Annotated in this window: 39 protein-coding genes, 4 pseudogenes and 1 riboswitch (1 of these 44 running past the window's edge); of the genes and pseudogenes, 25 read left to right on the top strand and 18 right to left on the bottom strand. The window is 70.6% G+C overall.

Going from position 1 to position 57,671, the window contains the following annotated elements:
* The 4 genes from MKW14_RS04435 to MKW14_RS04425 form a co-directional block, all read right to left on the bottom strand.
* Positions 1 to 1,361, bottom strand: partial view of an ABC transporter substrate-binding protein gene (locus MKW14_RS04435; protein WP_240859010.1) — the 5' portion only. The gene continues 259 nt to the left of window position 1, outside the view; the window shows 1,361 of its 1,620 coding nt (coding positions 1-1,361); its start codon is at positions 1,359 to 1,361; its stop codon lies beyond the left edge, outside the window.
* A gap of 204 nt (positions 1,362 to 1,565) precedes the next feature.
* On the bottom strand, positions 1,566 to 1,682 hold the full coding sequence (locus MKW14_RS41485) for a putative leader peptide (protein WP_023551189.1): 117 nt from the start codon (positions 1,680 to 1,682) through the stop codon (positions 1,566 to 1,568).
* A gap of 35 nt (positions 1,683 to 1,717) precedes the next feature.
* Positions 1,718 to 1,830, bottom strand: a riboswitch (SAM riboswitch).
* Positions 1,831 to 1,881: 51 nt separating this feature from the next.
* Complete coding sequence (locus tag MKW14_RS04430) at positions 1,882 to 2,706, bottom strand: DUF1684 domain-containing protein (protein ID WP_240859009.1); 825 nt, start codon at positions 2,704 to 2,706, stop codon at positions 1,882 to 1,884.
* A 43-nt stretch (positions 2,707 to 2,749) separates the two neighbouring features.
* Positions 2,750 to 3,673, bottom strand: coding sequence for an LLM class F420-dependent oxidoreductase (locus tag MKW14_RS04425; protein ID WP_240859008.1), 924 nt, complete (start codon positions 3,671 to 3,673; stop codon positions 2,750 to 2,752).
* Between the two features lie 659 nt (positions 3,674 to 4,332).
* Between MKW14_RS04425 and MKW14_RS04420 the strand changes: the two genes are divergently transcribed.
* The 9 genes from MKW14_RS04420 to MKW14_RS04380 all read left to right on the top strand — a co-directional run bounded on the left by MKW14_RS04420 (position 4,333) and on the right by MKW14_RS04380 (position 14,309).
* Positions 4,333 to 5,229, top strand: a complete 897-nt coding sequence (locus MKW14_RS04420) for a TauD/TfdA dioxygenase family protein (RefSeq protein ID WP_240859007.1) — start codon at positions 4,333 to 4,335, stop codon at positions 5,227 to 5,229.
* Entirely contained in the window at positions 5,226 to 6,119 is an 894-nt protein-coding gene (locus tag MKW14_RS04415; RefSeq protein ID WP_240859006.1) for an ABC transporter permease, read from the top strand. The genes MKW14_RS04420 and MKW14_RS04415 overlap by 4 nt, the downstream gene beginning before the upstream one ends.
* Positions 6,116 to 6,847 (top strand): ABC transporter ATP-binding protein, encoded by a 732-nt coding sequence (locus MKW14_RS04410; RefSeq protein ID WP_240859005.1) that lies wholly within the window; start codon positions 6,116 to 6,118, stop codon positions 6,845 to 6,847. Before MKW14_RS04415 ends, MKW14_RS04410 begins: the two co-directional genes overlap by 4 nt.
* Before the next feature lie 43 nt (positions 6,848 to 6,890).
* The gene (locus MKW14_RS04405) at positions 6,891 to 7,946 is read left to right on the top strand and encodes an aliphatic sulfonate ABC transporter substrate-binding protein (protein WP_240859003.1); all 1,056 of its coding nucleotides are present in this window, start codon (positions 6,891 to 6,893) and stop codon (positions 7,944 to 7,946) included.
* Complete coding sequence (locus tag MKW14_RS04400; protein ID WP_240859002.1) at positions 7,943 to 9,271, top strand: LLM class flavin-dependent oxidoreductase; 1,329 nt, start codon at positions 7,943 to 7,945, stop codon at positions 9,269 to 9,271. The genes MKW14_RS04405 and MKW14_RS04400 overlap by 4 nt, the downstream gene beginning before the upstream one ends.
* Entirely contained in the window at positions 9,264 to 10,070 is an 807-nt protein-coding gene (locus MKW14_RS04395; protein WP_240858999.1) for an ABC transporter ATP-binding protein, read from the top strand. Before MKW14_RS04400 ends, MKW14_RS04395 begins: the two co-directional genes overlap by 8 nt.
* Positions 10,067 to 10,879: an ABC transporter permease gene (locus tag MKW14_RS04390; RefSeq protein WP_240858997.1), complete on the top strand. Its 813-nt coding sequence runs from the start codon at positions 10,067 to 10,069 to the stop codon at positions 10,877 to 10,879. Before MKW14_RS04395 ends, MKW14_RS04390 begins: the two co-directional genes overlap by 4 nt.
* 157 nt (positions 10,880 to 11,036) lie before the next feature.
* The gene (locus MKW14_RS04385) at positions 11,037 to 11,729 is read left to right on the top strand and encodes a 4a-hydroxytetrahydrobiopterin dehydratase (RefSeq protein WP_240858995.1); all 693 of its coding nucleotides are present in this window, start codon (positions 11,037 to 11,039) and stop codon (positions 11,727 to 11,729) included.
* A gap of 273 nt (positions 11,730 to 12,002) precedes the next feature.
* Positions 12,003 to 14,309 (top strand): ArnT family glycosyltransferase, encoded by a 2,307-nt coding sequence (locus tag MKW14_RS04380; RefSeq protein ID WP_240858993.1) that lies wholly within the window; start codon positions 12,003 to 12,005, stop codon positions 14,307 to 14,309.
* Positions 14,310 to 14,524: 215 nt separating this feature from the next.
* Here MKW14_RS04380 and MKW14_RS04375 read toward each other — a convergent pair.
* The 6 genes and pseudogenes from MKW14_RS04375 to MKW14_RS04350 form a co-directional block, all read right to left on the bottom strand.
* A pseudogene (locus MKW14_RS04375) lies at positions 14,525 to 14,611 on the bottom strand (pyridoxamine 5'-phosphate oxidase family protein); the annotation flags it as partial.
* A 15-nt stretch (positions 14,612 to 14,626) separates the two neighbouring features.
* Positions 14,627 to 15,499: a TauD/TfdA dioxygenase family protein gene (locus MKW14_RS04370; protein ID WP_240858992.1), complete on the bottom strand. Its 873-nt coding sequence runs from the start codon at positions 15,497 to 15,499 to the stop codon at positions 14,627 to 14,629.
* A gap of 27 nt (positions 15,500 to 15,526) precedes the next feature.
* Positions 15,527 to 24,862, bottom strand: a complete 9,336-nt coding sequence (locus MKW14_RS04365; protein WP_240858990.1) for a non-ribosomal peptide synthetase — start codon at positions 24,860 to 24,862, stop codon at positions 15,527 to 15,529.
* On the bottom strand, positions 24,859 to 28,842 hold the full coding sequence (locus tag MKW14_RS04360; RefSeq protein WP_308314576.1) for a non-ribosomal peptide synthetase: 3,984 nt from the start codon (positions 28,840 to 28,842) through the stop codon (positions 24,859 to 24,861). Before MKW14_RS04360 ends, MKW14_RS04365 begins: the two co-directional genes overlap by 4 nt.
* A gap of 207 nt (positions 28,843 to 29,049) precedes the next feature.
* Positions 29,050 to 29,439 carry a cupin domain-containing protein gene (locus tag MKW14_RS04355; protein WP_240858985.1) on the bottom strand — a complete coding sequence of 130 codons (390 nt, stop codon included), beginning with the start codon at positions 29,437 to 29,439 and terminating at the stop codon, positions 29,050 to 29,052.
* A 75-nt stretch (positions 29,440 to 29,514) separates the two neighbouring features.
* Positions 29,515 to 30,720, bottom strand: coding sequence for a glycosyltransferase (locus MKW14_RS04350; RefSeq protein ID WP_240858983.1), 1,206 nt, complete (start codon positions 30,718 to 30,720; stop codon positions 29,515 to 29,517).
* A gap of 256 nt (positions 30,721 to 30,976) precedes the next feature.
* Here MKW14_RS04350 and MKW14_RS04345 point away from each other — a divergent pair, with 256 nt between their 5' ends.
* From MKW14_RS04345 to MKW14_RS04320, 5 genes and pseudogenes are all read left to right on the top strand, one after another.
* Positions 30,977 to 31,678, top strand: coding sequence for an NTP transferase domain-containing protein (locus tag MKW14_RS04345; RefSeq protein ID WP_240858981.1), 702 nt, complete (start codon positions 30,977 to 30,979; stop codon positions 31,676 to 31,678).
* A gap of 323 nt (positions 31,679 to 32,001) precedes the next feature.
* Positions 32,002 to 32,436 carry a hypothetical protein gene (locus MKW14_RS04340; protein ID WP_240858979.1) on the top strand — a complete coding sequence of 145 codons (435 nt, stop codon included), beginning with the start codon at positions 32,002 to 32,004 and terminating at the stop codon, positions 32,434 to 32,436.
* 259 nt (positions 32,437 to 32,695) lie between these two features.
* Positions 32,696 to 33,601, top strand: a complete 906-nt coding sequence (locus MKW14_RS04335) for a COG4705 family protein (protein ID WP_240858977.1) — start codon at positions 32,696 to 32,698, stop codon at positions 33,599 to 33,601.
* 73 nt (positions 33,602 to 33,674) lie between these two features.
* Positions 33,675 to 33,956 (top strand): annotated as a pseudogene (locus MKW14_RS04330) (RNA polymerase sigma factor); the annotation flags it as partial.
* Positions 33,957 to 34,040: 84 nt separating this feature from the next.
* Positions 34,041 to 34,475: a VOC family protein gene (locus tag MKW14_RS04320; RefSeq protein ID WP_240858975.1), complete on the top strand. Its 435-nt coding sequence runs from the start codon at positions 34,041 to 34,043 to the stop codon at positions 34,473 to 34,475.
* Positions 34,476 to 34,624: 149 nt separating this feature from the next.
* Here the strand turns inward: MKW14_RS04320 and MKW14_RS04315 are convergent, their stop codons facing one another.
* Both MKW14_RS04315 and MKW14_RS04310 read right to left on the bottom strand, forming a co-directional pair.
* The gene (locus tag MKW14_RS04315; RefSeq protein WP_240858973.1) at positions 34,625 to 35,158 is read right to left on the bottom strand and encodes a hypothetical protein; all 534 of its coding nucleotides are present in this window, start codon (positions 35,156 to 35,158) and stop codon (positions 34,625 to 34,627) included.
* A 63-nt stretch (positions 35,159 to 35,221) separates the two neighbouring features.
* Positions 35,222 to 35,923 carry an MBL fold metallo-hydrolase gene (locus tag MKW14_RS04310; RefSeq protein WP_240858972.1) on the bottom strand — a complete coding sequence of 234 codons (702 nt, stop codon included), beginning with the start codon at positions 35,921 to 35,923 and terminating at the stop codon, positions 35,222 to 35,224.
* Here MKW14_RS04310 and MKW14_RS04305 point away from each other — a divergent pair.
* Both MKW14_RS04305 and MKW14_RS04300 read left to right on the top strand, forming a co-directional pair.
* Positions 35,886 to 36,158, top strand: a pseudogene (locus tag MKW14_RS04305) (helix-turn-helix domain-containing protein); the annotation flags it as partial. The gene MKW14_RS04310 and the pseudogene MKW14_RS04305 sit on opposite strands and share 38 nt — an antisense overlap.
* A 120-nt stretch (positions 36,159 to 36,278) precedes the next feature.
* Positions 36,279 to 38,468: an MMPL family transporter gene (locus MKW14_RS04300; RefSeq protein ID WP_240858971.1), complete on the top strand. Its 2,190-nt coding sequence runs from the start codon at positions 36,279 to 36,281 to the stop codon at positions 38,466 to 38,468.
* Between the two features lie 44 nt (positions 38,469 to 38,512).
* Here MKW14_RS04300 and MKW14_RS04295 read toward each other — a convergent pair whose 3' ends face one another.
* The 3 genes from MKW14_RS04295 to MKW14_RS04285 form a co-directional block, all read right to left on the bottom strand.
* On the bottom strand, positions 38,513 to 40,066 hold the full coding sequence (locus tag MKW14_RS04295; RefSeq protein WP_240858970.1) for an MGH1-like glycoside hydrolase domain-containing protein: 1,554 nt from the start codon (positions 40,064 to 40,066) through the stop codon (positions 38,513 to 38,515).
* A 223-nt stretch (positions 40,067 to 40,289) separates the two neighbouring features.
* Positions 40,290 to 41,270, bottom strand: a complete 981-nt coding sequence (ligD, locus tag MKW14_RS04290; RefSeq protein ID WP_240858969.1) for a non-homologous end-joining DNA ligase — start codon at positions 41,268 to 41,270, stop codon at positions 40,290 to 40,292.
* Between the two features lie 251 nt (positions 41,271 to 41,521).
* Positions 41,522 to 42,277, bottom strand: coding sequence for an SDR family oxidoreductase (locus MKW14_RS04285; protein WP_240858968.1), 756 nt, complete (start codon positions 42,275 to 42,277; stop codon positions 41,522 to 41,524).
* A gap of 114 nt (positions 42,278 to 42,391) precedes the next feature.
* Here MKW14_RS04285 and MKW14_RS04280 point away from each other — a divergent pair, with 114 nt between their 5' ends.
* Positions 42,392 to 43,093 (top strand): TetR/AcrR family transcriptional regulator, encoded by a 702-nt coding sequence (locus MKW14_RS04280; RefSeq protein WP_240858966.1) that lies wholly within the window; start codon positions 42,392 to 42,394, stop codon positions 43,091 to 43,093.
* 640 nt (positions 43,094 to 43,733) lie between these two features.
* The gene (locus MKW14_RS04275) at positions 43,734 to 43,889 is read left to right on the top strand and encodes a hypothetical protein (protein WP_240858964.1); all 156 of its coding nucleotides are present in this window, start codon (positions 43,734 to 43,736) and stop codon (positions 43,887 to 43,889) included.
* A 34-nt stretch (positions 43,890 to 43,923) separates the two neighbouring features.
* Here the strand turns inward: MKW14_RS04275 and MKW14_RS04270 are convergent, their stop codons facing one another.
* On the bottom strand, positions 43,924 to 45,402 hold the full coding sequence (locus MKW14_RS04270) for an MFS transporter (protein ID WP_240858962.1): 1,479 nt from the start codon (positions 45,400 to 45,402) through the stop codon (positions 43,924 to 43,926).
* A gap of 317 nt (positions 45,403 to 45,719) precedes the next feature.
* Here MKW14_RS04270 and MKW14_RS04260 point away from each other — a divergent pair, with 317 nt between their 5' ends.
* Positions 45,720 to 46,370: a TetR/AcrR family transcriptional regulator gene (locus tag MKW14_RS04260; protein WP_240858960.1), complete on the top strand. Its 651-nt coding sequence runs from the start codon at positions 45,720 to 45,722 to the stop codon at positions 46,368 to 46,370.
* A gap of 22 nt (positions 46,371 to 46,392) precedes the next feature.
* Positions 46,393 to 46,647, top strand: a pseudogene (locus MKW14_RS04255) (oxidoreductase C-terminal domain-containing protein); the annotation flags it as partial.
* Here the strand turns inward: MKW14_RS04255 and MKW14_RS04250 are convergent.
* On the bottom strand, positions 46,634 to 49,252 hold the full coding sequence (locus MKW14_RS04250) for an alpha-L-arabinofuranosidase family protein (RefSeq protein ID WP_276618473.1): 2,619 nt from the start codon (positions 49,250 to 49,252) through the stop codon (positions 46,634 to 46,636). The pseudogene MKW14_RS04255 and the gene MKW14_RS04250 sit on opposite strands and share 14 nt — an antisense overlap.
* A 150-nt stretch (positions 49,253 to 49,402) precedes the next feature.
* On the bottom strand, positions 49,403 to 50,899 hold the full coding sequence (locus MKW14_RS04240; protein ID WP_374116532.1) for an arabinofuranosidase catalytic domain-containing protein: 1,497 nt from the start codon (positions 50,897 to 50,899) through the stop codon (positions 49,403 to 49,405).
* Between the two features lie 486 nt (positions 50,900 to 51,385).
* Here MKW14_RS04240 and MKW14_RS04235 point away from each other — a divergent pair, with 486 nt between their 5' ends.
* The 5 genes from MKW14_RS04235 to MKW14_RS04215 form a co-directional block, all read left to right on the top strand.
* Positions 51,386 to 52,417: a LacI family DNA-binding transcriptional regulator gene (locus tag MKW14_RS04235; RefSeq protein ID WP_240858959.1), complete on the top strand. Its 1,032-nt coding sequence runs from the start codon at positions 51,386 to 51,388 to the stop codon at positions 52,415 to 52,417.
* Between the two features lie 328 nt (positions 52,418 to 52,745).
* Positions 52,746 to 53,867, top strand: coding sequence for a substrate-binding domain-containing protein (locus tag MKW14_RS04230; protein ID WP_240858958.1), 1,122 nt, complete (start codon positions 52,746 to 52,748; stop codon positions 53,865 to 53,867).
* 2 nt (positions 53,868 to 53,869) lie between these two features.
* A complete protein-coding gene (locus MKW14_RS04225; protein ID WP_240858957.1) occupies positions 53,870 to 55,465 on the top strand; it encodes a sugar ABC transporter ATP-binding protein in 1,596 nt (531 codons plus the stop codon).
* Positions 55,462 to 56,481, top strand: coding sequence for an ABC transporter permease (locus tag MKW14_RS04220; RefSeq protein WP_240858956.1), 1,020 nt, complete (start codon positions 55,462 to 55,464; stop codon positions 56,479 to 56,481). The genes MKW14_RS04225 and MKW14_RS04220 overlap by 4 nt, the downstream gene beginning before the upstream one ends.
* 115 nt (positions 56,482 to 56,596) lie before the next feature.
* The coding region (locus MKW14_RS04215) for a ribulokinase (RefSeq protein ID WP_374116531.1) at positions 56,597 to 57,671 on the top strand (1,075 nt) is incomplete at its 3' end.

Below are 57,671 nucleotides of genomic sequence, written 5' to 3'. Positions count from 1 at the left end.
CTGCGCAGGATGTCGGGGTCGGCGCGGGTCACGTTCCCCCACACCGCGTCGTAGTCGCCCGACTGGAGCGTCGGGGCGAACTGGGTGACCTGGAGCTGCTTGAGCGCCACATCGACACCGACGGCCTTGAGCTGCTGCTGGACGAGTTCCAGCGCGGGCTGGTTGGTGGCCGCGTTGGGGAACCACGTGATGGTCAGACTCAGCTTCTTGCCGCCCTTGGCGCGGATGCCGTCGCTTCCCGTCTTCCAACCGGCCGCGTCCAGCAGGGACTTGGCCTTGGCGGCGTCGAAGGTCAGGCCGGAGGCGAGGTCGGTGTAGTCGGGCGTGGTGTGCGCGAGGACGCTGGTGGCCGGCCGCGTGCCGGTCGGGAACACGGTGTCGGCGATCTGCTGCCGGTCGATGGCGAACAGGATCGCCTGGCGCACCTTGGCGTCCTTGAGCAGCGGCCGGGAGTTGTTGAGGCCGAGACCGAACACGACGCCGGGGTTGGCCCGCCGTTGGAGGGTGACCTGGCCGCCCTTGAGGGCCGCCTCGTTGGCCTTGCCGACGCTGGAGACGGCGTCGACCTGACCGGACTGCAGGCTGCCGGCCCGTACACCCGCCTCCGGCACGACCTTGAACACCAGCTTGTCCAGGTACGCCTCGCCCTTCTTGGACCACAGCGAGGAACCCCAGGCGTATCCGGTGCGCTTGGCGAGGGTCAGGGACTGGTTCTGCACGTACTGCTTCAGCACGAAGGGCCCGGAGCCGATCACCCCGTCGCTGCACTTCTGCTGCGGGGTCCGCTTCACGCTGGCCGAGGACTCGACGCCGAGCGAGTGCGTCGAAGTGGCTTGCAGGAACTGTGCGTTGGGCTGACTGAAGGTCACCTTCACGGTGAGCGGGTCGACCACGGTGGTGCTCTTGACGCCGCTCAGGTAGCCCTCGGCGAGCGTCCCCAGGGCGCCGAGCTTCGGCACCGCGTCGAAGTTGTCCTTGACCACCTGCGCGGTCAGCTTGGAACCGTCGCTGAAGGTGACGCCCGAACGCAGATGGAAGGTGAACGTCGTGGCGTCGGAGCTGACGTCCCAGCTCTTCGCCAGCCACGGCACGATCTTGCCGGTCCTCGGGTCCTGGTCGGTCAGGGAGTCCACGATCTGACGCACCGAGTAGATGGTCTCGTTGCTGGCGACCTGCTGCGGATCCACGCAGCCGGAATCCGAACCCACCGCGAAGGTGAGGGTGCCGCCGGACCTGGGCTGCCCGGTGCCGCCGCCCGTGTCGCCGCCGCCCGATCCGCAGGCGGTCAGCAGGGCGCTGGTGGTCACAAGGGCGGTCAGTGCCGCCCATCGAGAGGTTCTGACATGGCGAAGTGCGATCACGGAGGGCTTCTCCTACTCGTGTCACCAGGCACGGCGGCGGTACGGGACTCGGCCGTGCGCGGGCGTGCGGCCCCGATCGGCGTGACGCCGACGTCGGGGGAGCGCTGTGCAGACAGGGATCAGCGGAAAGGAAGAACGGGGATCAGGCGCATACGGATGCGGCGGCGACCGGCGCCGGACGGCGACCAGCGCTGAACAGGCCCGTCAGGCCTGACAGAGACAGCTGGTCGAGCGCTTGAGATCGATGTGGCGCCGACGCGACAGCCGGGAGAACACGGTGGCGCCGGCGAAACGGGCGCTGAGGTCACCACCGTGCCGCATGTCGGTCCTCCACCTGGTCCGGCCCCGGTCACGGGGCCACGCGCTTGCGGGATCGTCGGTGATCCCGCCGGGCTTTCACCTGGAGCACCCCACCGCGTGGGAGGGTTGCCGGTCAGCGAGCCAGGGCTTGACGCTGACACTCAATGCCACTCGTGATCGTACGGAGAGATCTTGCCGTTGGTCAATGGCCGGAGGCGGCTCAGGAACCGCCGCGCTCGCGGGGGATCTTCTGACCGGCCTCGATGGCCACCGGCAGCCGGTTCTCGGCCGGGGGCAGCGGACACGTGGCGAGGTCGGTGTAGGCGCACGGCAGGTTCGCGGCGCGGTTGAAGTCCAGTACGATCCGGCCGTCGGCGGCGGGCGGCTCCAGCCACAGCGCCCGGTTGGCGGCGTAGGTGGTGACCCCGGAGGTGGCGTCGGTGAACAGCACCAGCAGCCGGCCCTCGCCGGCGCCGGGGAACGCGGTGAGGGACAGCTGACGTCCCTCCAGCTCGAAGTCGATCCTGCCCGGGGCGTCATAGACGTGCTCCAGGCCCTCTACGGCCGCCCCCACGGTGGTCGGCCGGGGCGTGTCGAAGGGGACGTAGCGGCCGGTCACGGCCCAACGCGGGTCAGGCGCGTAGGCGGGCGTTCCGGTGAAGGCCGTGCGCAGGGGCGCGTCCGGGTGCCGGGGGCGCACGATGTCGTGGCCGCCGCGCTTGGCGACCTCGATCACGGCGTCTCCCCACACCGCGTTGACGCCGCCGCGCTCGGGAAGCACGCCGAAGCGGTGTTCACCGGTGACGGGGGATCCGCCGACGACCAGTTCCTCGTCGTCGTCGAGGGTGACGACGACCCCTTCCGGGCCGGTGTACCAGGCACCGGGTGCGTCCGGGAGACGCCGGGGGCGGTCGTCGAGCCAGTGCTGGCCGGTGATCGCCAAAAACCCGTGGGGGGCGGAGAGGCCGGCCTCCTGGGCCCGGTACCACTCCAGCCAGGTCTCGGTGAAGGCGTGGAGGTCGGTCGTGGTGGCCTCGGTGGTCAAGGGAATCTCCTTCGTGCAGGGGTCTGTCGGGCGTTGGGGCGGTTCAGCGGGCGAGTTCGCCGAGGAGCCGCCAGGTGCGTCGGCGGTCGGCCTCTCCGGCGATCTCGGTGCCCGAGAACACGACCTCGGTGGCGCCCGCGTCGCGGTAACGGCGCACCTCGGCCTCGACGGTCCTCTCGTCGCCGATCACCGCCAGGTCGGCGGCCCGTCGGGCGCCGGAGAGTTCGATGACCCGGGCGTAGGACGGGATCTGTTCGTAGAAGGCGAGGCTCTCGGTGACCTTGGCCCGTACCGCCGCCACGTCGTCGGTGACCACGCCCGGCACCAGGGCGACGATCCTGGGCGCGGGGCGGCCGGCGGCCTCGGCGGCGGCGGTCAGGGCGGGCACGATGTGGTCCGCCAGGGCGCGCGGTCCCGCCAGATACGGCAGGATCCCGTCCGCCAGTTCACCGCTGACCCGCAGTGCCTGCGGCCCCATCGCGGCGACCAGCAGGGGGACACCCTTCTCGGCCCCCGGTACCCGCGCCGGAAGCGGGGTGGCGGCGGTCAGCAGCTCACCGTGGAAGTCGGCCGTACCGGTCTCGGTCAACTGCCGCAGGGCGGTGAGGAATTCACGCAGCCGGGCGATGGGCCGTTCGAAGGGCAGGCCGAAGGCGGTCTCCGTCAGCAGTCGCGTGCCCAGGGCCAGACCGAGGTGGTAGCGGCCGTGGGTCGCCGCCTGGGCGGTCTGGGCCTGGCTGGAGACGAGCAGTGGGTGGCGGCCGAAGACGGGGATCGCGGAGGTGCCGACCTGCAGTGCGGGTACCTCGCGCCCGACGATCGCCGCGAGCTGGGGCGAGTCCGCGCCGAAGGTCTGCCCGAACCAGGCCGACGTGACACCGAACTCCGCTGCTTCCTGGGCCAGTTCTACGGTGGCGTCGACCTGGTTCGGCGCGTCGGACGCGTTGAGGGCTACTCCAACAGTCATGTCTGTTCAGAACGGGCGTCGGTCGGAGTGGCATTCCGGTTCTTGTGTGACAGCTTCTTGTCAGTCATGTGTACGAGACCCGGCGCCCGGGCTCATGCCGCCTGCCGCCGGTCCGGGGCGGAGCGGTGGATGAGCGGTTCACGCAGGCCGAGGTTCTCGCGCAGGGGACGTCGCCCGTCCCCGCGCATGTCAAGGTCGGAAAGAGGCGGAGAAGGTCTCCGTGTCCGCAATGCAAGACCTGTCCGGGAAGTTATTGACCAACGTGGTGGCTTCTGCTGAACTCCCGTTCCATGAACCCGCGCGTGGACCTCACTCGGCGGCGCCACATCGATCTGGCGCACGTCTCCAGCGCGTTTTGTTGTCGCTGACCCGGCAAGTGGTCCCCGGCAGCAGCCGCGCGCAGTCGCTGCGCGTCGGCGTGTGGCGGCGTTGAGCCGCCCCCACCGCGAAGTCTCTCCCCGCGGGACCGTCGTACCCACCCTCTGAGGGCTCCCCGTCTCCTCTCCTTCTCGTATGAGCCGGGAGCCTGTTCCCGCACGCCGACACGGTCGCTGAGAAAGCGCCTGTTACGGCCCCGCGCCCACGCGTTCTCCCCTTCACCCAGTTCCGTCATCGCCTGCGCCCGTTCGTGTGCCCGTCTGTCCGGGAGGGACCCCGTCATGCCTCCGTCCATCCGTAAGCTCACCAGCCGCATCGGCGCCGTCGTCGAGGGCGTCGACCTCACGGCGCCCCCCGACCTCCCGACGATCACGACCCTGCGTGACGCCCTCAACGAGCACAAGGCGATCGTGTTCGACGACGTACGGCTCGACAACGCCGGCCAGGAGCGTGTGGCCCGCTGGTTCGGCGAGCTGACGACCGCCCACCCCAATGTGCCGGCCGCCGACGGCACGACGAACGTGCTCGCCGTCGACAGCGAGACCTCCAAGGCCAACGAATGGCACACGGACGTCACCTTCGTGGTCAACCCGCCCCAGGTGACCACGCTGCGGTCCGTCGTGATCCCGCCCTACGGCGGCGAGACGCTCATCGCCAACGCCGCAGCGGCCTACCGCGACCTGCCCGAACCGCTGCGCGCCCTCGCCGACACGCTGCGCGTCGTGCACACCAACCAGTACGACTACGCGCGCCCCGAGCCCGCCACCGCCGAACGGCAGGAGTACGACCGCGTCTTCGTCTCGACGCCCTACGAGGCCGAGCACCCCGTCGTGCGGGTACACCCGCTGACGGGCGAACGCGGGCTGTTCATCGGCGGGTTCGCCAAGCGGATCGTCGGCCTGTCGGGCAGTGACTCGGCCGACCTGCTGCGCATCCTGCAGTCGTACGTCACCCGCCCGGAGAACATCCTGCGCTGGACCTGGTCCCCGAACCAGCTGCTGATCTTCGACAACCGGATCACCCAGCACTACGGGGTGGACAACTACGACGACCAGCCCCGCCGCCTGAACCGGGTGACCGTCGCCGGAGAGGTCCCGGCCGGCGTCGACGGCCGGCGCAGCGAGCAACTCCTCGGCGACGCCTCGCACTACAGCAGCGTCCTGGCGGTGGCGGCATGACCGAGGTCCGTATCCCGGCACCGGCCGTCGTCAAGGGCCCGGACGCCGTGACGACGAACACGCGGGAGCGCGAGGTGTTCCTGCCGCGCGACGCCCGCCGTAGGACGCCGCTGCGCGCACTCCGCGAGCGTCTGCGCTGGCCGCTGGGCATCTACACGACCCCGGTCGTGGTCCTCATCGCCTGGGAGGCGCTCGCCCGGGCAGGCGTGGTGTCCAGGACCTATGCCCCGGCGCCGACGTCGATCGTGAAGTCGGCCGTCGACCTGTGGCAGCAGGGCGTCCTCGGGCCCGACCTGGCCATTTCGCTGCAGCGGGCCGGGATCGGTCTGGCGATCGGGCTGACGGCCGGGATCGTCACCGGTGTCCTCGGCGGGCTGCTGCGCAGCGGCGAGTACCTGTTCAACGGGCTCGTGCAGGTGCTCAACACGATCCCCCTGCTCGCCGTGCTGCCGCTGATGATCGTGTGGTTCGGCATCGACGAACTGACCAAGGTGCTGTTGATCTCCTTCGGCGCCGGCGTCCCGATGTACCTCAACCTGTTCGCCGCGATCCGTGGCGTCGACCAGCGGCTGATCGAGATGGCGCGCACGACGGGCGCCGGCACCTGGCGCCTGGTCACGCGTGTGCTGGTGCCGGGAGCCCTGCCGGGGTTCCTGGTCGGCCTCCGCTTCTCCCTCGCGTACAGCGTGCTGGGCCTCGTCGCCGCCGAAACCGTCAACGCCGACAAGGGACTCGGCTTCCTCATCACACAGGGGCAGACGTACCTCCAGACCAACCAGGTCTTCGTGGGGCTGGTGATCTACTCGCTCCTCGGTCTGCTCGCCGACCAGTTCGTCCGGGCTCTCGAGCGGGTGCTGCTGCGGTGGCGCCCCAGTTATGAGGCGTCATGAGCAGCACGATCACGGCGGAGCCCCGCCGTCGGACCGGAGTCGTCGTCGAGCAGGTGGTAAGGCAGTTCGGTGGCCGGGTGGTGCTCGACCGCCTCGATCTGACCATCGGCGACGAGGAGTTGGTGATCCTGCTCGGCCCCTCGGGCTGCGGCAAGAGCACCCTGCTGCGGCTGCTCGCCGGCCTCGACCGGCCCGACGGCGGGCGCGTGGAGGTCCCGGCACGGCGCGCGATCGTCTTCCAGGCCGACCGGCTGCTGCCCTGGCAGCGGGTGCTGCGCAACGTCACACTCGGCCTGCACGGACCCGACGCCGACCAGCGGGCCCGCGAAGTGCTCGGCGAGGTCGGACTCTCGGGCCGCGAGAAGGCCTGGCCCAAGGAGCTGTCCGGCGGCGAGGCCCAGCGGGTGTCGCTCGCACGGGCACTGGTCTCCGAGCCCGAACTGGTGCTGCTCGACGAGCCGTTCGCCGCCCTGGACGCCATCACCCGGCTGCGCATGCACGACCTCGTGCGCGCACTGCGCAGCAAGCACCACGCGGCCATGCTGCTCGTCACCCACGACGTCGACGAGGCGATCGCCCTGGCGGACCGCATCGTCGTCATGAGCGACGGCCGCATCGGCCGCTCGCACACGGTGAGCCTCTCCGCCGCGGACCGGGAGGCGAGCGTCGCCCGCGAGGAACTCCGCGCCCGGCTCCTGGACGACCTCGGCCTCGCCGGCCAGCACTGACCTCCCCGAAGACCCTCACCCAGCACAGAAAGCACGACAACACATGCGACAGAGAACCACCAGACTCATCGGCGCCGTCGGCTCGCTCGCCCTGGCGGGCACCCTAGCCGCCTGCGGGTCCTCCTCGGACTCCGCCGCGCCGCTGAGCAACGCCGTCAACGCGAGCGACGCCAAGCACCCCGAGTGGAGCAAGTACACCTTCACCATCGGCGACAACGGCGGTGACGGCAGCCAGGAACTGGCGCGGATCACCGGCGCGTTCGACAACGCGTCCTACAAGGTGAAGTTCGCCCGCTTCACCTACGGCCCGCCGCTCGTGCAGGCCGCCGCCTCGGGCGACATCGACCTCGGCAGCGTCGGCGACGTGCCGCCGATCACCGGCGCCGCGAAGGAGTACGGCTTCAAGGTCGTCGCGGTCAACCGCTCGCTCACGCCCACCCAGTCCAACGAGAACATCATCGTTCTTAAGGGATCCCCGCTGAAGACGCTCAAGGACCTCAAGGGCAAGAAGATCGCTGTCCCGCAGGGCAGTTCGGCCCACGGTCTGGCCCTCAACGCGCTCAAGAGCGTCGGCCTCGGCCCCAAGGACGTGCAGCTGGTCTTCCTCGACCCGGCGGCCGGCGCCACGGCGTTCAACACGGGCAAGGTGGACGCCTGGTCCATCTGGAATCCCCAGTCCGCGATCGCGGTCAAGAACGGAGCGCGCATTCTGGCGAAGGGCCTGCCGCCGATCGACCAGACGAGCAGCTACTACGTCGCCAGCGAGAAGTCGCTGGGCGACAAGACCAAGCGGGCGGCGCTCACGGACGTCCTGAAGCGGCTGGCCGGCGAGTTCGCCTGGGCGATCAGGCACGAGGACAAGTACGCCGAGGCGCTGTCCAAGGAGGAGGGCATCCCGCTGGACGACGCCAAGGCCTCCGTCAAGGCGTTCGAGACCCGTGTGACACCGGTGGAGCCGTCGGACATCGCGGCCGAGCAGAAGCTCGCTGACGCGTTCCTGGAGGCAGGCCAGATCACCAAGACGGTCGACGTGAAGTCGATCACCGACAACCTCCTTCCGGCCGGCTACGACAGCTCCAAGCTGAAGGTCACCTCATGAGCGGGGCACGACGTCAACTCCACCTCAACGCCTTCCTGATGGAGGCGGGCCACCACGAGGCGGCCTGGCGGCTACCGCACAGCAACCCGCGTGCCGATTTCGACCTGCGGCACTGGATCGAGCTGGCACAGCTCGCCGAGAGCGCCAAGTTCGACTCGCTGTTCCTCGCGGACGGCCCGGCCCTCATCGGCACCGGCGAGTTCCGGCCCCCGGGCCAGCTCGAACCACTGACCCTGCTCACCGCGCTGTCCCAGGCGACCAGCAGGATCGGCCTCATCGCCACGGTGTCGTCGACGTACAACGAGCCGTACAACCTCGCCCGTCGCCTCGCGTCCGTCGACCACGTCAGCGGCGGACGGGCCGGCTGGAACATCGTCACCTCGGCCGGGGCGGACGAGGCGGCCAACTTCGGCCTGGAGGACCGTCCCAGCCATGCTGAACGCTACGCCCGCGCCGACGAGTTCCTGAAGGTCGCCAAGGCGCTGTGGGACAGCTGGGAGTCCGAGGCCGTCGCAGCGGACAAGACCACCGGACGGTACGCCGACCCCGGGCTGCTGCACCGACTGGACCACCACGGCCGGTACTTCAAGGTCGCAGGCCCCCTCAACGTCGAGCGCCCGCCCCAGGGTCACCCGCTGCTCGTCCAGGCGGGCTCCTCGGAGGACGGCAAGGACTTCGCCGCCCGCCACGCCGAGGCCATCTTCACCGCGCACACGACGTACGAGCGCGCGGCCGCCTTCTACGCCGACATCAAGGCACGGACCGTCGCGGCGGGCCGCGACCCGGACGGCGTGATCGTCCTGCCGGGCATCGTCCCCTACATCGGGTCGACCGAGGAGGAAGCCCAGGCGCTGGCCCGGCAGTTCGACGAGCTGCGCGTCCCCGAGTACGGGCTGCGTCAGCTGGCCGCCGTGTTCGAGACCGAGCCCTCCGTCTTCCAACTCGACGCCCCACTGCCGGACTTCATCCTGGCCAGGCCGAAGCTGGAGGGCTCGCAGAGCCGTTCCGACCTGATCATCGAGCTCGCGGTGCGTGAACAGCTGGCGGTCCGGCAGATCATCTCCCGGCTCGGGGGCGGGCGCGGCCACTTCGAGTTCGTCGGCACGCCCGAGCAGGTCGCGGACACGATCATCGCCTGGTTCGAGGGCGGCGCGGCGGACGGGTTCAACATCATGGCCCCCGCCCTGCCGTCCGGCCTGGCGGCCTTCGTCGAGCACGTGCTGCCGATCCTGCGCGGCAAGGGCCTGTTCCGCGAGGAGTACGAGGGCACGACCCTGCGCGAGCACTACGGGCTCGCGGTCCCCGCGAACCAGTTCCATGGCTGACCCGCTGTCCGGCCCCGCCCCGCTCGCGACTCCCGCCGCTCCGACACACCGGAGCGGCGGGAGTCCGCCCGCCCTGCGGGTCGAGGGCCTGCGCAAGACCTACGGGGACGGCTTCACCGCCGTGTCCGGACTCGACCTGGAGATACCCGACGGCGCGTTCTTCGGGCTGCTCGGCCCCAACGGCGCCGGGAAGACCACCCTCATCGGCTCGGTGTGCAACATCGTCCGGCCCACGGCCGGCCGCCTCTCCGTCTTCGGCCACGACCACCGCAGCCGCCAGGCCCGCGGACTCCTGGGCCTGGCCGCGCAGGAGATCAACGTCGACCGCTTCCTGTCCATCCGCCAGATCCTGATCTACCACGCCGGCTACCACGGCATCGGCCGGAAGGCCGCCGCCCGGCGCGCGGACGAACTCCTCGCCCTGTTCCGCCTCGACGACAAGGCCGGCCAACGCGCCTACGAACTCTCCGGCGGCATGCAACGTCGCCTCGTCCTGGCACGGGCCCTCATGCACCACCCTCGCCTGCTCATCCTCGACGAACCGACAGCCGGAGTCGACGTCGAACTGCGCTCGGAGATCTGGCGGGTCGTCAAAGGCCTCAACGCGGCCGGCACCACCATCCTGCTCACCACCCACTACCTGGAGGAGGCGGAGACCCTGTGCGACGAGATCGCACTGCTGCGCGCCGGCCGGATCGTCGACCGCGGCTCCTCCGCCTCACTGCGCGAGCGGTACGCGGCCCGGGACATCTCGGAGGTCTACGACCGGGTGATCACAGCTGAGGGGGTTGCCTCGTGAGCAGCACCGGGAGACCCGCCCTTCCGGCGTACGACGAGCCTTTCCGCGCGGAGCGCTCACCGTTCCTGTGGCTCCTGGAGCGCGAGGTGCTGCGCTTCCTCACCATCTGGCGCTACAGCGTCGTCGGTCCGGTGCTGTCGACCATGCTGTTCGTGGTCGTCTTCGGATCGGCTCTCGGCTCCCACGTCGACACGATCGACGGCGTCGGCTACGGCAGCTTCATCGTGCCCGGCCTCTTCGCCCAGGCGATCGTCAACGTCGGCTTCTTCAACGGGACGACCAGCCTCTTCGAGGCACGCCGGGACCGGTACATCAACGACGTGTTCGCAAGCCCCCTCAGATGGTGGGAGATCAACGCGGCGCTCGTGGGCGGCGGCATCGCCCGCGGAGCCGTCGTCGGCGCGGGCGTCCTGGCAGTGGCCCTGCCACTCACCCACGGCGGCACCCCGGCCCGCCCCCTCGTCCTCCTCTTCGGCACCCTCGGACTGCTCCTGGTCGCCGCGCAGGTCGGCGTGATCGCCGGCGCCCACGCCAAGTCCCTCGACCACGTCTACTCCATGGAGTCGATCATCCTGCTGCCGCTGGGCTTCCTCGGCGGTGTCTTCTACTCCGTGCACCAACTGCCGCCCTTCTGGGACACCTTGAGCCACCTCGACCCCGTCTTCTGGCTGGTCCAGGTCGAACGGATCGGGTTCCTCGGCCAGGGCGACGTCGGGGCGGGCTGGGCACTGGCCGTGGTCTGGACCCTCGCGGCGGCACTGACGGCCTGGTCGGCCACGCTGTTCGCCACCGGCCGCCTCAAGCCCTGAACCCACACGGAAAGGAACGCAGGCTTCGGGGCTGCTCGGCGGGTACCGGCGCGAACTCGGCTGGGGCAGGGGCACGACGCTCGGCGCCCGCACGGCGATCGGACCGGAGTACCCGGACTGAGCGGCCTGGACCGGCGTGACCTGTGAGGATGGCGAGATGGAGCAACGACTGAGCCGACAGCAGGCGTCTGAAGCAGTGCACGACAACGGCTGGCGCTACATCCTGGGCACCCTGCAGACGTCCGTACCGGTCCGGTCCCTGGCCCAGGGAATCAGCGTGACGTCGGACGTCGTCGCGGTGTGCGGCGACGATGCCGATCACCACCTTCGCGTCGATGCCCGCCCCGACCTGATCACGCTCACTCTGCAATCCCTGACCCACGCGGCGGTGACCGACCGGGACGTCGAACTCGCCCATCGGATTTCCACGGCGGTTCGCGAAGCCGGGCTGCGGACGGAGCCCGGGATCGGGACCGGCGCACAGAGGTCCGTGCAGCTCGTGGAGATCGCGATCGACGCGCTGGACATCGCCCGGATCCGGCCCTTCTGGAAGGCGGTCCTGGGCTATGCCGACGAACTGGACGGCGCGGGACCGGAAGATCCCCTCGTCGACCCGTTCCGGGTGGGGCCCGCGCTCTGGTTCCAACAGATGGACCGAGCCCGCCCCCAACGCAACCGCATCCATCTGGACATCAGCGTCCCGCACGACGAGGCGTCCCAACGGATCGACGCCGCGCTGACGGCGGGCGGCCGACTGGTGTCCGCAACCCGCGCCCCGGCCTTCTGGATCCTCGCCGACCCGGAGGGAAACGAGGCCTGCGTGACCACATGGCAGGGCAGGGACGGCTGAACCACCGGCGACGCCTCCGAGAAGACCTCGGCCTCCAGACAGTGGTCGACATCGTCTGCGCCTACGATGCGTCAACTCTGGAATGCCGAAGAAGCGATGGTTCACCTCGTCATTCTTGCTGAGATGCACGTCACCCGTCGAGTAAGGGCTTGATTTGACCGGCGTCATTTCCGTGTCATGCGTGCAAAGAATTCCCCTTGCCGCGGTGAGAGTTTCCTTGAAATGGGGCCGTGTCGCCGTTGCGCGGAGACGCCGTGGCCAAAACTGCTGCGCATGGCCTCGAACGTCCTCAACGCAACCGCGCCCGTCGGCTCATTCCGTCGCCCGCCATGGCGATCACCCCAGGGTGAGCCGGCGTACGCACGCCCTGCGCTGCTGGTTCTCGTCGTCCTCGCTGTCGTGCTCTACGCCTGGGGCATCGACCGCAGCGAGTACCACACGTTCTACGCGAGTGCGGCCCGCAGCATGACGGAGAGCTGGAAGGCTTTCTTCTACGGCTCCTTCGATCCCGGAAATTCCATCACGCTCGATAAGTTGCCGGGCTTCCTCTGGCCGCAAGCACTGTCCGCGCGGATCTTCGGATTCCACGCGTGGGCGCTGACCCTTCCGCAGGTTCTGGAAGGCGTCGCGAGTCTCCTCGTTCTCCATCGCGTCGTCGGCCGCTGGGCCGGCACGCACGCCGCTCTGATCGCCGGCACGGTGTTCTTGGCGACCCCCGTGGCGGTCGGGCTGTTCCGTACCTCGGTCGAGGACCCGATGTTCACGCTGTGCCTGCTGCTCGCGGCCGAGGCGACTCAGCGGGCCGCCCGCGAGGGCCGGCTCCGGCCGCTGGTCGTCGCCGGCGTCTGGGTCGGCATCGGCTTCCAGGCGAAGATGCTCGAGTCATGGGCCGTACTGCCGGCGCTCGCCCTGGTGTATCTGGTCTCGGCACCGCTCACGCTGCGCCGACGGCTGGCCCACCTCGGTGTGGCGGCCCTGGTCATGACGGCTGTGTCGGCGTCGTGGATCCTCGCCGTCACCCTCACCCCGGCCAAGGACCGGCCCTATGTGGACGGCACCACCAACAACTCGGCGTTCAGCATGGTGGTCGGCTACAACTTCCTGTCCCGCTTCTCCTCACTGGGCATCAGCGCGGCCTCCACGGGCAGCGTTTCGGCCTCCCAGGGGGGAGGCAACGGTCATGCCCGCACCTCCGGCCAGGACACGGGCGCGGGATCAAGCTCGCCGACCGGCCCGGGCGCGTACGGCGCTCCCGGCGCCGGAAGCGGCACCCGCGCTCACGCCGGCCACCACACCGTCGTCAGGGCGGCCGCTCCACGGAACGGCGGCGTAGGCGGGGGCGGGGGCGGGTTCGGTGGTGACGACAACGGCTGGTCGAAGATGTTCGGCACGTCGCTCGCTTCCCAGACCGGCTGGTTCTACCCGATCGCGGCCATCGCCGCCGTGTGCGGGCTGCTGTGGACGCGGGGCCGGCCACGCACCGATCGGCTGCGCGCCGGATACCTCCTGTGGGCCACCTGGCTCGCCGTGTACTTCCTGGTCTTCAGCGCCGGCAGCGTCGCCGGGCACACGTACTACATGGGCGTCATCGCCGTACCGCTCGCCGCGCTCACCGGCGCCGGGACGGTGCTGATGTGGCGTGCCTACCGGGCTGGTGGACCGCGTGCATGGGTCCTGCCGGGCGCGGTGGCGGCGACCGCGGGCTGGGCGGCGTATCTGGCCGGGCAGTTCACGTCCTTCGCACCGTGGCTGGCGCCCGCGGTGGGGGTGCTCGCCGTCGCAGCGCTGGCCCTGCTTGTGATGGCGCGTCCGGGCGGGCGCCGGGCCGGCGGCAGACTGGCGCTCGGCGGTCTCGCCGCCGCGCTGGCGGCTCTTCTCCTGGCGCCGAGCGCGTGGGCGGTGCAGGTCTTCGCCCCGTCGTACCGCACCAGCGTGATGGGCGCGGTCGGTCCGTCGGGCAACGGCCGCGGTTTCGGAACGACACGGCTCGGGTCGGCCCGTTTCGGGACCATGGTCTGGGCCGGTGGTGCGACGTCAGGGGAAGTGGCTCGCAGCGGCGCGGGTGGTGCTGGGCGGATCCGGACCGCCGGTGGCATGGGTGGCTTCGGCGGCGCGGCCTCGGGCGGCGCGCTGAGTCCGGCGCAGCAGCGGCTGCTCGCCTACGCGCGCGCCCGTAGCGGCTCGGCGGCCTATGTGTTCGCCACCACCAGCTGGAGCACGGCATCGCCGTACATTCTGGCGACCGGCGCGAAGGTCCTGCCGATCGGCGGCTTCAGCGGCCGGGTACCGTCCCCGACCGAGAACCGGTTCCGCCAACTGGTCGACAGCGGCAAGGTGCGCTACGTACTGCTCGGTGGCGGCGGACAGGGGAGGGGCGCCGGCGTCATGCCGGGCGGCGTCACCGGTGACGGGACGGCGGCCGCGCAGATCACGGCCTGGGTACAGGCCACCTGCACCAAGGTGCCGGCCTCGGCGTACGGCGGCTCGGCTGCCACGGCCGGGAGCCCGGCCCTGTCGGGACGGGCCGCGGTGACCACGGCCACCGGACAGACCCTCTACCTGTGCGAGCCAGGCAAATAGCACAAGCGCGCCCGGCCGGACACCTCGGCGGTGACACTGTCGAGCGCACTCGCTCCGAGTGCTCCGCCCGGGCGGTCACCTGGTGACGGCGGTCGCCGAGGACGCTGCGGCGCTCGACGTCCTGTACGCGGCGCCCGACAGGCGAACAGGGCAGGCTCCGGGTCCATGCGCAGGAGACGTTCCCGTTCGAGAGAGGGCGTCACCGGGGACGACCGCTATCCGAGCCACGTCCCGTCGCGCATGATGACACGGCCGCGCAGTTCCGGCTCACCACGCCAAGCGCGCACATTCATCGGCGCCACGGGTCTCCATGTACATCAGCCCTTGACCGGGCCGCCGTTGATGGCGACGCGTTGGCCGTAGCGGGCGTAGGGGTAGTAGTCGTAGGTCGCGTGGTGCTGGACGCAGCGGTTGTCCCAGAAGACCAGTGTGCCCGGGGTCCAGCGGACGCGGCAGTGCAGGACCGGTCTGCGGGCGATGATGTCGAAGAGGACGTCGAGCAGGGCGCGGCTCTCGTCGGCGGAGAGTTGCGGGATGCGGCTGGTGTAGGCCTTGTTGACGTACAGGAGTTTGCGGTCGGTCTCGGGGTGCCGGGCGACGACCGGATGTTCGCTCTTCGGGATGACGTAGTCCGGCGGCGGTGTGTAGCCGGCCAGGGCCTGCGCGCCGTCGTGTATCGCGGTCAGTGTGTCCAGCAGGGCACGCATGGCCGGGGAGAGCATGCCGTAGGCGAGGTGCATGTTGGCGAAGAGGGTGTCGCCGCCGCAGCCTGGCTCCGGGGTCTCGGTGATGTAGAGCATCGACCCCAGTGACGGTTCGGCGTCGGCGGTGCCGTCCGCGTGCCAGCCGTTGCCCGCCACGTCCGCCGCTGCCGTGGCCGTACGGATCTCCAGGATGTACGGATCACCCTCCGGCGGGGGCGGGTTGACCGGACGCAGTTCGCCGAACGCGGCGGCGAAGCGCTTGTGTTGCTCGGCGGTGATGGTCTGGTCGCGGAAGACGAGGACATGGTGGTCGCGGAAAGCGGCCCGGATGTCCTGCAGTTGCTCGGGCGGAATCTCCTGCGACAGGTCGACGCCGGAGACTTCGGCGCCCAGGACGGGGGTGATTCGTTCGACGGTGATCGTCTGGTAGGGGTGTGTGGGACGCGTGGTCACCGCTTCCAGTGCTTCGAGCTCGTATGACTCCATGTCGTCCTCCAGGGGCGCGGTGGGGGGTTACAGGTCGGTGTCGGCGGTGCCGTGGGGAAGGGCACCCGGCGATGACAGCGTCGCCCTGATGGTCTCGGCCACCGTGTCCACATGGGGCGCCGCGACGATGCCGTAGTGGTCCGTGGGCAGATACCTGTGTACGGCGGACGGGGGCAGGCAGGTGTTCCACTGCCGCTCCGTCTCCTGCGGGGCCGCGGGGGTGGGCATGCCCGCCGTGGGGTGTGCGGCCAGCCACAGACTGGTGGGGACGGAGACGAGCGGCCGTACGCGATGTTCCCCGAGGCTGCGCAGGTTGGCGCGGCAGCAGCGGGCCAGCCTCTCGGCGTACGCCTGTGCGTGCGCGGTCGGCGACTCGGGCGGCAACGAGGAGGCACCGGCGCCGAGTTCGGCGGCGAACACCCTTTCCAGGTGGGTCTCGTCGTAGGCGGACACCAGCGCCTCCGCCTGGGGCGGTGGCGGATCGAGGAGGTGGAGCGCTTCCGGTGGCCGGCCGGCCGCCTCGGCGAGGGCTGCCATCTCCATCGCCACACGGGCGCCGTAGGACCATCCGGCCAGATGGAGCCGGCGGTCGTCTCCTCCGCCGAAGTGCTCGCTCAGCGCCGCGTCGTAGTACTGGGCCCGCTCGGCCAGTGACCATGCGGGCATCCCGGCGTCGCGCAGGGCCGGGTCGGCGATGAGGCACACCGTCGGGGCGGGGCCGAGCGCTGCCACGAGGGGGCGGTAGGCCTGGATGTCTCCGCCCACGGGGTGGATCAGACACAGGACGGCCGGACCGGTTCCGTGCTGCCAGATGTCCAGGACGACGGGAGAGGTGCTTGCCGCCGCCTCGGGGGTGGGTTCGGTGGACGTCAGGGCCGCCTCGATGTGTTTGAGGATCTCCGTGAGGCTGACGCGGTGGCTGAAGGAGGCCAGGTCGAACTCGACGCCGTAGTCGTCCTCGATCCGGGCGATCAGGCTGATCAGGGTCAGCGAGTCGGCGCCCAGGTCGTAGAGGGAGTCCTCGGGGTCCAGTTCGTCCACGCCGAGCAGATTCTGGATCGCCCGGGCCATGGCGTCCGCCCGCTCTCCGGCACCTCCTGTGTCGGCGACTTCCTTCTGCGCGTCCGTCACGCGCGCCGGTGAGGAGCGATCCGCGATCCCGCCAGGAGCGTAGAAGGCCCGGGAGGCCGCGATGTCGGTTGTGGACACGAGGAGTTGAGGCAGTTGCAGGGCGAGGGCATGACCGAAGACGGCTTTGCCCTCCTCGACGCTCAGGCCGACGGCGAGGTGGGCCTGATGACGGCTGTCCGGGGCCAGGACCGTTGTCGCCATGCCGGTCTCCCGCCAGATGTCCCAGTCGACGGCGATCCTGACGGTCGTCTCGGTCTCGGTGGCCCGGTGGTGGGCGAAGCCGTCGAGGAGGCTCGCGCCGGCCGCGTAGTCGCTCTGGCCGACACCGCCGAGCAGGGCGGACATCGAGGAGCAGTAGACCGCGAACTCCGGGCGGAAGGCGCCGATGAGGTGTTCGACGAGGAGTGCGCCGCTCTCGCGGACCGCCGCCGCCTGGCGCATCGCGGTGGCGTCACGTCGTACGAGCAGCCCGCCCTGTCCGAGACCGGCCGCGTGGACGACGCCGTCCAGCCGTGACGTGTGCTCCGCGACGGCCGCGGCCACGTCGTCGACTGACATGGTCGCGAGATCCGCCGGGATGAGGCCGACGCGGTCGGCCCATTCGTTCAGTTCCTCGGGCAGGTGAGGGTTTCCCGACAGCAACAGCACTCTGCTGCGGGTGTGTTCGAGCAGCCAGGCGGCGATGGCTCGGCCCAGGCCGCCCGTGCCGCCGAGCACCAGGTGGACGGTGTCGGCTGTGGCCGGTACGCGGGAGCGCATACCCTCCGGCGACGGTACGGGTACGGTGCCAGGCCGCCACCAGTAGCCCTCCCGCAGTGCGAGCCGACGGGGGAGGACCGGTCCGTCTCGATGACCGGCCTCCTGTGTCTCGGCGACGATCGAGGCCACGTGTCCGGCCCAGCGGGTGAGGTCGCCGTCGGGGAGGTCGAGCCAGTGGCCGCTCAGGGCCGACTCCTGATGGGAGACCTCGACGGGCCCTGCCAGGAGGGCCAGTTCGGGCCTGTGCACTGTTCCCGTCACGGGCAGGGCGCCGTACGACAGCCACCACACGCGGGGCGAGTCGCTTCGCCCGGCCAGCGCCTGGGCCAGGGCCGCCGTGCTGTCCAGGCAGGCGTGCCGGGCGTGTTCCAAGGCGCCGGGACCGACCGGCCCGGTCACGCCCAGGGGCAGGGCGTGCACCCACTCCGTGTCGGGAGAGGGCGGGACACCGTCCTCGGACAGGGCATCGAGCAGCCGGCGCACCGATGCCGGATCGGCCGGGGCCACGGCGTAGGCGTCCGGTCCTGTGCGGGCGAAGGCGTCGGCCGGGTGCACCCGTATGACTCGCGACGCCACAGCGTTGAAGGGCGCGAGCGCTGTCGGCGGGGTGTTCTGGGAGGCTACGACGACCACGGCGGACGCTGGTCCGTTCGGCACAGTGGTGTCCGCGATGGTGGCACGACGCAGTCGCACCCAGTGCGGCTGGTGCAGCCAGTTCTCCGGGGGCAGCCGCCGGGGTGTGGCGGCGGTGGCCTCGCGAGGATTCACGGGGCGCCGGTCGAAGTCGTATGTCGCGAGGGAGAAGGACGGGGGAGGGAAGTCCCAGGGCGCCGGAGCGGAGCCTGCGGCCCCCCAGTCGACCGGGCGTCCGGTGGTCCAGTGCTCGGCGAGGTCGTGGGCCGCTCGACCGGCAGCGGATACAGGCACGGCGTCCGGGTCCGCCGTACCGGCCGGCACCGCGCCCGCAGCCACCGCGCGCAGCCAGTGCTCGGCCGCTGCGGCGTCCATCACGGGTGCCGCTGCCCGCAGTTGGTGAGCGACCCGCCCGGCCTGCAGATGGCGCAGCACTGACTCGTGGCGCTCCGGGTGGAGTTGGAGGTAGTCGGCGATGCGAGCGGCGTCGGCGGCCAGGGCGTCCGCGCTGGAGGCCGACAGCACGAGGCAGGCGGGGACTTCATGGGTTGCCGCCGGTCCGGGCGTGATGTCCTGCTCGACGATGACGTGGGCGTTGGTGCCGCCGATGCCGAAGCTGCTGACAGCGGCGACCCGTTGACGCCTCTCGGGCCAGGGTGTGGCTTCGGTCGGGATGTAGAACGGAGTGGGGTCGGGGCCGATCTCCGGGTTGAAGGCACGGAAGTTGAGGTTGGGCGGCAGCGTCCCGTGGTGCACGGCGAGGACCGCGCGGACGAGGCCCACCACTCCGGCCGCCGCGCCTAGATGGCCGAGCTGGCTCTTGACGGAGCTCAGAGCGCAGCGGCCGGACTCGGTGACGTCGAACGCCTGCCGTAGCGCCCCCACTTCGATCGGGTCGCCGAGCCGGGTGCCGGTGCCGTGGGCCTCCACATAGCCGAGGTCGGCGCCGGTGCGTCCGGCGCGGGACAGGGCGGTGCGGATCACCTCCCGCTGTCCGGCCAGGGACGGCGCGGTGTAACTCATCTTCGCCGCACCGTCGTTGTTGATCGCCGAGCCGGTGATGAGTGCGTAGACGGTGTCGCCGTCGCGCCGTGCCTGGCCCAGCGTCTTGAGGACCACGACGCCCACGCCGCTCGCGCCGACCGTGCCGGTGGCGTCGTCGCTGAAGGGGCGGCAGTCGCCGTCCGCGGAGAAGATGTGCTGCGGACGGTAGCGGTAGCCGCCGGTCAGCCTCGGGTCGATGAGGACTCCGCCGGCGAGCATCACGTCGGCCTCGCCCTGCCGGAGCAGACCGGCGGCGAGGTGCACGGCGACCAGGGAGCTGGAGCAGGCCGTCTGGGCGCTGAAGGCGGGGCCGGTCAGCCCGAGGTGGTAGGCGACCTTGGTGGCCAGGAAGTCCTTGTCATGGTGCAGGGCGAGCTGGAAGCCGTCGGGCAGCCGGTCGGGGTCCGCCTCGCGCAGCAGGGACTGGAAGTAGGTGTTCTCTCCCGCCCCCGCCACCAGGCCCACCCGTGCGGCCGAGGTGTCCGCCACTCCGGCGTGTGCCAGGGCCTGCACGCCGGCCATCAGCAGGTGACGCTGCTGGGGGTCCATCAGCCGTGCTTCCTGGGGGCTGATGCCGAAGTGGCCCGGGTCGAAGTCGAGCATGCCGTCGAGCGTGCTGTGCGCGCCGACGACTCCTTCCGGTGCGTCGACGCGGCGGATTCCGGTGCCGCCGGAGACCACCAGGTCCCAGAAGGCGGCCAGGTCCGGGGCGCCGGGCACCCGTACCGCCATGCCGACGACCGCGATCGGCTCGCCGGGTGCCGGAGGCTCCTCGTTCTTCCTGGCCGGTGTGGTCTGGGGCCGCGGGGCGGTGAGGTGCCGGGCCAGGGAGCGGACGGTGACGTGCTCGAAGAGGTCCGCGACGTCGAGGCGCAGACCGAGTGCCGTGGTGCAGTACAGGTGGAAGCGCATCAGGGCGAGACTGGAGGCACCCGCCTCGAAGAAGGTCTGGTCCGGTGCGATCACCGACCCGGTGACCTCCTCGAAGGCAGCGGTGAGGCGCTCCTCCTCGGCCGACAGGCCCCCGCGGGCGGTCGCCGAACGACGTAACTCTTCCCCGGGCGTCCGGAGCACGGCCTGCCGGTCGAGCTTGCCGCTGGGTGTGCGGGGCAGTCTCTCCAGCCGGCGGAAGCGCTCCACACGTACGTACGAGGGCAGCAGGGCGGACAGATGCGCGGTCAGTTCGTCGGCGGTCGGTGGCTCGCCACGGATCTCCAGGCCGGCCGTCAGCCGGTCTCCGTCGCGGGTGACGGCGGCGTTGAGCACCGCCGGATGGCGCAGCAGGGCCGCCTCGACGGAACCGAGTTCGAGCCGGTGCCCGCTCAGTTTGATCTGCTGGTCGTCGCGGCCCGCGTAGTGCAGCAGGCCCTCGCGGTCGAAGTACGCCCGGTCGCCGCTGCGGTAGAACAGGCCTTCCGCGCCGGGGAGTTCGACGAAGCGGCTGTCGTCGTGTTCCGGTTCGTCGAGGTAGCAGCGGGTGGTCATGGTGCCGCCGATCAGCAGCTCGCCGGCGCACCCGGCCGGGACCGGGTCGCCCTGGGCGTCCACCACCCGCAGGTCGGCGCCGGCCACCGGGCGTCCGATGGCGGGCCGCTCGGGCCAGTGCCCGGGATCTCCCTCCAGGCACAGGGCGCTGACCACATGTGTCTCGGTCGGCCCGTAGTGGTTGAACAGCCGTGCGCCGGGGAGCCCGGCGAACCAGCGCCGGATGCTGTCGGTGCACACCAACTGCTCTCCCGCCGTGACCACTTCACGCAGCCGGGACGGATACCTGTTCAGACGGACCGCGTACTCGGCGAGCAGCTGCAGGGCCACGTAGGGCATGAAGATCCGCTCGGCGCCCGCAGAGTCCAGCCGGTCCAGGAGTGCGGGCACGTCCTTACGCCACTCGGGACGGATGAGCTGGAGGCCGCCGCCCGTGCACAGGGTCCCGAAGATCTCCTGGAAGGACACGTCGAACGACAGCATCGAGAACTGCTGGGTGGCCGCGGGGGCCGTCAGGCCGCCGGGACCGGACTGCCACCTGATCAGGTCGCACAGGGTGCGGTCATGGATCTGCACGCCCTTGGGGACGCCGGTGGAGCCGGACGTGAACAGCGTGTACAGGGGGCGAGCGCCGCTGTGTGCGGGCGCGTCGACCGCACGTCGGATGTCCCCGTCGTACGACGTCCCCGTGCCGTCGCCCGTTCGCGGCTGCGAGTCCGCCCCCGGTACGACGAGGTGGCGGGCCACACCGTCCGGGAGCAGCGTGTCCAACGCCGGCGAGCTGTCCCGAGTGGTCAGGACGCACAGGGGGTCGATCCGTTCCAGGACGCGGCGCAGCACGTCGGCCGGGTAGGAGGGGTCGAGGGGGACGGCGGTGACGTTCAGCCTGGCCAGCGCCAGCAGCGCCACCACGTGTTCGACCGAGGGCTCCAGGTACAGGGCCGCCCGGCAGGGGCTGTCGTCGGCCGGGATCGAATGGCGGTCGGCCAGTTCCGCCGCGAGCGCCGCCGCCCGGGCGTCGAGGGCCGCGTAGCTCAGGGCCTCGCCGTCGGCCGTGACGACGGCGGGTGTGTGCGGTGTGCGGGCGACCTGACGGCCGAAGCCTTCGGCGATCGTGGTGAAGCCGGGTTCGGGGGCGGGCCCGCGCCCGTGCCGCGGAAGGGAGTCCCGGTAGGGGAGGACGATTTCGCGGACGGTACGGCGGCCACCCGACGCGAGCGCGTCCACGCCCCGCCGCAACAGCTCCGCCATCGCCTCGACGTCCTCGCCGGTGAACCGGTCCTCGGCGTACTCCCACAGCACGTCGAGCGCGTCCGCGTGCTCGACCACGGAGACCGTCAGCGGGCACTTGGCCTCCGGTGCCGCCCACCACAGGGGGCGCTGGGCGCAGCCGGGCAGCCGCAGCGCCCCGAAGTCGGTGTTCTCCAGGACGAACAGGAAGTCGAACGGTGTGGTGTCGCCGGCGCCCTCCCAGCCGGTCAGCACGTTGGTGAGCGCCACGTCCTGACGCCCCAGTACCTGCCCTGTGTCGTTTCCGGTACGGGCGAGATGTGAGCGCAGGTCCTCGCCGGGCGCGACCGTCAGGGGCAGCAGCACGGTGTTCGCCAGCATGCCCGCGCTGTTCTCGAACTCGCGCACCGGGCGGCCCGCGACCGGGGCGGCGATGCGCGGGCGGACCAGACCGGTCACGCCGTACAGGGACCAGGAGAACACGCTCAGCAGAACCTGGAACCGGGTCAGCCCGAACTCGGCGCACACTTGGTCGACTTGGGCCCGCCGGGCGACGTCGAGGGAGGTGTGCAGCAGGCGTGCCCGCGGTGCCGTGTTCGCCTCCCGTACGGGCAGCGGCTCCAGCGGCTCCTTCAAACCCCGGTAGAAAGCGAGGAGTTCATCCTGCTGTGTCCGGTAGGTGGTGCTCGTGAACCGGTCGCGCTGCCAGACGGCGAAGTCCAGCGGGGTCGGGGCGGCGGGGGCATCGGGCCGGTCGTCTCCGGCGTAGTCGGCGGACAGGTCGTGCAGCAGGACGCTCAACGACCAGCCGTCCACGGCGATGTGGTGCAGGTGCAGCAGGAGCGTGCCGCCGCCGTCACGCGGCAGCCAGCAGGCCCGGAGCATGCGGGGGACCGCGAGGTCGAAGGGCTCGGCGAAGAAGGTGTCGGCGAAGGCGTGCGCTTCCTCCTCCGCCCAGACCTGGCGCGGGCCCGGCTCGTGCCAGGGGTCGTACGGTTCGCCGACGGTCTGCTCCAGCCCCTCCGGCCCGAGGCGGAAGCCCGTCCGCAGCGCCGCGTGCCGTGCCACCAGGCTGCGCAGCCCCCGCCGGAGAGCCGTGGTGTCGACGGGTCCGTCCACGCGGAAGGCCTGGTTGACGGAGTACGCCCGGGAGTTGGGGGTGCGGCGCTGCATCAGCCACAGCCGCTGCTGCTCGCTGGTGGCGGGCGCCGAGCGGGCACCGGAGACCACCGGTGCCGGCAAGGCGTTCTCCTCGGCGGGACCGCCTGAGGCGAGCGACCGGGCGATGGCGGCCAGGTCGCCGTGCAGGACGGCCGCCTGGGTCAGTTCGCGGCCCCAGCGCTGCCGTACGGCGAAACAGAACCGCAGCGCCTTCAACGAGTCACCGCCGACGGCGATCCACCGGTCGCCGAGCCGGAGGCCGGGGGTGCCGAGTATCTCCTCGGCCAGTTCGAGGACGTGGCGCTCCGTTTCCGTGGTGGCCGGGGCGTCGGAGGCGGAGGCGGACGCGGTGGGCCGCCATGGCTGGGCGGCCTGCTCCAGCAGGGCGGTCTGGTCGACCTTGCCGTTGGCGTTGAGCGGGAGGTCGGCCACTAGATGGATCCGGTGGGGGCGCATGTAGGCCGGCAGGTGGGCCGTCAGGTGCGTGTCGAACTCCTCGTAGGACAGTTCCTGACCGAGGACGACGAACGCGAGGAGTTCGTTGGGCCCCTCCCGGCCCGCGGGGCGCGTGCACACATGGGCCCGCTGCACCGCCGGGTGGGTCAGGACGCGCCGTTCCACCTCGCCGGGCTCGATCCTGAAACCGCGGACCTTGACCTGCCGGTCGGTTCGGCCCACGTATGCCACCAGGCCCTCGCCGTCGGCCCGAACGAGGTCACCGGTGCGGTAGTACGTCTCCTCGCCGCCGTCGAGCCACGGCAGGCGCACGAAACGCCGCTCGGTCTCCTCGGGAAGGTTGCGGTATCCGACGGCGAGTCCGGCCCCGCTCAACAGGAGTTCGCCGACCTCACCCGGAGCGGCCATCCGCTCCTGGCCCGGTACGACCGTGACCGTACCGGTCTGCGGCAGGGGCCGGCCGATCGGCACCACGTCCCCTTCGAAGTCCCGGGGGATGGGATGGCACAGGGCGAAGGTGGTGGACTCCGTCGGTCCGTAGACGTTGAACAGGCGGGTGCCACTGTCGGCGTTGTCCTGGTACCAGCGGCGCATCACCCGGGAGTTGAGCTGTTCTCCGCCCACCAGGACCTGTCCGGCCGCGGCGAAGCAGTCCGGCACAGCCGTGACCATCGCGTTGAACAGGGCCGTGGTGACGAAGACGGTGTCCACGCGCCTGTGCCGTAGCGCCGCGGCAAGCCGCTCGGGAGTCTGCACGTCCGCGTCGCGCAGGATCACACAGCAGCCGCCGGTCAGCAGGGGCACCCAGACTTCGAAACTCAGCGCGTCGAACGCCGGATTGGCCATACAGGCATAGCGCAGGCCGGGCTCGACGCGGATGTAGCCGGGTCGGGCCAGGCGCCGGATCCCGGTGTCACGGACCTCGACGCCCTTCGGGCGGCCGGTCGTTCCGGAGGTGTAGAACACGAACGACACCTCGCCCGGAGCGGCCGGCGCCTCCAAGGAGGCGGCTGCGTCCGGCAGTTCGGGCAGAAGCGTGTCAGCGCCGAGCGCCTTGACGTCGCTCGGGAGCTCGGGGAAGCTCTCGGCCGTTTCATGCACCAGGGCGACCGCGGCGGAGTCCCGGAGGATTAAGCGGCGGCGGTCGGCGGGGCTCTGTGTGTCGAGGGGCACGACCTGCGCCCCCAGCCGCAGGACGCCCAGCATCACGCAGACCAGCCGCCACGACCGTGGCAGCGCCACCGCCACGGCCTGCCCCGCGGTGACGCCCCGACGCCCCAGCTCCCGGGCGACCATGGCGGCTGCCCCGTTCAACGCCGCGTAGTCGAGGCGGACTTCACCGTCGACGACGGCCTCGGCATGTGGTGTGCGAAGCGCCCGGCGGTGAATCTCGAGCGCCAAGCCGACCGGATCGCCCAGGTCCTCGGAGACGTGAGTGGAGGAAGTTTCGACGCGCGGTTTCATCGTGCATCCTCCGACGTGCCAGAAGGGGCGCGTTGGCCGGGGGTGGCGGTCAGCCGGTGCAGTTCGGCGGTGAGGACGGCAGCGACGCGGGGCAGTTCGTCGCTCTCCAACATGTCCCAGTGACCGCAGGCGACCGGCTCGACCACGAACTCGCCGGTGACGCGCTGCCGCCAGAACGCGCGTAGCCGGGCGGCGGCCTGCTCGGGGTCCGCCTCCTCGTCCTCCACGGCCGTCGCCTGCAACAGGACGACACGGGCGGGCGATTGGGGTACGACGTAGTCGCGCCCCGTCTCACGATGGTGGTTGTAGACGTTCAGGTACCGGGCCACCTGGGCGTCGTCGATACCTGGGTACATCCCGTTGAAGCGCACCAGCTTCTCCCGGAACTCCGCCATGCCGACCGGCGCGATCGCGGCGCGCTGCTCGTCGTCCTGGGCACCGTGGGTGTCGAGGAGGACCACGCTCACCTTCTCGTGCCCGGCCGTCACCAGGCGGCGGCCCATCTCGTACGCGATCAGACCGCCGTAGGAGAGCCCGCACAGCACCAGTGCCTCGTCGGTGCGGGGTTCGACCAGCCGCAGATACTCCTCGGCCATGGCCTCGACGCCGGGCAGGGTGGACTCGCCGGGGTTGACGCCGGGCGCCTGGAGTCCCACGACGCCTATGTCGTCGGCGAGTTCGGCGGACAGGGGCAGGTAACAGAAGGCGGTGCCGCCTGCGGGGTGCACGCACACCACGCGCTGTCGGCCGCCGCCCGCGCGGAATTCGACCAGGCTGCTGAGCTTCGCGGACTGCGCGGCATCGGCGCCGTCGGCGCGTACGCGCTCGGCGAGCGTCTCGATGCTCGGGTGCAGCATGACGTACCGGACGGGCAGGGCGACGCCGAGCTCTTCCTGGACGGCGGACGCCATCTTGATCGCCGATATCGAAGTGCCGCCCAGCTCGAAGAAGTTGTCACCGACACCGATGTCGGGGTGCAACAGGACCCGCCGCCAGATCCGGTGCAGGGACATCTCGACATGGTCGCGGGGCGCGGCTGTGTTGACCCGGCCGGCATGGGCCGCCGCAGCGGCGCGCAGCACCGCCGTCCGGTCGACCTTGCCGCTGCTGTTCAACGGCAGGCGCGGGAACTCGGCGACCACGGCGGGGATCATGTAGTCCGGCAGGCGATCCTTGAGGGCCGCACGCCACTCGTACGGCATCCGCGTGCGCTCGGCGTCACATCCCACGCCGGCAACCAGGCGCGGACCGCCCGGCGTGTCACGGTCGGCCAGCACGACGGCCTGCCGCACTCCTGGGACCGCCAGCAGCGCCGCTTCGACCTCTCCCGGCTCGATACGGAAGCCGCGCAGCTTGAGCTGGTCGTCCCGGCGGCCGACGTACTCGGCGTTGCCGTCCGGCAGCCAGCGCGCCAAGTCGCCGGTGCGGTAGAGGCGTTCACCGGGGACGAAGGGGTCGGGCACGAAGAGTTCGTCGGTGAGGTCGGGGCGGTTGAGATAGCCGCGGGCCAGACTCGCTCCACCGAGGTGGATCTCTCCGGTGACTCCCACGGGTACCGGGCGCATCCGGTCGTCGAGCAGGTACAGACGGGTGCCGCGCAGCGGCCGCCCGATGGGACACGCCCGCTCGTACGGCTGCGGGTCGGTGTAGGCGGTGGAGTAGAGGGTGGCCTCGGTCGGACCGTAGCCGAAGCAGATGCGCAGGCCGGGCAGCAGCTCACGCATGCGGTGCAGGGTGCTCTCCGGCAGGGACTCCACTCCGGTGAGGAGCTGACGCAGGCTCGATCCGGCGAGGCGCGCGGCCGGGTCCTCGCCGATCCACTGGACGTAGGACGGGGGCAGGAACGCCTGGGTGACCTTGCGTTCGCGCATCCACTCCAGCAACGCCCCTGGGTCCCCGCGCAGTTCGTCGGGAACCAGGTGGAGGACGGCGCCGGTGGTGAGCGGGACGAGGAGTTCGTGCACCGACGCGTCGAAGCCGATGCTGGACCAGGCCGACGAGGCCTCGCCGGGGGCGTCCCCCATGAGTTCGCGCCAGTGGTCGAAGAGATTGACGACGCTGCCGTGCGTCACCGCCACGCCCTTGGGCCGGCCGGTCGATCCCGAGGTGTAGATGACGTAGGCGAGCCGCGACGCGTCCGTGCCGACGGCCGGCGCGTCGTCGTGGGCCCCCTCGGCCTCCATAGTCGACAGGCGCTCCCAGAACTGTCCGTCGTCCGCGGCGCTCTTCTCGTCGGTCAGCACGAGGACCGGTGCCGCGTCGCTGACCATGGCCCTGAGCCGCTCCGGAGGCTGGCCGGGGTCGAGGGGCAGGTAAGCCGCTCCGGACTTGAGGATCCCGAGCACACCGACGACGAGGTCGGCGGTGCGTCCGGCGTGCAGGCCCACCACACGGTCAGGCCCGGCACCGCGGGCGATCAGGGCGTGGGCGAGACGGTTGGCTCGGCGGTCGAGTGTCGCGTAGTCGAGCGTGACGCCACCGGCCACCACCGCGCACTGCCCGGGGCGTTCACGGACCTGCGCCGCGAAGCGCTCCAGCACCCCCGCACAGGCCGGCCCGGTCACGGCGGGCCCGGCGCTGAAGGTGGCGAGGAGTGCCCGCTGCTCGTCCTCGTCGAGCAGCGTCAGCTCGGCGATCCCGGCATCGGGCCGCTCGGTCATCAGCCGCAGCACGCGCAGGAATTGCCGTACATACCGTTCGATCGTCGTCCGGTCGAAGAGCGCCACCGCGTAGTCGATCTCGCCGATGAGGTGCCGGCCTTCGTCGGCCAGGGCCAGGACCATGTCGAACTTCGCGGGCACGTGGGCGGCGTCTTCCCGTAACTCGACCTCCACCCCGGGAAGTTCGAGTTCCTGCCGCATGGAGGGAACCCAGGCGAACATCGTCTGGAACAGGGCCGTGTGGGCCGGGCTCCGCGGGGGGTTGACCAGTTCGACGACGCGCTCGAAGGGGAGGTCGACGTGCTGGAGGGCGTCACGGATCCGCTCGTTCACCCGCTTCAGGGCGTCCTTGACGGCGGGAGAGCCGGAGAGGTCCGCGCGCAGGGCGAGGGTGTTGACGAAGAAGCCGATCAGACCCTCGACGTCCCCGCGTCGCCGGTTCGACGTGGGAGCGCCGACCACGATGTCGTCCTGCCCGGAGAGCAGGGACAGCAGCACGGACCAGCCGGTGAGGACGGTCGCGTACAGGGAGACATCGTTGTCGGCGGACAGCGTACGCAGGGCCCGGGTCAGGTCCTCGTCGACCGTCACGGCCAACCGGGCGCCTCGGAAGTCCTGTTGGGGAGGGCGGGGCCGGTCGGTGGGAAGGGCGATCACGGCCGGGCTGTCAGCCAGGGCGGTGGTCCAGTACTCGGCATGCGGGGCAGGCTCGTTTCCCGACATCCACTCCCACTGCCACCGCGTGTAGTCGCTGTACTGCCAGGTCAGTTCGGGCAGCGCGACGGCCTGCCCCCGCTGAAGCGCGTCGTACACCAGGCCCAGCTCTCTGAGCAGGAGGGACCGGGACCAGCCGTCGAAGATGATGTGATGCGCCGTCAGGATCAGGACGTGGTGGTCCGGTTGGAGCGCGATCAGGCAGCCGCGCGCCATGGGTTCCTCGCCCAGACGGAACGGGGTGCCCTCCACCTCCAGCCGTATGCGCGTCAACCGTTCGGCGGCGTCGGGCAGTTCGGTCAGATCCTCGAAGGTCACCGGGAACCCCGTGTCCGGCGGATCGACGACCTGGAGAGCCGAACCCCCGGAGGGGACCAGCCGGGTGCGCAGGGCCTCGTGCCGGGCCGCGAGCAGATGAAGCGCCTCGATGAGCAGGTCCCGGTCGAGCGGTCCCCGGATGTCGAAGGGCATCGGCTCGTTGTAGGCGGCGCCGGCGTCTCCGTCCATGCGCGCCATGACCCACAGACGCTCCTGCGCCAGCGACAACGGCGCGGATTCTGTCTCTTCGTCGGAATGGTTACTGACTGCGATTCGGGGTAAATTCACGGATTACCCTTCACGAGAAGAGCGAGAAGAGAAATGCGGGCGTTGCAGCCGCAGCCGAGGGGGGCATTTCCGTGATGCTAAATGGGCTCCGATTAAGCGGTCAACGGTGACCAACGCCACAATCAACAACCGTTGGAATCCCGTTTGCGTTCGACACGCGACATCAAGGGGCTTGCATGAGATAGCGGACCACACGCGGCCAATGGTTCACATCGGTCGTTCCGCGCTCTTTCCGTCGGGGACGGCGTATCCAGCCACAGAAGGCCATCGCACGGTGATCACCACGGAGTCCTCCTCGGCGAACCAGGAGTGGTCGACCCCCTGGCCCCAGACGACGTAGTCGCCCTGCTGCTCCAGCACCACGCTGCGGCCGGGGAACTCCAGACGAAAGCGTCCGCTGATGAGGACCAGCAGGGCTGTCCGCACCTCGCCCTCCACCCACCGCGCTCGTTCCTCACCGCGCGAATGGACCCCCCACTTCACCTCGACCGCCTCACTGTGCCGGGGGTCGCCCTGCTCCTTGAAGTGCCCGAGCAGCCACCCCCGGTCCATCGCCGCGTCCTTGCCCGCACTGCCTACGTACACACCGTCGTCCATGACACGAACGCTAGCAATCGACGGCGCGGTGTCGGCGCTCGGAGTGATCAACCGCGCACCGCATGCCGGTGTCGGTCACCGCGACCGGTCGACCAACCGATGTGCGGCCACCTCCGCTCCGTCGATGCGGATCCGGCTTCCCAGGGACTTCGCGCGCGCCCGGGTCTCCGGTGACAGAGCGCTCTTGAGCGCGATGCCCAGCGATTCGACGGTCGTGGCCGACGCGTCGAGGGCCGCACCGAGGTCCAGTGCCGCCACCCGGCCGGCCCAGTACGGGTTGTCCGACAGTTGCAGCGGTATCACCACTTGCGGCGCCCCCGCCCGCGCCGCCGTCAGCGTGGTACCCGCGCCCCCGTGGTGGACCACGGCGGCCACCCTGCCGAACAGACTCTGATGGCTGACCTCGCCGATGGTGAAGCAGTCGTCCCCGTCGTCGACGAGATCCAGGCCCGCCCAGCCACGGGACACCAGCACGCGGTACCCCAGAGCGCGAATCGCCTCGACGGCCATGCCGCCGATGCCCTCGGCCGGGGACATGCTGCCGAAGCCCACATAGACCGGCGGACTCCCCGCGTCCAGAAACCGCACCAGGTCCGCCGGCAGGGGACGTTCGTCAGGGAGGGTCCATGCGCCCGTCTGTACGACGTCGAGGCCGGGAGTCTCGGGCCACAACCCCAGTACCGGATCGGCCGCGAGCCACGGACGGTCGGTGAGGATGTGATCGCGTACGTTGTCCACCGGCGGCAGACCGAGCGCCGCCCGGTGGCGGTTGAGCGCCTCGCCGAACTGCGCGTTGACGTTCTGGGCGTCCACCTCCCACAGGGCCCGGTGGTCGGCGGCCTCGGGCTCCGGCCAGCCGGGTCGCGGAGGCGGCGCGTGGTGGGGCGAGGGCAGGTGGACCGCCGCATAGCTCACGTACACGTAGGGGATCCCGGCCGCCTCGGCCACGGATCGTGCGCCGACCTGCCCCAGACCTGCGGCCACCACCACGTCACATCCGTCGAAGGCGGCGGGGAAGGCGGCGAACTGGGTCTCGACCAACTCGTTCCGATAGCGGGCCAGATCCGTGGCCGAGGGCAGGGTCTTGCCGCGCATCAACTCCCTGACAGGTGGCCCGACCGGCACGGACTCCACCCCGATGCCCGCCAGCCGCTGGGCGAACTCCTCGTCCGGCGGGGCGCACATCCGCACTGCCACGCCCAACGCCCGTAACCGCACCGCGAGGGCCAGCAGCGGTTCGACATCGCCACGTGTCCCGTACGTGGTCATCAGCACCCGCATGGAGTGTCCTCTTTCGTCGGGTCTTCCGCGATCGTCGCGGTCGCCTCACCTCATCGCGCTCGCTCCTGGCGGTCAACTCGACGATTCCGCACCACAGTTGGATGTTCGGGAGTTACCGGAAACCGGCATCTCAGTTACTGCGGTCGCGTGCTGGTGCAGGTGATGCCGGAGGTTCGGCGTCGGTCGGCCCTGGGCAGCCTGTGCTCGGCGAGTTGTGCAAGGTCACCCATCGTCCACACGACCGGAGTGCTGCGCGATGCAGAGTTCGTCCACATCCGTACCCGATGTTTCGGTCATCCTGCCCTGCGCCGGACACGGAACGCGTTTCGGGGCTCCCTATCCGAAGGAACTGCACTGTCTGGCTCCCGGGGTCACCGTGCTGGACCGCAGCCTGGAAGCCGTGGTGGAACTCGCCAAGAGCGGACTCAACGTACGTCTGGTCGTCGTGTTCGCGACGCACAAGCTGGAGACGGTGAGTTATCTCGCCCGCTATGCCGACACCTTCCAGATGGTCTTCGTCTACCAGGACGAGTCGTTCGGAACCGGTCTCGAGGGGGCGATCCGCTCCGCCCTGCCGATGACCCGGGGGCCGGTGGCCCTCGTCCTGCCCGACATCGTTGTCGCCGGGTCCGACACACCGGGCAGACTCCTCGACGCCTTGCGGCAGGTGGAGGTGGCGGGCTGGAGCGTGGTGGCCGCCGAGGAACGGGATCACGACACGCTGCGGCAGATGGGCGCGCTGGCGGTGGCCGAGGCGGGTGGCGTGCTGACCGTGGGCGCGGCCACCGACAAGCCGGCCGATCCCTCGGGCTTCAACGCGTTCTGGGGCATGGTGGCCGTCACCGAGAGTGAGGCGCACAAGCTGCCCGACGTCGTGGGCACGGGCACGAACCCGTTGGCGGGCGCGGTCGCTCTCATGGTGGAGGGGATCGTCAACTACAACACGCCCGCGGGCTGACGTCGCCGGCGCGTAGCGAGGGTGAGGGGAGATCGGCGTAACGGCCTCGGTCGTCGGCGAGCAGCGGACGTCAACCTTTCGCGGTACCGCGCGGGTTGCAGGAACCTTCGGCGTACCGCCGTGGGCGGGGCCGGGGTTCAACCCGGCGTGTGACGACCCGGCGCGGGCCCGTGCGTAACTTCTTGCTCCGGCACCACAGGGCGGCGGGTGACCCGGCCCCGGTACGGCCATCAGGGCGAATCCGGGGGTGTCAGCCGCCACGGAGGTGTCCGCACGCCCGGCCCGCCGACCACGGGCCGGAACCAACCACCGAAGGGGGAAACATGAGGGCAGGGAATCGGCTCGGGGAACGGTCCTGGCTGCGCGGGCCGGCCGTGGGCGGCCTGGCGGGGCTTGGGCTGGTCGCCGCGCTGCTGGCCTCGGCACCGGGCGCGTCCGCCGACCCGGCCGGGCACGGCACGGGTTCCGTGCATGCGCGGGGCGCCTGGTACGCGGTGCCGCGGACCGGGGGAGGCAACCCCGGCAAGGTCACGCTGCGGGCCGGTGCTTCCACCACCAGCAGGTCCGTGGGGTCGGTCAAGGCGCCCAAGGGCGCCTGGTGCTGGCACCAGGAGACGAACTGCGGTGACTACGTCAACGGGGGCAGCTACCGCTGCTACTCGGGGGCGCCGAAGTACCGCGACTGGCTGCCGGTGGCCGCGTCCAACGGCAAGCGGGTGTACGTGGCACGGCACTGTGTGATCGCCACGTACAAGTAGCCGCGAGGGGCCGGCGGCCCAAGGTCCATGACGCCGGCCTGCGTACGGCTGTACGCCTGACCTCGCTCACACCGCACAGCAGTCAGGCAGCTCCTGACATGACACGGTACGCGCTCATCGGCCTGATGGACTGTCAGGCGTTCAGGACGCGTTCAGGTAGACGCTGCCAAGGTCGATCACGGCGATCGCCGTCGTGCGGTCGCCTCACGTCACAGGGCGCTCGTCCCGTAGAGGGGCGGGCGCCCTGCAGTTCGACCGCATGGGAGCCCCCACCTTGCAGAAACCGGACATGCTCACCGACCTCGACGTCGCGAGCACGACCAAGTCGGTCATGAAGAAACTCCCGGAAGTGACGTCGGCGTTCTGGATCATGAAGATCGCGGCGACCACCCTCGGGGAGACGGCCGGCGACCTGTTCGCACAAACCCTCAAGCTCGGCTACTTCCTCACCACGATCGCGCTGTTCCTCGTCTTCGTGGTGACGCTGGTGATCCAGCTCCGCTCCAGCCGCTACAACCCGTTCTTCTACTGGACCGTGATCCTGTCGACCAGCATGGCCGGCACCACGATGTCCGACTTCATGAACCGCGACGCCAGCACCAAATACCTCTCGTACGGCGCCACTTCGCTGGGCTGGGGCCCGCAGGGCCTCGGCCTCGGTTACCCCGTGGGCGCAGCGATCCTCATCTCCGTCCTGCTCGTCATCTTCACGGTCTGGAAGGCGACCGGAATGACCTTCCAGATCCGTGACATCGTCACCTTCCGGGGCGAGGCCCTGTTCTGGTCGGCGATCCTCGTCTCCAACACCCTCGGCACCTCCATGGGCGACTTCCTCTCCGACAGCTCCGGCCTCGGGTACGGCGGCGGCGCCCTGCTCGTGACAGCCGCGCTGGCTCTCCTCGTCGCCCTGATGAAGGTGCCGGCCGTGCCGAACGTGCTGCTGTTCTGGATCGCGTTCGTCCTGACCCGCCCCCTGGGCGCCACGGCAGGTGACTTCCTGACCAAGCCGGTCGCCAAGGGCGGTCTCGACCTCGGCACCGCGGGTTCTTCGGCCGTGCTGCTCGCTGTCCTGTTCGGCCTGATGGCCCACGCACAGCTGCAGGAACGCAGGACCGCCGCCCCGCGGCAGGCCGAGCCGGAGCCGGTCGACCAGCAGGCCCACTGACTTCCGGGTGTGAACAGTGCTCGGCGTCAAGTGCTGTTGCCTTCGCCGGGCGGTGAGGCGTCCGAGAACCTGAATGGACGGTCGTTTCGTCCAGCTGATCGTGAAAGGCATCGCAGGCCTCCAGGAGGCGGACCTCGTGCGTCGCGTCGCCGACGGTGACCGGGCGGCGTTCGACGAGTTGTACCGGTGCACCTCACCCTGGTTGGCGGCGCGGCTGCACCGTCGCTGCGCGGACGAGGACGTCGTCGCCGACGTTCTCCAGGAGACCTGTCCGGCGGTGTGGCACGCCGCCGCCGGCCCATCACCGCGACGGAACCACGCCCGCTCGTCTACACCATCCATGGCGGCGGGATGGTGGCGGGCTCCCACCGGCTGGGGATACCGCTCGACTCCGCGCGACTGATCGCGGTTGCCTGAACGCCCCTGCTATGGTGCGCCGATGTCTTCGATCAAGAAGTTCCAGGTGACGTTCGACTGCGCGGACCCCGAGCGGGTGGCCCGCTTCTGGTGCGAGGTGCTGGGGTACGTTGTGCCGCCGCCGCCCGAAGGGTTCGCCTCCTGGGACGACTTCGACCGTTCCCTGCCGCCCGAGCGGCAGGGAACGGCGTTCGCCTGCGTCGATCCCACGGGTGTCGGTCCGCGACTGTTCTTCCAGCGTGTCCCCGAGGGCAAGGTCGTCAAGAACCGGGTGCACCTCGACGTGCGCGTGGGCACCGGACTCGTGGGCGCGGAGCGCCTCGCCGTCCTGGAGGCCGAGCGCGAGCGACTGGTCGCGCTCGGCGCGGTGTGCGAGCGCGTGCTGATCGCCGACGGGTTCAACGAGTCGTGCATCGTGATGCAGGACGTCGAGGGCAACGAGTTCTGCCTCGACTAGGAATGCGTCGAGGCCATGGAGAAAGGCCCCGGTCACCACAGTGACGAGGGCCTTCGAGTGGGTTGGAAGAGGGGTGCCCCGCCGGGTCATGGCCGGCTCGAGCCCCGGTGAGCGGGACATCTTGCAGCGGCCGGGACGGAACCGGGCCGTCAACCGTGCGAGGCGTGTCGGCGTGCGACGCCATGCCAGTAGTCGGCGGCGTGCGACGTCCGCCGCAGGATCCGGTCCGCGGCGGGCGGGGCCGGCCAGAGCTGCAGCAGATAGTGGTCGAACGGCTCACCGCCGTCGAGGACGGCGAGTTCGTCGTCCGGCGTATGGTCCATGCCGCGCGCGCAGTACCGCACCCGGTGGTCGGTGATGGTCAGCCCCACGTCGCACAAGGGCCCCTCCCCCCACGGCAGGACGACCGTGGAGGTCGAGGCCGGCCGGAAGGAGGCCTCCACCACGTCCTCCCAGACCTCGTCGACAGGGGGAGCGGTCTCGTGCACCTCCACCGTCAGTCCGACGCGCCCCGTGTGCAGTCCGGTGGTCAGAAACAGATAGCCGGGAACGGCCGCACCGCACAGACCGTTGCGCTGCCCCGCGCGGGGTGGCCACGGCTGGGCGCCCCACCCCTCCGTCCGGCTCTCCACGGAGAACTGACTGTAACTTACGGGTAGTTCCCCGCTGTACACGGTCCGCATGACCACCCTCCTCCAGTCCGCCCAGTATGCGGACCACCGCACCTCGGGATTGCGTACCCCGGTTCAGGCGCCCTGCGCTCCGAAGAGGTACTGGTGGGCGAGGTCGATCAGGAACGGGCCGCCGTAGGACGGGTAGCGCTCCAGGATCGCCTTCTTGTACGCCTCGCCGTCTTCACCGAGCAGTTCGCGCGCGTCGGCCAGGTCGCCGCGCAACTCGCCGTAGACGGCGGGCGTCGCGGGCAGGCCGTGTCCGGCCAGGATCGTGTCGTACGACGTGTCGGCGGCCAGGGCGTCGACCGCCTTCCGCCAGCCGTCGATGTCGTCGTTGCCCAGGAACAGATGGACGGCGTGGTACACGAGGTCCTGCGCGACCAGGACGCCCTGCTCGGGCAGCCTGATGACGAGTTCGTCGGCCGACTCGCCGCCGGCCACGGCCTCGAAGACGAACGGCACGCCGTCGACCTCGGTACCGGGGCTGATCTCCACGGTCGGCGTGACGTCGGTGACCGGGATGAGCGTGCCGGTCGGGTCCTGGGAGTCGCCCTGGGCGGCGATCTGGTCGCGCACGGCGGGCAGCGCGTGCACCGGCGCCCCGAACCGGGCCGCGCCGTGGAAGTGGTCGGGGTGGGCGTGCGAGACGACGAGCCGGTCGATCGGCTTGCCCAGTGCCCTGGCATAGGCGACGACCTCGTCGGCGTACCCCAGCGCGTACTGCGCGTCCACGGCCACGATCCGGGCCCTCACCCGCGCCTGCCTCGCGGCCACCGGACAGCCCGTCAAACAGGTCATCGACACACGGGTCGCCCTCCAGCCGCAGCGTCTGCTCGCCCACAGCGACGAGCCGGTCGCCGTCATCGCCCGCCGCCTCGGCTTCTCCGAACCCACCAACTTCGGCAAGTTCTTCACCCGCCACACGGGCACGACGCCGGGCGCCTTCCGCCGGACTCACAACTCCGCCGAATCCCCCGAGAGATCTCTCCCCCAGGTCACTACGATGTGACCGAAGACAACCGAGCGACCGGTGCACCGGGGGAGTGCCCTGCGTGCCGGTCGGGGTCGCCGATGCCAGGGTCCGCTCCCCGGGCTGCGGTGATCTTCCTGCCCCAGGAGGACCTTCCGCATGTTCCGACGTATTGGCACCGCGGTCGTCCGACATCCCGTCTGGACGATCGTGGCATGGCTGATCGCGGCGGTGGCCATCGTCGCCACCGCTCCAAGTCTGCCCTCGAACAGCGACGAGAGCAGTTTCCTGCCCAAGAGTTACGAGTCCATCAAGGCCGCGGACCTGCAGGAGAAGGCGTTCCCCAGCGCCTTCACCCCGTCCGCGATCGCGCTCTACCAGCGCACCGACGGCGGAAAGCTCACCGCCGAAGACAAACAGGACGTCGCCCGCATCACCACCGAGCTGGGCAACAAGCACATCGACCAGGTGCAGAAGGTCGTCCCCGGCCAGCCGTCCAAGGACGGCAGGTACGACCTGACCCTGGTCCAGATGGACAGCAAGAACGCCGGCCAGCCCAAACAGGCCGACGCCGCCAAGGTGTTGCGCGACGACGTCAAACAGCTGGCGAAAGGCACGAATCTGGAGGTGAAGCTCGGCGGGTCGGCCGCACAGGCCCTCGACCAGCAGGACTCCTCCAAGCGCGGTGAAGCGCTGATCGGCATCGGCACGTTCGTGATCATCCTGGTCACCCTGCTGATCATCTTCCGTGCGCCGATCCTCGCCATCCTGCCGCTGATCACCATCGGCGTGGTGTCGGCGATCGCCAACGGTCTGATCGCCTACGCCACCAAGCTGTTCGGTCTGCAGGCCAACAGCTCCATCTCGTCGATCCTGATCGTGGTGCTGTTCGGCGTGGGCACGGACTACTTCCTGTTCCTGATGTTCCGCTACCGAGAACGGCTGCGTGCCGGTGACGAACCCAAGCAGGCCATGGTCAACGCGGTCGGCCGGGTCGGTGAGGCCATCGCCTCGGCCGCCGGCGCGGTCATCATCGCCTTCCTCGCGCTGGCGCTGTCCACGCTGGGCTTCCTCAAGCAGATGGGCCCGGCCCTGGCCATCGCCGTCACCGTCACGCTGATCGCCGGCCTGACCCTGATCCCGGCCGTGGTCTCGCTGATCGGACCGAAGGTGTTCTGGCCCTCCAAGTCCTGGCGACAAGAGCCGGACAACGCCCGGTTCGCGGCCCTGGGCCGGGGGGTGCAGCGCCGTCCGGCGCTGACCGCCGCCCTCTCGGGTCTGGTCCTGCTCGCCCTGTCGTCCGGCATCCTCGGCTTCCACGCCACCTTCGACCTGGCCTCGGGCTCCATGCCCAAGACCAAGGAGTCGATGGTCGTCCAGGACCAGATGCAGAAGGCGTACTCGGCGGGTGCCGCCGCGCCGACGGACGTCTACCTGTCCAGCACCGACGGCAAGCCGCTGGACAAGTCCGGCTTCACCGCCTACGCGCAGAAGCTCGGCGCGGTGGACGGTGTCGCCTCCGCGCGGATGAACCAGCTGAACAAGGACGGCACGACCGCCGACTTCACGGTCACCCTCAAGTACGAGGCGTCCACGGACAAGGCGATCAACGCCGTGAGCAAGGTGCGCGACGTCGCCCACGCCAACGCCCCGGACGGAACCAAGGCGCTGGTCGGTGGCATGTCCTCGATCTACAAGGACATCGACACGGCGGTCAACCACGACTACCGGACCGTCTTCCCCGTCGCCGCGATTCTGATCATGGTCATCCTGGGGCTGCTGCTGCGCAGCGTGGTCGCACCCTGGTACCTGATCGCCTCGGTGGGTCTCGGCTTCGGCGCCACCCTCGGTGCCACCGTGTGGATCTTCCAGGAGGCGCAGGGCAAGTCCGGCCTGATGTTCATGCTCCCGGTGATCATGTATCTCTTCGTGGTCGCGATCGGCACCGACTACAACATCCTCATGATCGCCCGGCTCAGGGAAGAGGCCCGCGAGGGCCGCGAACCCCGGGAGGCGGCCGGCATGGCTCTCCGGCACGCCGGGCCGACGGTGGCCGCGGCCGGGTTCATCCTGGCGGCGACCTTCGCCACGATGATGCTGGCCGGCAACTCGCTGCTGACCGAGATGGGTTTCGCGGTCTCCTTCGGCATCGCGGTCGCCGCCTTCGTGATGGCGATGTTCTTCACGCCCAGCCTCACCGCCCTGATCGGACACGCGGCCTGGTGGCCGGGGCACGCCGACCGGGCGCGGGAAGGCGCCGTCCCGGACACCGGATCCATCGATGCCGGACCGGCGTCCGACACCAGTGGGGACACCGTCACCCACGACCCGGCCGGACGCCGCCGCTAACGGCACAACGGGTCTGCCGGGCCACCCGGCCCGGCAGACCCGCACTACACCCCGAGAACCAGCTCCACGGTGTGGTGTCCGGTCCCCTCGGCGGGTACGACGGCTTCAGCCGGCCGCCCGTCCACCGCGCACTCCACCACCCGGCTGCCGCCCCCGCTCAGCGCGATGTCGAGGGTCATGCCCCGGTAGCGCAGTCCGCGCAGACTCACCGCTCCCCACTCCGGCGGCAGACACGGTCGCAGGCGCAGGGCGTCCTCGGCGAAGTCCAGACCGAACAGGCCGTCGTGGACGAGGCGCAGGTACGCCGTGACGGACCACGTCTGGCCGGGCTGTGACACGAAGTGCTCGGCCCGCCCGCTGCCGCCCTCCTGCCAGCCGCCGTCGACGGCACCACTGACGGAGTCGTACAGCTCGTAGAAGCCGTCGCTCGACGCGACCAGCGTGGCGAGCTGTCCGACGGCCCGTGCGAACAGGTCGCTGCGGCCCGCGCTCGCGGCCGCGGTGCCGAAGAGGCCGTGCACCATCGGCCACACCATGACGTTGTGCCGTCCCGGCCTGGCGTCGTCGAAGCGCGGAAAGTGCGGCCAGACGTTGACGACGCCGTGCGGCTGCCAGTGGGTGTTCTCGAGGATCCGCTGTGCCCGCTGCCCATCGGCCGGCCCGCACAGCAGCGCGAGGGCGAGACCTGCCCCCTCCTGGGAGGCGTCGACCGTGCCGTCGCCGTTGACCAGGTAGGCGTACGTCCCGGCGTCCGCACGCCACAGATGCCGGTCGACCGCTCGGCGCAGGCGTCGCGCGTCCGCCCGTAGGGACGTGGCTCGAGCGGGCTCGCCGAGGCTGTCGGCCATGTCCGCGAGCGCCGACTGGGCGCCGAGGTAGAGGCAGTTCGTCGACAGGCACATCAGCCGCTCGGTGCCGGGATGGTCCAGTACGAAGGACGAGCGCACCCAGGCCGAGGCGGGCGGGCTGGGATAGCCGGAGATGCCGTCGTTCATGAAACCGGGCCCGCGGAACAGTCCGTAGGAGGGGTCGAAGTCGAGGGCCGTGCGTACGGCGAGGGTGTGGGCGGCGGTCCGGTACGCGCGGGCCAGGAAGACGCGGTCGCCGGTGACCCGGTAGTGGTGCCGGGCGGCCAGGATCCACACCACCTGGTCCCACCACTGGTCGTCCTGCTGCACGACGAGCCCGTCCGGGCCGCGGTCGACCACCGACCACAGCGTGTTGCGGCCGACGTCCGGCGCGAGCAGGCTCACCGCGTTCCACGCGTTGACGGCGGCGTCCCGGGTCCACCGCTGCGGCGCGGGATACCCGCCCCCGGCCCGTACGACCGTGCCGGGCGGGTAGGTCAGCAGCCCCGCCTTGTCGTAGACCGCCGGGTCGGCGGCGATCGTGTGGGTGTCGGCGAGAGCCGTCAGGGCCCTGGCGTACAGACCGCCGAGCCTGCGCTGGACGGTGGGGTCGGTGAAGGTGAGCGAGGGCATGGTGTAGCCGTTCCCGTCGGCCGTGGCCCGCGCACTCGCCGTGCCGAGGGCCGTCACCGCGGCCAGAAAGCTCCGCCGCGTCAGCCGCCCCCGGTCGATCCGTCTTCCCGCCGGCATGTTCCGCCCTTCCCGAACTCCCGGAGCCAGGATGACCCCGGGAGCTGTGGAACGAGCGAACCGGTCGGCGGTCGCGGGATCGGGCGCCCGGGCCGAACGCGATTCCGGACGGCTCGACCGAGATCAGGTGCGCGTCCTGCTGCGGGCGAGGGGGAGGGGGAGTCCGAGGCGGTCGAGGGGGGGGTGACGGGCGGTCTGGCGTGGCGAAGGGCGGTGGCGGGGGTCAGGGGAGGTCGTCTGGGAGGTCGGCCGCCGATTCCTCCGGCGCGAGGTCGGGCCGTAGCCGCAGCCAGGACGGCTGGCGCAGCATGCCCGCCCGGGTACGGGTGCTGTAACGGACCTCCCCGACCAGCCGCGGCACCACCCAGTGCGCGCCCGCCACGTGCGGCACGGGATCAAACGGGCATACGTCGGTCTCCGCGGCCCGCAACAGCTCGGCCAGCCGCACCCGCTCGGCCTCGCTCCAGCCGGTCCCCACCCCACCCACATACCGGAGCCGCCCCGCCGCCCGCTGTCCGACAAGGACGGCACCGGGCAGTCCCTCCAACCGTCCCTTGCCCGGCAGCCACCCGCCCACCAGCACATCCTCGCTGCGCATGTTGCGAATCTTGATCCAGGCCCGCGACCGCACCCCGGCCTCGTACACCGAGTCCAGCCGTTTGCAGACCAGACCCTCCAGACCGTGCTCGACGGTGGCCCGCAGGGCCTCCTCGCCGTGGCCGACGAGTGCGGTGGGCGTGGACCAGTGGGGCCCGCCGAGACCGAGCTCCTCCAGCAGCCCGCGCCGCCGGGTGTAGGGGAGCCCGGTGAGGTCCTGTCCGGCCAGGTGCATCACGTCGAACAGGACGAGATGGACGGGCACCTTCGTCGCCTGCCGTGCCGCCTTGCCCGGCGCGTGCGCCAGACCCATCCGGGACTGCAGCAACTGGAAGTCCGCACGCCCCCGTTCGTCCAACGCCAGCACCTCCCCGTCCAGTACCGCAGCCGTCCTCCCCAGCGCCGCGCCGAGTGGCCGGAGTTCGGGATAGGCGGCGGTGATGTCCTCCCCGGAGCGGGCGCGCAGCAGCACGGTGCCGTCGCCTTCCAGGTAGGCGACCACACGCTGGCCGTCCTGCTTGGTCTCATAGGCCCAGCGGGCGTCCTGGGCGACCGGCGGCAGCTTGCCCGGCGTGGCGAGCATGGGCGGGATCAGGGGGAGCGTCACGGGGTCACTTGTCGACACCCCGGCACCCCGCCACGCGCTCGCCCGACCGCTTTCGCCTGAACGGCGCTGCCTTCCACCAGGTGCCCTTACGGCGAATCTGCCAGCCGGCGTGCTCTGCTCGGCTCGCCCGCGCTCCGGTGCCTTCGTCTCAACGACGCTGCCTGCATCACCCCGGAGCCGGCTCCCCGGTGCCCCTGAAGGATGCTGCCCCTCTGGCACGCGCCACGCCCGACCGCTTCCCGCCCCCCCCGTCAGATGATTCCGCCGTTGGCCCGCAGTACCTGGCCGTTGACCCAGTGGCCCTCGGGGCCGACCAGGAAGGACACGACGTTGGCGATGTCCTCCGGCGTGCCCAGGCGCTCCAGTGGCGGCTGTGCGGCGAGGCGGGCGATGGTCTCCTCGTCCTTGCCGTCGAGGAAGAGCTCCGTCGCGGTGGGGCCGGGCGCGACGGCGTTGACGGTGACGTCACGCCCCCGCATCTCGCGGGCGAGGATCAGCGTCAGCGCCTCGACCGCGCCCTTGCCGGCGGCGTAGGCGCCGTAGCCGGGGAAGGCCAGCCCGATCACCGAGGTGGAGAAGTTGACCAGCGCTCCGCCCGGGCGGAGTCGGCGTGCCGCCTGTTGGTCGACGACGAACGTGCCGCGGATGTTGGTGCGGTACAGAGCGTCGAGCTCGGTGAGGTCGAGGTCGGCGACGGGGGAGAGCGGCATGCGGCCGGCGGCGTGCACGACCGCGTCCACGCCGCCGTAGGTGGTCTCCGCGAGGTCGAACAGGGCGGCGACCTCGTGTTCGTCGGCGACGTCCGCACGGGCTGCCTGCGCGGTGCCGCCGGCGGCCTCGATGGCACGGACGGCTTCGTCGGCCGCCTCCTTGTTGCCCGCGTATCCGACGACGACGGCGTACCCGTCCGCGGCGAGGCGCTCGGCGGCCTGCCGTCCGATGCCGCGCGATCCTCCGGTCACTATCGCGACGCGCCGGTCCGCGGAGGTGGAGGTGGGAGTGGCCATGACCGCATCCTTTGTTAGCGCTGCTACGACTCATTCGTATCGACGATAACACAGGTTCGTAGCGGTGCTACCCCCTACTTCGTATCGGTGATACGAATGGCGTACGGTAGACCCATGGATGCGAGGGAAAAGATCCTGGAAGCGGCCACGGACCTGCTGGCCAAGGCCTCGGTCGCCGATGTCTCCACGCGGGCGGTCTGCGAGGCGGCCGGGGTGGGTGCGCCGATGCTCTACCGGCTCTTCGGTGACAAGGCGGGGCTGCTGGCGGCCGTCGTCGACCGGGGTTTCGAGGCGTACCTCGCCTCCAAACGGGCGGCCGGGCCGAGCGACGACCCGGTCGCCGACATCAGGAATGGCTGGGACAACCACATGCGCTTCGCGCTGGAGCACCCCAACCACTACCGCCTGATGTACTCACCCGAGCTGACGGTCCCGCCGGCCGCGGCGCAGGAGGCGCACGCCCTGCTGCACGGGATCCTCGAGCGCTGCGCGGCCGCGGGCCGGCTCACCGTGCCGCCCGCGCTCGCCACGCAGATGATCATGTCGGCCAATGTCGGGGCGGCCCTGTCGATGCTGACCCGGCCCGAGCAGTACCCGGACCCGCAGTTCGCCGAGCGGCTGCGTGACGCCGTTCTCGACTCGGTGACGTGTCCGGCCGCCACCGACGAGCCCGCTGAGCGGGACGATCAGGAAAGGGCGGTTCCGGTCGCCGCGGCCACCCTCGCCGCCCGCCTGCGCGCCGAGCAGTCCAAGGTGTTCACCACGGCCGAGGCCGCCCTGCTGAAGCAGTGGCTGGACAAGCTGTCGGCAGGCTGAGCTGTCGGCAGACTGACCGGCAGAAGGCGCAGCGCGCCGGCTGTGCGCGACGCTGCGAGCGCGGCGGCTGCACCGCCCCGACTGGGTGGGCCGTCGCCGCGGTCACGTCCCCTGGTCGGGGCCGGCATGCGCCAACCCCGAGCGCCAGGCCCTCGTAGGAGCCGGCCTCTACCTGCCGACGGGCCCGCACCGTGCCGACCGCCAGACCCTCGGCTTGGCCACACCCCAGTGCCGGGCACCTGGATCTCGCTGCCGAAGAGGAACGCGGCGAAGAGCAGCGCCGCCGCCATGGTGTCGACGACGTGGACGTGCTCGTCGTCGTAGCGCTGCCAGGGAATGCTCATCGTCTCTCTCCGGTCGTGACGTCTCAGCCTCCCCGAGCGGGGTCGCCACGTCGTCGTGCGGCTGCCGACAATCGTCGCTACTGAGAACGCAGTACGGGGGGCGGGGGCTGTCCTCCCTCGGCAGGAAGGCGGGTATCGGCGTCGCGATGGTGCAGCGGGCTACACCCCAGGTTCGGGAGCGCGCTCCTTCGAGGTGAGAGGGGCGCGGACGGCAGTGTTGACGGCGTTCCCCCCTCACCGTTCAAGCACTGCACTGGAAGGAAGAACCCGATGAACTCCCCGCTGGCGTCGCGGCCGTGCTCTGGTTCCTGTTCGTGTTCAACCTGGCTGTCGCCGTGGTGGCGCCCTTCGCCGTCGACGGCACGCGGGGTGTTCTGACCTGCGTCGGCCTGGGCGCCGTCGCGCTCGGGGTGGGGGTGAGCCTGCTGCGGACGCCGAGAAGGCCCGCTTGAGGGCCGCCGGCCGGCGGCCCTCAAGGGGCTGGGGTCAGCTGACCGGGGACGCGTCGGCCGACGGTTCGGCGGCCGGAACCGGCGCGGTCGCCGTGGCGGGGCGTCGGCGTGGGATGAACGACGCGACGGCGAAGGCGAGCAGCGCGGCGCCCGCGCCGAGGGCCATGACGGACTTGAAGCCGTTCTCGGAGGGCAGCGCGTAACCGCCCAGGCTGATCGTCATCTGGGACAGGATGACGCCGGCGATGGCGCTGGCGCAGGACGTGCCGATCGACCGCATCAGCGTGTTGAGGCTGTTGGCGGCGGCGGTCTCCGAGGGGTCCACCGCGCCCATGATCAGCGCGGGCATGGCGCCGTACGTGAAGCCGATGCCCGCGCCGATCACGCAGGACACCAGTACCAGGTGCCAGACCTGGGACATCAGCACGATGTTCAGTCCGTACCCGGCGGCCACGATGAGGGCGCCGATCATCAGCGTCACCTTCGGTCCCTTGGCCCTGGAGACGGCGGCCGAGACCGGCGCGAAGGCCATCATCACCAGGCCGGACGGCGCCATCACCAGGCCGGCGGTCAGCAGCGACTTGCCGAGGCCGAAGCCGGTCTGGGTGGGCAGTTGCAACAACTGGGGCAGGACCAGGGAATTCGCGAACATCGAGAAGCCGATCGCGATGGAGGCGAGGTTGGTCACCAGCACCTGCCGGCGGGCGGTGGTGCGCAGGTCCACCAGCGGCTCCGTGGTGCGCAGTTCGAAGAAGCCCCAGGCGAGCAGCACCACGACGGCTGTCGCGAAGAGGCCGAGGGTCGTGGCGCTGGTCCAGCCCCAGTCGGCGCCCTTGGAGATGGCGAGCAGCAGGGAGACCAGCCCCGCGGCCATGCCGAGGCCGCCGACGACGTCGAAGCGTCCGCCCGACCGCACCTTGGACTCGGGCACGAACAGCAGAACCAGGACCAGGGCCACCGCCCCCATGCCGGCCGAGCTCCAGAACAGCACGTGCCAGTCGAAGTGGTCCGCGATCAGGGCAGCCGTCGGCAGTCCCAGCGCGCCGCCGACCCCGAGCGAGGCGCTCATCAGCGCCGTGGCACCCGCCAGCCGCTCGGTCGGCAGCTCGTCCCGCATGATGCTGATGCCCAGCGGCACCACGGCGGACGCCAGACCCTGCACCGCCCGGCCGACGACCATCGGTACGAGCGAGTCGCTGAGCGCGCACAGGATGGACCCGGTCACCAGCAGCACCACGCTGACCAGCAGCATCCGCCGCTTGCCGAACATGTCGCCGAGCCGACCCACCACCGGAGTCGCCACCGCGGCGGCCAGCAGCGTGGCGGTCACGGCCCAGGCGGTGTCCGACGCGGGCGCGTCCAGCAGCCTGGGCAGCTCCGGGACGATCGGGATCACCAGCGTCTGCATCAGCGAGACGACGATGCCGGCGAAGGCCAGCACCGCGACCACGGCGCCCGACCGGGGAGCGGCCGGATCAGCCGCGTTCGCGGGTCTGGGAAGGGCGTCGGACATGAAATGGCCTCCAGGCACAACGGGACGGGCGAACAGCTTGCCAGATTTAAGGCAGGCGCTTGACTTACTGTAAGGGCTCGCTTTGCCTGATCGTGCCGGAACCGCCGGATCTCAGGAGGCCGCACCCTGCTCATCAACCACGAGGACGCTGCCCGGGATCGCCGACCGAACTCGCCCGTACCGAGCTGCGGACCGTCCTCCATGTGCTGTTGCGTAGGCTTCTGTAGCTGGAAACTCGCCGCACCGACGGCGGACCTGCGACGGCTCGAGGGGCTGGCCGTCGGAGGGCTGAGCGAAGTCCCGGTGCGGTGGTGAGCATGGCGAGCAGGACGGCACGGGCGGAACAGGTCAGCGCGACCCGTGAGCTGATCCTGACCGCGGCGGAACGGCTGTTCGCCGAGCGCGGCGTCAACGCGGTCTCCAACCGTCAGGTCAGCGAGGCCGCAGGCCAGGGCAACAACACGGCCGTGGGCTACCACTTCGGCACCAAGGCCGACCTGGTCCGTGCGATCGTCCGCAAGCACGCCACCCGCATCGAGGAGATCCGCGCCCGGCTGCTGGCCGGCATCGGCGACTCCTCGGACGTCCGCGACTGGGTGGACTGCCTGGTGCGGCCCATCCCCAAGCACCTCGGCGCGCTGGGCGGACCGACCTGGTACGCACGGTTCTGCGCACAGGTCGTCACCGACCCGGCGCTGCACGAGATCCTCGTCGAGGAGTCACTCGCCTCCCCGACCCTGCGCCAGATCATCGACGGGCTGACCCGCTGCCTGCCCGAACTGCCCCCCGAAGTACGGGCGGAGCGTGCCGAGATGGCCCGCCATCTCATCGTTCACATGCCCGCCGAGCGGGAGCGCGCGATCGCCGAGAACCGGGCCACGCCCCGCGCCAACTGGGACGACGCCGCCGGCGGCCTCGCCGACGCGCTCGTCGGCCTGTGGCTGGCCCCGATCTCGTCCCGTTCCTGACGGGACCCGTTCCCCCCGTGACATCCAGGCCTACGGCCATCTGCGCGGGCACGACGAAGTCGCCGTCGTGGACGGCGACCTGGCCGAGCGGCGGTTCGTCGCCGCGTACCGCACCGGCGACCGGGTGGGCGGGGCGCTCGCGGTCGGCATGCCGCCGAGGGCCATCAGGCGGTGGCGGCAGGCGATCGCGGCGGGCGCGGAGTGGGGCGATGCGGTGCACTCCGCGCCCGCCGCTGCGGCAGGTGGTGGGACGCTCCCTTCCGTCAGGTCAGCGTGAGTTCCAGGACCGTGACGGACAGCGGGGGCAAGGTGCTGGTGAACGCCGCCGCCGCGCCGGTGACCGTGCTCGTGGTGGGCACGAGGGCGTCGGGGGCGGTCAGGGTGTTGGTGGCGGTGCGTGACGCCCCGGTCAGCACGGTGGCCGTCGCCGTCTTCTTCACCCCCTTCGCCAGCCCCTTCAGCTCGATGGGCACGCTCGCCTTCTCCGTGCCGCAGTTGACGATCGCGAGGTAGAGCCGCTTCCCGGCGCGGGTGGCGACCGTGGCCACGGAGGGCAGCGCACGCGCGGTGGCCGGCAGGACGGTGTCGCCGAGCTGTCTGGTCAGCATGTGCTGCGCCCAATAGCTGGGTGAGGCGTAGCTGGTCAGGTTGTCGTAGGCGATCAGGTTGGTCGCCCAGACGTTGTTGTTGACGTTGGAGAACAACGGCGCGTAGCACTCCATCAGGACCTGGTCGGAGTTGCGGATCAGCCCGGCCAGCCAGGCGGCGTCGCCGAGCGCGGCGTTGAGGTCGGGGGTGGGGCGGCCTTCCTGAGCGGCCCACTCGCCGACGAACACCTTCGTCGAACCGCGGTCCCGGTTGTCGTACTTGTGGGTGGCGGCCTGGGCGGCGGACGGTGCGAGGTAGTAGTGCTCGTCGATCAGGTCCGGCGTGCGGCTCCTCACCGTCGTCGAGGCGATCAGTTTCAGCTGGGGGTACTTGGTCTTGATCGCGTCGTAGAAGGCCGCGAACCGCTCGTCGTAGGACCCCGAGGAGTCGAACCAGTCCTCGTTGCCGATCTCCACGAACTCCAGCGGGAACGGCTTCGGGTGTCCGTCGGCGGCCCGCCGCGCACCCCAGGTGCTGGTGACGGGACCGGTGACGTACTCGATCTCGTCGAGGGCGTCCTGGATGTACGGCTTGAGGGCGTCGCCGGTGACGTGTTCGCCCCTGAGCGAGTAGCCGGCGAAGACGGCGAGCACCGGCTGGGCCCGCATGTCCTCGACCCACTCCAGGTATTCGAGGAGACCGAGGCCGTCGGTGGACCAGTAGCCCCAGGCGTCGTCCATGTGGCCGGGGCGCTTCCAGACCGGGCCGATGGTGTTCTTCCAGTTGAACCGTGTCGCGATGGTGTTGCCCTCGAGGAAGTTGCCGCCGGGGAAGCGCAGGAACTTCGGCTTGAGGGCGACCAGTTTCTCCATCAGGTCGACGCGCAGGCCGTTCGGGCGGTTGTTGTAGGTGGGCGGGAAGAGGGAGACGTGCTGCAGCCAGAGCGTCTCGCCCGCGGCGGACGGGGCGTCGGTGGTCACGGTCAGCCGCGCGTCACCGACCACGGGTGCGCCCGCATGGGTGCGCAGGGTCAGCTCGAAGGGGCGGTCGGTGAACGTGGTGCCCACGTGGGGAAGGCGTGCGGAGGCGTACACCGTCGAGCCGTCCGCGGACTCGAGGGCCACGGTGAGCGGGCCGAGGCGTCGGGACGCCTTGGCGAACAGCCGGGCGGTGTAGGTGGTCCGGGGCCGCACGGGTATGCCCCAGAAGCCGTCGTTGGCCACGCCGGCCCGGTTGACGGCTCCGGTGGTGGCCGGAAGGACGACCTTGAGGGAGCGCGTGAGGACGTCGTTGAGGGGTGTGGAGGTGTCCAGCGCGAGCGTCGTCCCGCCCACGGCGGACCAGTGCACGGGGGAGGTGTCGCTGGCCATCATCGAGCGGTTCTGCACGAGTTCGGCGTAGATGCCGCCCTCGCCGGAGTGGTTGATGTCCTCGAACATCAGGCCGGGCAGGATGGGGGAGACGGCGTGCGCCGGGTTGGCCACGTCCACGCTCAGCAGCGGTGTCGTGCTCTCCACCGGCACCCCGGCCAGCGTGGCGACCTGGTCGGAGGTGAGGGCGGTCGGGAACAGCCATACGTCGTCGATGAGGCCGTGCCACTGGTCGACGTGGCCGCCGCTGTAGAGCGCCCGGCCGATGGCGGTGTCGCCGGTGCCGGCCCAGCCGGAGGTGTAGTCGGCCTGGCCCTCCAGCACGCCGTTGACGTAGAGGCGGGTGACGCCGGCCGAGGGGTCGCTGACGCCGACGAGGTGGGTCCAGGTGCCGGTGGTGGGGGCCGAGGCGGCGGCCGCCACGGCGGCACCCTGGTCGGCGTCGGAGTCGAGCCGGGCGAAGGCGAAGGTGCCGGTGTCGTCGCGCAGCCCCAGGTAGAAGGCGCTGACGACCTTGCCGTCGATGCTGACGGCGGTCTGGTAGCCGCCCAGCTGGCTGAGGTTGACCCAGGCGGCCACCGTGAACGCCTTGGAGGTGTCGAGGACGGGCCCGGACGCGGTGGCGTTGCCGCCCGCCGTGAGGCTCAGGCAGTGGGCGCCGACCTTGCCGGTGTCCCAGCCGGCCGCGCCCTGGAGGGTCACGGTGTGAGCGTTGCCGGAGGCGTCGGCGGCGGAGGTGCCGGAGCCCTCGTCGAAGGTCCAGTGCGCGGCCGCGGCGGGCAGGTCGGTGGCGGTTGCGTCCGCTGCCGCGGCGGAGCGTTCGGCGGCCCGGGCGGGAGCGGCGGCGGCGAAGGCGCCGGCCAGGGAGGCGGCGCCGAGGGCGGTCAGAACGGTTCTGCGGGGCAGTCCGGCTTCCGAAGGCATGCGGGTTCCTTTGTGAGACGAATCGGCCGGGGAGAACTCTGCGAGGGAGAAAGACGATCAGGAAAGGAGGGAAACGGTCAGGAACGACGGAGGGGGACACGGCCCGTCGGCGGGGAGGACCGACGGGCCGTCGATGAGCGGTCGTTCAGATCAGGGCGCGATGTCCCACTGCTGGCAGACGTTGTCCAGCTGCGCCCACTGGCGCACGGACGTGCCGTTGGCGGTGCCGCAGTTCGCCACGTCGAGGGTCATGCCGCTGTTGACGTTGGTGATCGTGTAGTGGCCGCCGGCCGGGGTGACGTCCCACTGCTGGCAGGTGTTGCCCAGTGCCGCCCACAGCTGCGCCGCGGTGCCGTTGCTGATGCCGCAGTTCTTGTCGTCCAGGACCGTGCCGCTGTTGACGTTGGTGATGGTGTAGTGGCCGTTGCCGGCGCCGGCGAACTTCCACTGCTGGCAGGTGTTGCCGAGGGAGGACCACAGGTCGACGGCGGTGCCGTTGGCGGTGCCGCAGTTGACGGCGTCCAGCACCTTGCCGCTGTTGGGGTTGGTCAGCCGGTAGGCGGTGCCGGTGACGGGGAAGGTCTGGGCGGACTGGGTGTAGCCGACCGAGACGATGTTGGCCTGCACCGCGTTGTCGGCAGCGTCGGTCGGGTAGCCGGAGGTCATGACGCCCTCGAAGAACGAGCCGTCGGACCAGTTGCTGTCGTCGCCGCCGGTGCCGAGGACGATCGCGCCCTCCTTGTGCATCGGCATGTAGCCGGTGGTGGTCGGCAGGCTGCCGTTGTAGTCGGTCTTCAGGGTGCCGGACTGGGCGTTGCCGTCCTTGATGGCGTAGGTGGTGGTGCCGTTGTTCTTCTCCAGCGCCGTGACGAACGTGCTGGAGTTGCCCGTGTTGTTGCTGTTGGTGCCGTTTCCGCCGGCGAACAGGCCGTTCTCCAGGTCCGCCATGACCCAGGGGCCGGATCCGGAGCAGGGCGTGAACCAGCACTCGGTGCCGAAGTTGACGGCGTCCATGTGGCCGTTGCCGGTGTCCTTGCTGTTGGTCTCGGCGTTGCCGTAGTCGAAGCAGCAGTTGCCGTCGACGTGGTGGCCGCTGGTGACCATGTAGGTGCCCTCCGGCCGGCTGCCGGTGGCGATCCCCGTGGTGCTGTTGTCGCGGTAGCCGACGCCGGCCTGCACGGAGACGCCGTAGACCTTGTGGCCGCCCGCCGTGACGGGCAGGGCGTTCGCGATGGCGCCGACGTCCTGCCCGCCGTTGCCGCCCGGACCCTCGACGGTGAGGTTGTTGCCCTCACCGCTCTGGTCGAAGATCTCGGTGATGACGCACTCCGTGCCGGAGCAGAAGGAGTCCTGGGCCGCCGCGTTGGCGTAGCCGCCGGCGGTGAGCGTCCCGATGTTCGTGGTGGTGCTGTCGGACAGACGCTTGACCTGGTAGAGCGCTCCGCTGTACGAGGCGAACAGCGCCCGCGTGGTGCTGTGCGCGGCGACGCAGGGCGTGCCCGCGGCGGCGTAGACGTCACAGGGGAGGGACGAGGCGGCCTGGGCCGTGCCCGCGGTGCCGATGGCCGCGGCCAGGATGCCGGCGAGGAGGGCGAGGACCGCGCCCACCACCCTGAGCCGGAGACCTCTCAGGTGTCTGACTGTCACTGTGAACCTCTTCCGTCGTGCGTGCCGGCCCCGCGGCGTGCGGAGGGGCAGGGGGAGGTCCGCCGTCTGCGGACGAGCGGATTGTGAGCGTTAACAAGCGAGCCCGTCGGACGCCGTTACTCATCCGGAAGCGTCAGGGGAGCGGGGGTGGGGGGTGCGGCTTTGGCGGGGCACGTGCGGCTCTATACTCGGGCGGATGGGGTGATCGCCCGGTCTCGCGACTCCGTCTTTCTACGCTGGGATGAATAGCCGGTCAACTCTCTTGAACAGTCAAGAGAGTGGAAACAAAAGCTTTGAACTCTGCCTCCCCGGCCGCGTATTGGTGGCTCGGCGGCGGATCGCGACAAGGGAAAACCGCAGCTCGTTAGGGATTCCCCGCCCATGGCAACGCTGTCGGAGCATTCGAGGACAGGTCCTTCTCATGCCTTGACCCCTCCGGATTGTGTGCGTTAACAATTCCCACGACAGCCAGTGAGGAGGTGGAGCATGGACACGGAACGCGCACCGGTGATGGCGGACGTGGCCCGGCTCGCGGGCGTGTCGCACCAGACCGTCTCGCGGGTCCTCCACGACCACCCGAACGTACGGGCCGCCACCCGGGACCGGGTCCTGGCCGCGGTCCGCGAGCTCGGCTACCGCCCCAACGCCGCCGCCCGCACCCTGGCGACCCGCCGCACCCGCACCCTGGGTGTGATCAGCTTCAACACCACGCTGTACGGCCCGGCCTGCATGCTCTACGGCATCGAGCAGGCGGCCCGGCAGCACGAGTACTTCGTCACCGTGGCCGCCGTCGGCACACTCGACCGGCGGTCCGTACTGGACGCCGTGGACCGGCTGCGCGACCAGGGTGTCGAGGGAATCATCGTGATCGCGCCGCAGACCTCCGCGATCGCCGCACTGGCGAACGTCCCCTCGGACGTGCCCCTCGTCGCGGTCGGCTGCGGGACCCACGCCGCGCTGGCCTCGGTGGCCGTGGACAACGAGGCGGGTGCCGAACTCGCCACCAACTACCTGCTGGACCTCGGCCATCGCACGGTGCACCACCTGGTCGGACCGCGTTCCTGGCTCGACGCGCAGGAACGCGAGGCCGGTTGGCGCAACACCCTGGAAAAGCGGGGCGCCGAGGTGCCCGAGCCGCTCGCGGGTGTCGACTGGACGGCCCGCACCGGATACGAGCTCGGCCGGCGGATCGCCACCGACCCCGATGTCACGGCGGTCTTCTGCGCCAACGACCACATGGCACTCGGCCTGCTGCGGGCCCTGCAGCAGGCCGGGCTGCGGGTGCCCGAGGACATCAGCGTGGTGGGTTTCGACGACATGCCGGAGACCGAGTACTTCGGCCCGTCGCTGACCAGCGTCCGCCAGGACTTCGACGAACTCGGCCGGCGCGCCCTGCGGCTGCTGATCGAGATCGTCGGAGACCCCGACGCCGGCCCGCAGGTGGTCGAAGAGGCCCACCACATCGTCATCCCGCCCAACCTCGTGGTGCGCACCTCGGCGACCCGACCCCGACCCTGAATGAGGGAGTCCGTATGGACTGCTGCCCATCAGTGTGAACGTCAACCCGACTGATTTCATTGCCGGTTGAGCGTCAGATCTGACTGACCGCCAGCCATTCGGTCCCGCGCCGTCAGCCCCGCCCCACCGCTGCGACGAGCGCCTCCCTGAGCCTCGTACCGCTCCGCCGTGGACCAAACGCACCCCCCTTCCCGGGACGCTCCGGCATGCCCGTCCGCGGCCCCGTCATCCCCACCCGCCCACCTCCGCTCCCGGCCGTGGGCTCCGCAACCCCGAAAACCTAGAAGGGCGCAGATCAATGATGATCCGTAGCAGAAGGTCCCGCACCGTGATCGCCGCGACAGCGGTGCTCATCTCGCTCGCCGCAGCCGGCTGCTCCAAGAACTCCGGCAGCTCCTCCAGCTCGGCCGGCTCCGGCTCGTCGAGCCCCAGCGCGGCCCCGGTCGCCCTGTCCGGGTCGGTCACCTTCAACCAGACGAGCCTGGCCAAGCTCGACGCGGCGCTCAAGGCCGACCTGGCCGGCAAGGACCTGTCCAAGGTCGACATCGCGATGGTCGTCAACGTGGCCGCCGACTACTGGAAGGCGGGCCAGGTCGGCTTCCTCAAGGGCTGCTCCGACCTCGGCATCGCGAAGAGCAAGTGCACCTACTTCGCCCCGCCCAACGGCAAGTTGACGGAGCAGAACTCGGAGCTTGAGACCCTGCGCTCGCAGGGCGTGACCGGTTACTCGATCTCGGCGATCGACCCGACCTCGGCCGCGGGGACCATCCACACCGATGTGCAGAAGGGCATCGACGTGCTGGCGATCGACTCGCCGCTGCCGGGCACCGACGCCGCCTCGCTGTACCTGGGCACCCCGAACTACACCGCCGGTTTCCAGGCGGGCACGGCGATGAAGCAGGTGCTCGGCGGCAAGGGCAAGGTGGCGATCCTGGTCGGCTCGCTCACCGCGTCGAACGCCACCCAGCGCATCGCGGGCTTCGAGGCCGCTCTCAAGGGCACCCAGATCACGGTCGCGCAGAAGGTCAACGACAACCTCCAGGCCAGCACGGCGACGTCGGACGCCGAGACCATCCTGGCGAACAACCCCGACGTGACCGGTCTGTACGGCGTCTACTCCTACGACGGTCCCGCGCTGGCGCAGGCGGTGACCTCGGCGGGCAAGACCGCGTCCGTGCACATCGTCTCCGACGACTCCGACGCCCAGACGCTGAAGTTCATCCAGTCCGGCGTGATCTCCGGGACCGTGGTACAGATGCCCTACCAGCAGGGCTACACCGGGGCGTACCTCCTGGCCGCGGAGAAGGTGCTGGGCAAGGCCAAGACGATGGCGATCGTCAAGCCGTACCTGGAGAAGGACGGCTCGACCCTGAGCTCCGGCGTGGGCCTGGTCACCAAGTCCGACCTGAGCGCCTACCAGTCCCTCGAGTCGCAGCTCGGGATCGGCTGAGCATGACGGCCACCCAGAACGCCCCGGGCCGCGCGGTCACCGCGCGGCTGCGGGGGGTCCACAAGTCCTACGGGCCGGTGCGCGTCCTCGACCTGCCCGAACTCGACCTGTACGCCGGCCAGGTGATCGGCGTGGTCGGTGAGAACGGCGCCGGAAAATCCACGCTGATGGGCACGCTGGCCGGCTCGGTCCACCGGGACGGCGGCGAGATCCTCATCGACGGCCAACCCCTCGCCGCGGGGTCCACCGAGGCGGCCGGGCAGCTCGGCATCGCCATGGTCTCGCAGGAGTTCCCGCTGGTCGGACAGCTCTCGGTGGCGGAGAACCTGCTGCTGGGCCGCCGGCCGCGCCAGTCGAAGCGGCGGCTGCTCGTGGACCGTGCGGCGCAGCGGGCCGAGGCGGAGGCGATGCTGGCGGAGATCGGGCTGTCCGCCAAGACGATCCCGGTCAGCCGGGAGGTGCGCACCCTTCCGGTGCCGACCCGGCAGATGATCGAGATCGCCAAGGCCTGGGGCCGCGAACCCAAGCTGCTGATCCTGGACGAACCCACCTCCTCCCTGGGGCCCATCGAGGCCGAGATGGTCCTGGGCCTGGCCCGGCAACTCGCCGAGCGGGGCGGCACGGTGCTGTTCATCGGGCACCGTCTCGACGAGGTCCGCGACATCAGCGACCGCGTGCTGGTGCTGCGCAACGGCAGGCTGGTGGCCGACCTCGAACCGGCCGAGGCCACCGAGGAACGCCTCATCCGGGAGATGGTCGGCGGCGAGGTCGCGCAGGGCGAGCCGAAGGCACCGCCCGCGACCAGCCCGGTTCTGCTCCGGGTCGAGGGCCTGACCGCGGACGGGCTGGGACCGGTCGACGTGGAAGTGCGCGAGGGCGAGATCCTCGGCGTGGCCGGGCTCATGGGCTCCGGCCGCAGCCGCCTCGTCCACACCATCGCCGGCGCGCAGCCCTCGACGGGCGGCCGGATGCTGCTGGGCGGCGAGTCCTACCACCCGCGCGGCGCGGGCGACGGCGTGGCGGCCGGGATCGCCCTGATCCCCGAGGACCGCAAGGAGCAGTCCCTCGTCCTGTTCGCGTCGATCCGCTCCAACGTCCTTGTCTCTGTGCTCAAACGGATCAGCACCCGGGGCCTGCTCGGCCCGGGACGCGAGCGCGCCGAGGCGCGGAAGATCGCCGAGAACGTGAATGTGCGGATGCAGTCGGTGGAGCAGCCGATCGGCTCCCTGTCCGGCGGCAACCAGCAACGCGCCATCTTCGGCCGCGCGTTCGCCGCCGAACCGCGCCTGCTGCTGCTCGACGAACCCACCCGCGGCGTGGACGTCGGCGCGAAGGCCGAGATCTACAAGCTGATCGACCGGGCGGCCGAACAGGGCATGGCGGTGGTGGCCGCCTCCTCCGAACTGGAGGAACTGCTGTGGATCTGCCACCGCATCGCGGTGATGAACCACGGCCGGGTCGTCACGGTCATCGACCGGGCCGACGCCACCAAGGAACAGATCATGACGGCCGCGGCCGGAACGTCCGCGCTCGACCCGAAAACGCCCGACGGGGAACAGCCCGACCAGGAAGAACTGACGAACGGAGCCACAGCATGAGCGCGCAGAGCACGCTCGCACCCGAGGAGGCCACGCCCAAGCCGCGCCCGGCCGTAGCGAGTCTCGCCCGTAAGCTCGCCGCCTCTCCCGAGGCGGGAGTCATCATCGCCTGCGTGCTGGTCTTCGTCGGGATCGCGGCCAACGCGGACACCTACACCGCGGTGGGCAACCTCCAGGTGATGGGCCGGGACCTGGCGCAGGTCGGCATCCTCGCCATCGGCGAGTCCCTGGTCATCCTCACCGGCGGCATCGACCTGTCGGTGGGCGCGCTGGCCGGTCTGGCCGGCATCCTCGCCGCCTGGATGAACGTCAACGAGGGCATGCCCGCCCCCCTGGCCATCCTTCTCACGCTGGTGATCACGGCCTGCGTCGGCCTGTGGCACGGCATCATGGTCACCCGCCTCAACGTGCCACCCTTCGTGATCACCCTGGTCACCTACACCGTCGCGCAGGGCATGGCGCTCGCCATCACCAGCGGCTCGCCCATCAACAACCTCGACCCGATGTTCAGCAACCTCAGCCAGTACTACATCGGCCAGATCCCGGTCCCCGCCCTGTTCTTCGTCGGCGCCGCCGCCATCGCCTGGTTCGTCCTGGAACGCACCTACGTGGGCCGCCAGATCTACGCCGTCGGCGGCAACAAGGAAGCCGCCCGCCTCGCGGGCATCCCGACCGCCCGCCGCATCACCTCCACCTACGTCGCCAGCGCCGTGCTGGCCGGTGTGGTCGGCATCCTGGTGATCGGCCGCATGAACGTCGCCGACCCTTCCGTGGGCGCGGGCTGGGAACTGACCGCGATCGCCGCCGCGGTGGTCGGCGGAATGTCCCTGTCCGGCGGCGAGGGCCGCATCGCCGGCATCGCGGCCGGCGCGATCCTGCTGGAGTTCATCACCAACGGTCTGCTCGCCCTCAAGGTCAGCCCCTACGACCAGCAGGTCGTCCAGGGAGCGGTCCTCGGCGTCGCCATCCTGCTCGACCGGGTACGCGCCCGCTACTTCGGCCGAAGCCGCGCCTGAGCGCCCGACACGCCGGTCGAGTCCGCCACCGAGGATCCTGCCGCCCCTCTCGGCGTCTTCGGAAACTCGAACGATGGTCGACATGTCGAATACGTCTGTGAGGAGGAGGCTGATGATGAACACCGGAGACGAGGAATACCCGAACTCGGAACCCTGCGTCGTGGGTGTGGACTTCGGAACCCTGTCGGGCCGCGCTGTGGTGGTCCGGGTCCGTGACGGCGCCGAGTTGGGGACGGCCGAGCACGCGTACGGGCACGCGGTCCTGGACCGTGAGCTGCCGGACGGTACGCGGCTGCCGCCGGACTGGGCGTTGCAGGTGCCGTCGGACTACATCGATGTGCTGCGTGAGGCGGTGCCGGCGGCGCTGGCGGCTGCCGGGATCCGTCCCGAGCAAGTGGTCGGCATCGGCACGGACTTCACCGCGTGCACGGTGTTGCCGGTGCTTTCGGACGGCACGCCGCTGTGCGAGCTGCCGGAGTACGGTGCCCGCCCGCACGCCTACGTCAAGCTGTGGCGCCATCACGCCGCGCAGGGTCAGGCGGACCGGATCAACGCGCTGGCGGCGGAGCGCAAGGAGCCGTGGCTGGAGCGGTATGGCGGGAAGATCTCCTCGGAGTGGGAGTTCGCCAAGGCGTTGCAGGTGCTGGAGGAGGACCCGGAGATCTACCGGCGCACGGAGCGCTGGGTGGAGGCGGCGGACTGGATCGTGTGGCGGTTGTGCGGGAGGTATGTCCGCAACGCCTGCACCGCCGGTTACAAGGGGCAGTACCAGGACGGGCGTTATCCCTCCCGTGACTACCTCGCCGCCCTCAACCCCGGCTTCGCCGACTTCGTGACGGACAAGCTGGAGCACCCGATCGGTCAACTCGGTGACGCGGCAGGGACCTTGACAGCTGAGGCTGCCGCGTGGACGGGGCTGCCGGAGGGTATCGCGGTGTGTGTCGGCAATGTCGACGCGCATGTGACGGCACCGGCCGCCGGGGCGGTGGAGCCGGGTCAGATGGTCGCCATCATGGGCACCTCGACCTGCCATGTGATGAGTTCCGACCAGCACGGTGTGGTGCCGGGCATGTGCGGGGTGGTGGACGGCGGGATCCTGCCGGGTCTGTGGGGCTACGAAGCCGGGCAGAGCGGTGTCGGTGACATCTTCGCCTGGTTCGTGCGCACCGGTTTCCCGGCCGCATACGCCA

The sequence above is a fragment of the Streptomyces gilvus genome (assembly GCF_022513565.1).
Classification (GTDB): domain Bacteria; phylum Actinomycetota; class Actinomycetes; order Streptomycetales; family Streptomycetaceae; genus Streptomyces; species Streptomyces gilvus.
The sequence above is the reverse complement of the archived record's forward strand: the minus strand, read 5'-3'. Positions and strand labels throughout refer to the sequence as shown.

Coding starts and splice junctions, on each gene's coding strand:
- MKW14_RS41485 (WP_023551189.1), bottom strand. CDS start 1,682: ATGCGGCACGGTGGTGACCTCAGCGCCCGTTTCGCCGGCGCCACCGTG.
- MKW14_RS04425 (WP_240859008.1), bottom strand. CDS start 3,673: ATGACTGTTGGAGTAGCCCTCAACGCGTCCGACGCGCCGAACCAGGTC.
- MKW14_RS04420 (WP_240859007.1), top strand. CDS start 4,333: ATGCCTCCGTCCATCCGTAAGCTCACCAGCCGCATCGGCGCCGTCGTC.
- MKW14_RS04415 (WP_240859006.1), top strand. CDS start 5,226: ATGACCGAGGTCCGTATCCCGGCACCGGCCGTCGTCAAGGGCCCGGAC.
- MKW14_RS04410 (WP_240859005.1), top strand. CDS start 6,116: ATGAGCAGCACGATCACGGCGGAGCCCCGCCGTCGGACCGGAGTCGTC.
- MKW14_RS04405 (WP_240859003.1), top strand. CDS start 6,891: ATGCGACAGAGAACCACCAGACTCATCGGCGCCGTCGGCTCGCTCGCC.
- MKW14_RS04400 (WP_240859002.1), top strand. CDS start 7,943: ATGAGCGGGGCACGACGTCAACTCCACCTCAACGCCTTCCTGATGGAG.
- MKW14_RS04395 (WP_240858999.1), top strand. CDS start 9,264: ATGGCTGACCCGCTGTCCGGCCCCGCCCCGCTCGCGACTCCCGCCGCT.
- MKW14_RS04385 (WP_240858995.1), top strand. CDS start 11,037: ATGGAGCAACGACTGAGCCGACAGCAGGCGTCTGAAGCAGTGCACGAC.
- MKW14_RS04380 (WP_240858993.1), top strand. CDS start 12,003: ATGGCCTCGAACGTCCTCAACGCAACCGCGCCCGTCGGCTCATTCCGT.
- MKW14_RS04370 (WP_240858992.1), bottom strand. CDS start 15,499: ATGGAGTCATACGAGCTCGAAGCACTGGAAGCGGTGACCACGCGTCCC.
- MKW14_RS04365 (WP_240858990.1), bottom strand. CDS start 24,862: ATGAAACCGCGCGTCGAAACTTCCTCCACTCACGTCTCCGAGGACCTG.
- MKW14_RS04355 (WP_240858985.1), bottom strand. CDS start 29,439: ATGGACGACGGTGTGTACGTAGGCAGTGCGGGCAAGGACGCGGCGATG.
- MKW14_RS04350 (WP_240858983.1), bottom strand. CDS start 30,720: ATGCGGGTGCTGATGACCACGTACGGGACACGTGGCGATGTCGAACCG.
- MKW14_RS04345 (WP_240858981.1), top strand. CDS start 30,977: ATGCAGAGTTCGTCCACATCCGTACCCGATGTTTCGGTCATCCTGCCC.
- MKW14_RS04340 (WP_240858979.1), top strand. CDS start 32,002: ATGAGGGCAGGGAATCGGCTCGGGGAACGGTCCTGGCTGCGCGGGCCG.
- MKW14_RS04335 (WP_240858977.1), top strand. CDS start 32,696: ATGGGAGCCCCCACCTTGCAGAAACCGGACATGCTCACCGACCTCGAC.
- MKW14_RS04320 (WP_240858975.1), top strand. CDS start 34,041: ATGTCTTCGATCAAGAAGTTCCAGGTGACGTTCGACTGCGCGGACCCC.
- MKW14_RS04315 (WP_240858973.1), bottom strand. CDS start 35,158: ATGCGGACCGTGTACAGCGGGGAACTACCCGTAAGTTACAGTCAGTTC.
- MKW14_RS04300 (WP_240858971.1), top strand. CDS start 36,279: ATGTTCCGACGTATTGGCACCGCGGTCGTCCGACATCCCGTCTGGACG.
- MKW14_RS04295 (WP_240858970.1), bottom strand. CDS start 40,066: ATGCCGGCGGGAAGACGGATCGACCGGGGGCGGCTGACGCGGCGGAGC.
- MKW14_RS04285 (WP_240858968.1), bottom strand. CDS start 42,277: ATGGCCACTCCCACCTCCACCTCCGCGGACCGGCGCGTCGCGATAGTG.
- MKW14_RS04280 (WP_240858966.1), top strand. CDS start 42,392: ATGGATGCGAGGGAAAAGATCCTGGAAGCGGCCACGGACCTGCTGGCC.
- MKW14_RS04270 (WP_240858962.1), bottom strand. CDS start 45,402: ATGTCCGACGCCCTTCCCAGACCCGCGAACGCGGCTGATCCGGCCGCT.
- MKW14_RS04260 (WP_240858960.1), top strand. CDS start 45,720: ATGGCGAGCAGGACGGCACGGGCGGAACAGGTCAGCGCGACCCGTGAG.
- MKW14_RS04250 (WP_276618473.1), bottom strand. CDS start 49,252: ATGCCTTCGGAAGCCGGACTGCCCCGCAGAACCGTTCTGACCGCCCTC.
- MKW14_RS04235 (WP_240858959.1), top strand. CDS start 51,386: ATGGACACGGAACGCGCACCGGTGATGGCGGACGTGGCCCGGCTCGCG.
- MKW14_RS04225 (WP_240858957.1), top strand. CDS start 53,870: ATGACGGCCACCCAGAACGCCCCGGGCCGCGCGGTCACCGCGCGGCTG.
- MKW14_RS04220 (WP_240858956.1), top strand. CDS start 55,462: ATGAGCGCGCAGAGCACGCTCGCACCCGAGGAGGCCACGCCCAAGCCG.